At 33.6% G+C, this 57,671-nt stretch carries 46 protein-coding genes, 1 other RNA gene and 1 pseudogene (2 of these 48 cut by a window edge); 31 read left to right on the forward strand and 17 right to left on the reverse strand.

Annotated elements, in window-relative coordinates; translation table 11 throughout:
• A protein-coding gene (locus G7082_RS10700; protein ID WP_166035072.1) for a beta-N-acetylglucosaminidase domain-containing protein crosses the window boundary here: on the forward strand, positions 1 to 631 show its 3' end. 983 nt of this gene lie to the left of the window's left edge; the window shows 631 of its 1,614 coding nt (coding positions 984-1,614); its start codon lies beyond the left edge, outside the window; the stop codon is at positions 629 to 631.
• A gap of 293 nt (positions 632 to 924) precedes the next feature.
• Here G7082_RS10700 and G7082_RS10705 read toward each other — a convergent pair whose 3' ends face one another.
• Genes G7082_RS10705 through G7082_RS10715 form a run of 3 tightly spaced genes read right to left on the reverse strand, consistent with a single transcriptional unit; the run spans position 925 to position 3,575 of the window.
• Entirely contained in the window at positions 925 to 2,091 is a 1,167-nt protein-coding gene (locus G7082_RS10705; protein WP_166035073.1) for a CynX/NimT family MFS transporter, read from the reverse strand.
• 54 nt (positions 2,092 to 2,145) lie between these two features.
• Positions 2,146 to 2,709 (reverse strand): helix-turn-helix domain-containing protein, encoded by a 564-nt coding sequence (locus tag G7082_RS10710; protein ID WP_166035074.1) that lies wholly within the window; start codon positions 2,707 to 2,709, stop codon positions 2,146 to 2,148.
• A complete protein-coding gene (locus tag G7082_RS10715; RefSeq protein ID WP_166035075.1) occupies positions 2,709 to 3,575 on the reverse strand; it encodes an SPFH domain-containing protein in 867 nt (288 codons plus the stop codon). Before G7082_RS10715 ends, G7082_RS10710 begins: the two co-directional genes overlap by 1 nt.
• A 169-nt stretch (positions 3,576 to 3,744) precedes the next feature.
• Here G7082_RS10715 and G7082_RS10720 point away from each other — a divergent pair, with 169 nt between their 5' ends.
• From G7082_RS10720 to G7082_RS10730, 3 genes are read left to right on the forward strand one after another with little or no spacing between them, the layout of a single operon-like run.
• Positions 3,745 to 5,154 carry a hypothetical protein gene (locus G7082_RS10720; RefSeq protein WP_166035076.1) on the forward strand — a complete coding sequence of 470 codons (1,410 nt, stop codon included), beginning with the start codon at positions 3,745 to 3,747 and terminating at the stop codon, positions 5,152 to 5,154.
• Between the two features lie 4 nt (positions 5,155 to 5,158).
• On the forward strand, positions 5,159 to 5,845 hold the full coding sequence (locus G7082_RS10725; protein WP_166035077.1) for an ABC-three component system middle component 1: 687 nt from the start codon (positions 5,159 to 5,161) through the stop codon (positions 5,843 to 5,845).
• A gap of 2 nt (positions 5,846 to 5,847) precedes the next feature.
• A complete protein-coding gene (locus tag G7082_RS10730; RefSeq protein WP_166035078.1) occupies positions 5,848 to 8,538 on the forward strand; it encodes an AAA family ATPase in 2,691 nt (896 codons plus the stop codon).
• A 135-nt stretch (positions 8,539 to 8,673) separates the two neighbouring features.
• On the opposite strand, the gene G7082_RS10735 is transcribed toward G7082_RS10730, so the two are convergent.
• The 6 genes and pseudogenes from G7082_RS10735 to G7082_RS10760 form a co-directional block, all read right to left on the reverse strand.
• A complete protein-coding gene (locus tag G7082_RS10735) occupies positions 8,674 to 9,192 on the reverse strand; it encodes a PhzF family phenazine biosynthesis protein (RefSeq protein WP_238842645.1) in 519 nt (172 codons plus the stop codon).
• A gap of 13 nt (positions 9,193 to 9,205) precedes the next feature.
• Entirely contained in the window at positions 9,206 to 10,708 is a 1,503-nt protein-coding gene (tnpC, locus tag G7082_RS10740; RefSeq protein ID WP_166033530.1) for an IS66 family transposase, read from the reverse strand.
• Positions 10,709 to 10,799: 91 nt separating this feature from the next.
• Entirely contained in the window at positions 10,800 to 11,156 is a 357-nt protein-coding gene (tnpB, locus tag G7082_RS10745; protein WP_166033529.1) for an IS66 family insertion sequence element accessory protein TnpB, read from the reverse strand.
• Complete coding sequence (locus tag G7082_RS10750; RefSeq protein ID WP_166033528.1) at positions 11,146 to 11,337, reverse strand: hypothetical protein; 192 nt, start codon at positions 11,335 to 11,337, stop codon at positions 11,146 to 11,148. The genes tnpB and G7082_RS10750 overlap by 11 nt, the downstream gene beginning before the upstream one ends.
• 70 nt (positions 11,338 to 11,407) lie before the next feature.
• A pseudogene (locus tag G7082_RS10755) lies at positions 11,408 to 11,737 on the reverse strand (PhzF family phenazine biosynthesis protein); the annotation flags it as partial.
• 245 nt (positions 11,738 to 11,982) lie between these two features.
• The gene (locus G7082_RS10760; protein WP_202983160.1) at positions 11,983 to 14,175 is read right to left on the reverse strand and encodes a GH92 family glycosyl hydrolase; all 2,193 of its coding nucleotides are present in this window, start codon (positions 14,173 to 14,175) and stop codon (positions 11,983 to 11,985) included.
• Between the two features lie 163 nt (positions 14,176 to 14,338).
• On the opposite strand from G7082_RS10760, the gene gad reads away from it, so the two are divergent.
• Positions 14,339 to 15,721 carry a glutamate decarboxylase gene (gene gad, locus G7082_RS10765; RefSeq protein WP_166035080.1) on the forward strand — a complete coding sequence of 461 codons (1,383 nt, stop codon included), beginning with the start codon at positions 14,339 to 14,341 and terminating at the stop codon, positions 15,719 to 15,721.
• Between the two features lie 85 nt (positions 15,722 to 15,806).
• Here gad and G7082_RS10770 read toward each other — a convergent pair whose 3' ends face one another.
• Positions 15,807 to 17,099, reverse strand: a complete 1,293-nt coding sequence (locus G7082_RS10770) for an APC family permease (RefSeq protein WP_166035081.1) — start codon at positions 17,097 to 17,099, stop codon at positions 15,807 to 15,809.
• 239 nt (positions 17,100 to 17,338) lie between these two features.
• On the opposite strand from G7082_RS10770, the gene lepB reads away from it, so the two are divergent.
• The 6 genes from lepB (at position 17,339) to dinB (ending at position 32,977) form a co-directional block, all read left to right on the forward strand.
• Positions 17,339 to 17,896, forward strand: a complete 558-nt coding sequence (lepB, locus tag G7082_RS10775) for a signal peptidase I (protein ID WP_166035082.1) — start codon at positions 17,339 to 17,341, stop codon at positions 17,894 to 17,896.
• A gap of 96 nt (positions 17,897 to 17,992) precedes the next feature.
• Positions 17,993 to 21,538 carry a PD-(D/E)XK nuclease family protein gene (locus tag G7082_RS10780; protein WP_166035083.1) on the forward strand — a complete coding sequence of 1,182 codons (3,546 nt, stop codon included), beginning with the start codon at positions 17,993 to 17,995 and terminating at the stop codon, positions 21,536 to 21,538.
• A 166-nt stretch (positions 21,539 to 21,704) separates the two neighbouring features.
• Positions 21,705 to 26,726: a MucBP domain-containing protein gene (locus tag G7082_RS10785; protein WP_166035084.1), complete on the forward strand. Its 5,022-nt coding sequence runs from the start codon at positions 21,705 to 21,707 to the stop codon at positions 26,724 to 26,726.
• Between the two features lie 196 nt (positions 26,727 to 26,922).
• Positions 26,923 to 30,678, forward strand: a complete 3,756-nt coding sequence (gene addA / locus G7082_RS10790; RefSeq protein WP_166035085.1) for a helicase-exonuclease AddAB subunit AddA — start codon at positions 26,923 to 26,925, stop codon at positions 30,676 to 30,678.
• A gap of 71 nt (positions 30,679 to 30,749) precedes the next feature.
• The gene (locus tag G7082_RS10795) at positions 30,750 to 31,619 is read left to right on the forward strand and encodes a DUF975 family protein (protein WP_166035086.1); all 870 of its coding nucleotides are present in this window, start codon (positions 30,750 to 30,752) and stop codon (positions 31,617 to 31,619) included.
• 236 nt (positions 31,620 to 31,855) lie between these two features.
• On the forward strand, positions 31,856 to 32,977 hold the full coding sequence (gene dinB, locus G7082_RS10800) for a DNA polymerase IV (RefSeq protein WP_166035087.1): 1,122 nt from the start codon (positions 31,856 to 31,858) through the stop codon (positions 32,975 to 32,977).
• A 216-nt stretch (positions 32,978 to 33,193) separates the two neighbouring features.
• Here the strand turns inward: dinB and G7082_RS10805 are convergent, their stop codons facing one another.
• Together G7082_RS10805 and G7082_RS10810 are read right to left on the reverse strand one after the other, a co-directional pair.
• Positions 33,194 to 34,396 (reverse strand): toxic anion resistance protein, encoded by a 1,203-nt coding sequence (locus tag G7082_RS10805; protein WP_166035088.1) that lies wholly within the window; start codon positions 34,394 to 34,396, stop codon positions 33,194 to 33,196.
• Positions 34,397 to 34,399: 3 nt separating this feature from the next.
• Positions 34,400 to 35,107: a 5-bromo-4-chloroindolyl phosphate hydrolysis family protein gene (locus G7082_RS10810; RefSeq protein ID WP_166035089.1), complete on the reverse strand. Its 708-nt coding sequence runs from the start codon at positions 35,105 to 35,107 to the stop codon at positions 34,400 to 34,402.
• Between the two features lie 209 nt (positions 35,108 to 35,316).
• Here G7082_RS10810 and G7082_RS10815 point away from each other — a divergent pair, with 209 nt between their 5' ends.
• The 4 genes from G7082_RS10815 to G7082_RS10830 are packed head-to-tail and all read left to right on the forward strand — an operon-like array spanning position 35,317 to position 37,339.
• Positions 35,317 to 35,865: an NUDIX hydrolase gene (locus G7082_RS10815; protein ID WP_166035090.1), complete on the forward strand. Its 549-nt coding sequence runs from the start codon at positions 35,317 to 35,319 to the stop codon at positions 35,863 to 35,865.
• A gap of 10 nt (positions 35,866 to 35,875) precedes the next feature.
• Positions 35,876 to 36,064, forward strand: a complete 189-nt coding sequence (locus tag G7082_RS10820) for a hypothetical protein (RefSeq protein WP_166035091.1) — start codon at positions 35,876 to 35,878, stop codon at positions 36,062 to 36,064.
• 21 nt (positions 36,065 to 36,085) lie between these two features.
• Positions 36,086 to 36,778, forward strand: coding sequence for a 5'-methylthioadenosine/adenosylhomocysteine nucleosidase (locus G7082_RS10825; protein WP_166035092.1), 693 nt, complete (start codon positions 36,086 to 36,088; stop codon positions 36,776 to 36,778).
• 15 nt (positions 36,779 to 36,793) lie between these two features.
• On the forward strand, positions 36,794 to 37,339 hold the full coding sequence (locus G7082_RS10830) for a cysteine hydrolase family protein (protein WP_166035093.1): 546 nt from the start codon (positions 36,794 to 36,796) through the stop codon (positions 37,337 to 37,339).
• A 206-nt stretch (positions 37,340 to 37,545) separates the two neighbouring features.
• Here G7082_RS10830 and G7082_RS10835 read toward each other — a convergent pair whose 3' ends face one another.
• Positions 37,546 to 38,553, reverse strand: coding sequence for a YeiH family protein (locus G7082_RS10835; RefSeq protein WP_166035094.1), 1,008 nt, complete (start codon positions 38,551 to 38,553; stop codon positions 37,546 to 37,548).
• Positions 38,554 to 38,668: 115 nt separating this feature from the next.
• Here G7082_RS10835 and G7082_RS10840 point away from each other — a divergent pair, with 115 nt between their 5' ends.
• A complete protein-coding gene (locus tag G7082_RS10840; RefSeq protein WP_166035095.1) occupies positions 38,669 to 39,490 on the forward strand; it encodes a LysR family transcriptional regulator in 822 nt (273 codons plus the stop codon).
• A 20-nt stretch (positions 39,491 to 39,510) separates the two neighbouring features.
• The gene (locus tag G7082_RS10845; RefSeq protein WP_166035096.1) at positions 39,511 to 40,449 is read left to right on the forward strand and encodes an NAD(P)-dependent oxidoreductase; all 939 of its coding nucleotides are present in this window, start codon (positions 39,511 to 39,513) and stop codon (positions 40,447 to 40,449) included.
• A 90-nt stretch (positions 40,450 to 40,539) separates the two neighbouring features.
• Here the strand turns inward: G7082_RS10845 and G7082_RS10850 are convergent, their stop codons facing one another.
• Entirely contained in the window at positions 40,540 to 41,565 is a 1,026-nt protein-coding gene (locus G7082_RS10850) for a lactonase family protein (RefSeq protein WP_166035097.1), read from the reverse strand.
• A 153-nt stretch (positions 41,566 to 41,718) separates the two neighbouring features.
• Between G7082_RS10850 and G7082_RS10855 the strand changes: the two genes are divergently transcribed.
• A complete protein-coding gene (locus G7082_RS10855; RefSeq protein WP_166035098.1) occupies positions 41,719 to 42,072 on the forward strand; it encodes a PTS glucitol/sorbitol transporter subunit IIA in 354 nt (117 codons plus the stop codon).
• A 20-nt stretch (positions 42,073 to 42,092) separates the two neighbouring features.
• Positions 42,093 to 43,256, forward strand: coding sequence for an AI-2E family transporter (locus tag G7082_RS10860; RefSeq protein ID WP_166035099.1), 1,164 nt, complete (start codon positions 42,093 to 42,095; stop codon positions 43,254 to 43,256).
• A gap of 440 nt (positions 43,257 to 43,696) precedes the next feature.
• Here G7082_RS10860 and G7082_RS10865 read toward each other — a convergent pair whose 3' ends face one another.
• Positions 43,697 to 44,308 (reverse strand): FMN-dependent NADH-azoreductase, encoded by a 612-nt coding sequence (locus G7082_RS10865; protein WP_166035100.1) that lies wholly within the window; start codon positions 44,306 to 44,308, stop codon positions 43,697 to 43,699.
• Between the two features lie 162 nt (positions 44,309 to 44,470).
• On the opposite strand from G7082_RS10865, the gene G7082_RS10870 reads away from it, so the two are divergent.
• The 9 genes from G7082_RS10870 (at position 44,471) to nth (ending at position 52,686) form a co-directional block, all read left to right on the forward strand.
• A complete protein-coding gene (locus tag G7082_RS10870; protein ID WP_166035101.1) occupies positions 44,471 to 45,049 on the forward strand; it encodes a thymidine kinase in 579 nt (192 codons plus the stop codon).
• 44 nt (positions 45,050 to 45,093) lie between these two features.
• On the forward strand, positions 45,094 to 46,164 hold the full coding sequence (prfA, locus tag G7082_RS10875; RefSeq protein WP_166035102.1) for a peptide chain release factor 1: 1,071 nt from the start codon (positions 45,094 to 45,096) through the stop codon (positions 46,162 to 46,164).
• Positions 46,157 to 47,002, forward strand: a complete 846-nt coding sequence (gene prmC, locus G7082_RS10880; protein ID WP_166035103.1) for a peptide chain release factor N(5)-glutamine methyltransferase — start codon at positions 46,157 to 46,159, stop codon at positions 47,000 to 47,002. Before prfA ends, prmC begins: the two co-directional genes overlap by 8 nt.
• Before the next feature lie 14 nt (positions 47,003 to 47,016).
• A complete protein-coding gene (locus G7082_RS10885; RefSeq protein WP_476718517.1) occupies positions 47,017 to 48,042 on the forward strand; it encodes an L-threonylcarbamoyladenylate synthase in 1,026 nt (341 codons plus the stop codon).
• Positions 48,043 to 48,094: 52 nt separating this feature from the next.
• Positions 48,095 to 49,333: a serine hydroxymethyltransferase gene (glyA, locus tag G7082_RS10890; protein WP_166035105.1), complete on the forward strand. Its 1,239-nt coding sequence runs from the start codon at positions 48,095 to 48,097 to the stop codon at positions 49,331 to 49,333.
• A gap of 81 nt (positions 49,334 to 49,414) precedes the next feature.
• Positions 49,415 to 50,044 (forward strand): uracil phosphoribosyltransferase, encoded by a 630-nt coding sequence (gene upp / locus G7082_RS10895; protein WP_166035106.1) that lies wholly within the window; start codon positions 49,415 to 49,417, stop codon positions 50,042 to 50,044.
• Between the two features lie 71 nt (positions 50,045 to 50,115).
• Positions 50,116 to 51,291, forward strand: coding sequence for a glycoside hydrolase family 3 N-terminal domain-containing protein (locus G7082_RS10900; RefSeq protein ID WP_166035107.1), 1,176 nt, complete (start codon positions 50,116 to 50,118; stop codon positions 51,289 to 51,291).
• A gap of 39 nt (positions 51,292 to 51,330) precedes the next feature.
• On the forward strand, positions 51,331 to 52,035 hold the full coding sequence (locus G7082_RS10905) for a DnaD domain-containing protein (RefSeq protein ID WP_166035108.1): 705 nt from the start codon (positions 51,331 to 51,333) through the stop codon (positions 52,033 to 52,035).
• Positions 52,036 to 52,047: 12 nt separating this feature from the next.
• Positions 52,048 to 52,686, forward strand: a complete 639-nt coding sequence (gene nth / locus G7082_RS10910) for an endonuclease III (protein ID WP_166035109.1) — start codon at positions 52,048 to 52,050, stop codon at positions 52,684 to 52,686.
• Between the two features lie 78 nt (positions 52,687 to 52,764).
• Here nth and G7082_RS10915 read toward each other — a convergent pair whose 3' ends face one another.
• Both G7082_RS10915 and recU read right to left on the reverse strand, forming a co-directional pair.
• Positions 52,765 to 55,002, reverse strand: a complete 2,238-nt coding sequence (locus tag G7082_RS10915) for a PBP1A family penicillin-binding protein (protein ID WP_166035110.1) — start codon at positions 55,000 to 55,002, stop codon at positions 52,765 to 52,767.
• Entirely contained in the window at positions 54,992 to 55,615 is a 624-nt protein-coding gene (recU, locus tag G7082_RS10920; protein WP_238842728.1) for a Holliday junction resolvase RecU, read from the reverse strand. Before recU ends, G7082_RS10915 begins: the two co-directional genes overlap by 11 nt.
• A 265-nt stretch (positions 55,616 to 55,880) precedes the next feature.
• Between recU and gpsB the strand changes: the two genes are divergently transcribed.
• From gpsB to G7082_RS10935, 3 genes are all read left to right on the forward strand, one after another.
• Complete coding sequence (gene gpsB, locus G7082_RS10925) at positions 55,881 to 56,303, forward strand: cell division regulator GpsB (RefSeq protein WP_166035112.1); 423 nt, start codon at positions 55,881 to 55,883, stop codon at positions 56,301 to 56,303.
• A gap of 24 nt (positions 56,304 to 56,327) precedes the next feature.
• An RNA gene (rnpB, locus tag G7082_RS10930) (RNase P RNA component class B) lies at positions 56,328 to 56,696 on the forward strand.
• A gap of 86 nt (positions 56,697 to 56,782) precedes the next feature.
• On the forward strand, positions 56,783 to 57,671 hold the 5' portion of the coding sequence (locus tag G7082_RS10935) for a THUMP domain-containing class I SAM-dependent RNA methyltransferase (RefSeq protein WP_166035113.1). 266 nt of this gene lie beyond the right edge of the window; the window shows 889 of its 1,155 coding nt (coding positions 1-889); the start codon lies at positions 56,783 to 56,785; the stop codon falls past the right edge of the window.

The following is a 57,671-nucleotide window of genomic DNA, read 5'->3' on the forward strand; positions in this document are numbered from 1 at the left end:
TATTCAAAAAATGGCAGCCGTGTATCAACGCGAATTCATTATTTGGGATAATGTGCCAGTGAACGACTTTGAAAAAGATCATGAGCGCCTATTTTTAAGTCCTTATGACAATCGTTCTAAGTTTTTAGCAGAAGAAAAGTATCATGTTAGAGGGATTGTTTTAAATCCGATGGCGCAGTGGGAATGGTCTAAACTCACAATCAATCACGCTGCTCGTTACTTATGGGAAGTCAGCTCTTTTAATCAAGAAACAGTCTGGTTAGAAAGTTTGAAACAGTCATTTGATGAGGAGTATTTAGAAGCTGTACAGGTTTTTTTGAAGCATAATCACAACCGACACACTCATAATGTCCGCAGTTTTGAGATGGAACAGGCTCTTGAGATGAAAGATAAAAATAAACTATCTGAGTGGCTCATTGAGTTAAATGTCGCTATTGAGAAATTATCGGAATTAGAGAATCATCCCATGATTAAGGAAGGTACACCTTGGTTTGAGCGAGCTAAGTTAGACTTTGAGTTATGGCAAGCTATTTTGGCATCTGATAAAGTGAAAGTAGAAGAATTGAAAGAAGTCTGTCAAAAATCAAATTACCGAATTGGCACAGATTTGGTGATGGGCTATTTGGGATAAATAGAAAGAGTCAGCTCTCATGAAATAAATGGGAGCTGACTCTTTACTTTATTCTTTTTTATCCTTATCAACCCAAAAGGAGAGTATTTGATCAATATTTGAAGCGTTCCATAGGTAAAGGCCAAAACCGACTACAGCAATTAAAATTAATAGTAAAGTCATAGTGGTCACATCCTTTTCTTTTATTGGTCTAATTGTACCATGGATTGAGGAAAAGTGTTTTAATTTACATAGACGGGGGATAAAAAGTCTGCTCCCGCGTCAACTGGAGGCAAACCAACTTTTTTCCCATCTTATTTCACAACTTCTCTTTTTCCTGCTTTCAACCCTACAAATAATAAAACAACTGTAAATCCAAGTAACAAGTACAAAGGAACGTGCCAATTATTTGTCGTGTCATGAAGTAAACCAAAGAGTAAAGGTCCTGTTGCAGCTAATAAGTAACCAACAGATTGAGCCATTCCAGATAATTCAGAGGCTTCACGTGCGCTTGAGGTTCTAAGATTAAAGAACATCATAGATAGACTAAAGGCAACCCCACCAGCGATACCAATACCAATAACAGAAGCACCAATAATCAGTGTTTGGGTGAACATTAACCCGCCAATTCCTAAAAAGAACAAAACAAAAGATAAAACGGCAAGTGAGCGTTGATTGTCTCTTTTTTCAATAATCATCGGCATAATAAAGGATACAGGGAGGAGTGTTACTTGTAATAATGAAAGCATGCCGCCTGCTTTTCCAGTCGGCATTCCTTGACTGATTAACATGGTAGGTAGCCATGCCACTAAAACGTAAAAAATTAAGGATTGAATCCCCATAAATAGTGTAACTGACCAAGCGAGTGGTGACTTCCAAAGGTTTACTTCCGTTTCAGTGTGTTCAGTCGTCGCAATCACTTGTTTTTTCTTCACTTGTGGCAACCAACCTAGAAAAGCCACACCAGCTAAAAGTGCCCATAAACTTAAAGCTTGGTTCCAACTTAATCCAAAATTGTTCACCAAAGGAATACTAACGCCAGAAGCAATTGCCCCACTCAAACTCATACTGACAGAGTAAAGACCAGTAACCAGTCCACCTTGTTGATAAAATTCCTTCTTAACCAGTCCAGGTAGTAAGACATTAGATACCGCAATGGCGCAACCTAAAACCATGGTTCCTAAAAATAAAGTCGGGATTGAAGGGATATAACGAACACTCATTCCAATAATTAATAAAATTAAGGAAGCGAAAATCGTTCGCTCCATTCCAAAGCGTTTCGCAAGCTTTGGTGCTAAAGGAGAAATCAAAGCGAAGGATAGTAGGGGAATCGTTGTAATAAGTCCTGCTTGTGCTCCTGATAAGGATAAATCCTTTGAAATAATACTAGATAAAGGACCAACTGAGGTAATTGGTGCCCGTAAATTGGTTGCCACTAAAATAATGCCTAACAATAATATATAATCAACTTTCTTTTTCATAAAAGATCCTTTCTAAAAAAAACATATAATATAATATGGACAAACCATATTATATTATATGTTTCTGTATTTGACAACTACATTGATATAAAGATCTTCATCCGTGTCATTAATATATTCATGAGAAGCACCAGCATTGAAGTTAATGCTATCAAAAGTTTCAAGTTTATAGGTCTTATCACCAACAACTAAAGTGAGATGCCCATTCATCACGGTAATAATCTCAGTGGAATCTTTGGATTGATGTTCTTGTTTCTTTCTAGAGTGAGCTTTGATACAGACTCTAAACATGTCCACGTTATCTTCTTGGAAAATCGGTTGAACCAGCCAACCTTTTTCTAAGTCATTACTAAAACAAGAATTAGCTGATTTGGTAATGGTTTTTGTTTCACTTGAGTAACCTAAAATCGTTGTTAGAGGAACATTTAAAGCTTCCGTTAGTTTCCAAAGAATATTTAGGGTTGGATTAGAACGACCATTTTCAATATTACTAATGGTAATCCCACTAACTTCTGATTTTTGCGCTAGTTGTTCAATCGTTAATTGTTGTTCTTTTCTTAGGTTGCGAATCTGTTTGCCCACCTGATCAATGGAAGGCATCGTCGAGTCTTCTTTCATTAATCTTTCACGTCTCCTGTATTAATCACAGGTTGTGTGCCTTTATCTGTAATAATCGAAACGAGTAAGTTGTTGATTAATTGAACCCGACGATCATCTGTAAATTGAATGTCTTGTCCATTTTCGATTTGCTCTAAAGCCATTTGTGTCATAGAAACAGCACCTTCAACAATGGTTTGACGAGCTGAAAGAATTGCTCTGGCTTGTTGACGTTGTAGCATGGCACTCGCGATTTCAGTGGCATAAGCTAAGTGATTTAAGCGTGTTTCAATGACTTCCACACCAGCAATTTCCAAACGTTCTTCGAGTTCCGTTTTTAATTTTTCAGAAACTTCTGCCGTATTGCCTCGTAAGGTGATATCTTGATCCTCAAAAGTATCATATGGATATTGAGACGCAATATGTCTTAATGCTGTTTCACTTTGAATCGCTACAAAATCACGGTAATTATCCACTGAGAATAAAGCTTTAGATGAATCAACCACTTTAAATACCACAACTGCGGAAATTTCAATCGGATTTCCATCTGAATCATTGACTTTCAACAAAGCGGTATTAAAGTTACGCACTTTTAAAGAAAGAGAAATCTTTTGTGTTAATGGGGTTGTGATGAATAAGCCGTTTTCTTTAATGGTACCTAAGTATTTACCAAAAAAGAGAATTGCTTTGGCTTCGTTAGGGCTAACAATCGTTAAAGAACTAAAGAACAATCCAGCGATAATCCAGATAACAGCACCAAATATCGCTGTCCCGATTGTTTCGTTCATGACGGTTAAATAAAATAAAAAGCCACCACTAAGCACCATGATAAGTAAAATCAGTAAACCGAGATAGCCGTTAATATGAAAGGTATTTTTTTCCTTCATGTTTATCACATCCTTTTGAAGATTAGTATAATACAAGATGGCGGAAAAGGGTAGGAGGAAGGAAATAACTCTTTATTATGTATAGTAAAAATGATACGATTTAATATAGTAAATACTAAAATTTGTTATTTATAATTTGCGAACTTTAGTCTAATTAAGGAGAGTTTTAATGACTGAAAATGCTATTGATAAGAGAAGAAATGCAAGTTCGAGTTGGAGTGGATTTATTCATCAAGGAAAAGTAGGTTTTTTAGTTGCTTTAAGAGAGTTAAAGAAATGTATTAAATGTAAAAGTGAAAATGAAAACTATGAGGAATATAAAATATTTTATGAAAATGCTGAAGATTTTGATATTGTTGATGATAAAAATAATGTAATATCAAGACATCAGGTCAAAGCATATTATAGTAGTGGAGAAGAGAGAGAAAGCTATTCTGAATTATTTTATATACAGACTCGGAAAATAAAAGAAGTAAGCACTGAAAATGAGAAAATAAAAGAAGAGGAAGTAATTGAAATATCGGGTTATCAAATTCATAGTTTTGATGGTAAAGCAAATATATTGAAGGTGGACGTATCAGAAAATAAAAGATATGTTCATGTTATTAAAAATGTACCTGATTTTTATTTAACAAAAAAAGAGTATCTAGATAAATACACTGAAAATGGTAAACAAAAAAGAAAAAAATACACAGAAAATGAATCTAAAATAAGACTATATCCTTATTCAGAAACAGAGGGATTTTGTCCATTATCGACAGAAGATGATGATAAAATAAAGGAATATTGCTGTACAGAAATAAAAGAGATACTCAAAATGTTGGACAGTCCATTAAAAGAAACAAATAAACATCCAGAAGATGTTTATTATAAATATGTTGCATCCATATTAGATAATAACATTGGCACTGCGCATGAAAAATCTATTTATCCAGTTATTAGTTTTGAGGATATTGTGAATTTAATTACAACTGAGATAGCGGAATGTGATGTTTATTTAACTAAAAATAATTTAACATATATTTGGGGAGAGTATAAACTTGAATGTATTGATGCTGGTTATGAGGAATCTATTTTAGAAGATATGGAATTACTTATTTTAGAATTACTTTCTAAAGAAAAAGAAGATTTCGAACAATTTATTAGAAAGATAAATCCACATGAACCTACTTCCAAAAAAATATCAATTATTTTTAATCAGACTGTATTAAGAAATATTTTGTTTTTACTTTTTGAAGAACTTAACAAGTTTAATTTTGACTCAGCTGCTTATATCGATAAAAATGAGGAAACGTATAGAGTTTCCTTAATATCAGATATACCAGCCAAAGTAGATCAAGTTATAAAAAAAATTATTCGAAGTAAAGAAACATTAAGAGATTCTTTTGATATGAATTACTTAATAAATCAATCTATATCGGGTATACCTATATCAGATAAAATAAATGGACTAGGTCCAGATAAAAGTAAAATTAACTATAAAGATGAGTGGAAAACGGGTGTAAACGATAGTATTTTCAATCAAAATATGGAATTTTTAGATATAGGAACATCTATAGAGAAAATAAAGGAGAAATAAGAAAATGAATATTTTATTAGAAAAAATTTTAAAAAAAAATGGATTTAACACTGTTTCAGAAGATATTTCAATATTCACAAACGAACTAAAATCAGAGTATTTTATAATAGAAAATTATCCTAAGAAAGAATTAATAAATTTTTTTGAATCTGATATAACAGGAAATTTAATTCAAAAATTTAATAAATTACAAAAAAATGGAGATAATAATAACATCCAAAAAAATACGACTTTATTTATTCTAGTTAAAGTTGAAAATATAAAGAATGCTTATACAGAACTTGTAAACAATCTTATCCTAGTTGAGGAGGATAGTTATTATTTTAGAAAATTTGTGATACTCTATACTGACGAGTCGTTACAAAATTTAGAAAATATGGAAAATTTACAAGATATGTATAAATTATTAGACAAAGACATTAATAATTTTGAGAAAGATATGTTTTTTAATGATACATACTATGTTGCAATGGAGTTGTTAATAAAATTACCTTTTTTCAAAATAAAAAATTCAAATAATAAATATTTAACTATCGAGGAAACTTATAGAAATGAAAAGAAGGATGAGATTGATAATAGATTACTAGATATATTTTCTGAGGATAGAAAATACGTTGACATCCTATCCAATGTAGAATCGACTGATAGTATAATCGAAGAAATATTTAGTTTATTTAATGTGGAGGAATAAAAATGAGAATAGAAAGAGTATCTATATGTAATTTTAAGAATATTGAAGAAGAAACAATCATAGATTTTCAAAAAGATATTTCAATTCTAGTTGGACCAAATGGGTTTGGAAAAACAACAATCTTTGATGCTATTGAATTAGCACTGACTGGAACAATTGATAGGATATCAAGTTCAGGAATAGCTGATGGAAGAAGTGCTTTTGAAAAAACATATTTTCAAAATAACCCTAATGAGGATGTTGTTATAAAACTTTTGCTTTCAAACGAAAAAAATGAATATTTAACTATTTTCAGATTTTATTTAGAAAAAAATAATGTTAAACGTAAAATAGCTTCAAAATCATTAGCCCCAACAAAATCATTAGATAATTTTCGTTTAATTGTAAAAAAGAATAAAGAATCGTTCTCAAGTAATTTAGATGAAATAGATTATAAAAATATTAGTAGCCAACAACTAATTATTGATGAATTTTTAGGATTCAAAAATGAAACGTATAAGATAAAAGATATATATAACTTGTTTAATTATATTCAACAAGAAAATACAGATTATTATTTAAAAAAAAATGAAGTATCAAGAAAAAATACTTTAAATTTTTTACTTCAGATTCAAGACTACCAAAATAAAAAAGATAGTATTTTGAAAGTAGAAAGTCAACTTAAAATAGTCATTAATAATTTAAAAGAAGAGAAAAAAAAATATAAAGATAGTAAACTACTAAAAAAAATAAATTACGAAAAATTATTATTATCTACGAATATTGTACATAAGTTTAATGAAGAAAATATCGATTTTGAGGATACTTTAGAAAAAGATAGATTTGAAAAATATATGGATGAAGTTAATAAGTTAATAGAGTTTAGAGAAAATTTTTCACCAAATGAGTACTCGAAGAAAAAGCAAAGTGAAGATTTTAAAAAAAATATAGTGAATAATAATGAAATGTTAAAGTATTTGTTATTTGAGAAATTAATTAGAGAAAATAATCAAACTATTACAAATAATAATCAAATGATACAAAGTGAAAGTAATGTGGAAAGATATTTATTAGAAAATTTTATAGACAAAGAATCTTACTTGGAAAAAGAATTGATATTAAAGGATAACATCGACGAATTAAAGAGTTTTATTAATATGGATATCGAAAAAATAAATATTGAAAAAATCTCGAAAATATTTGATTATATATATGTAGAAATTTTAGATATTAGTTTTCTAAAAGAATTTGTAGAATTTAATTGTATTTTAAAAGACTATCAAAATAAAAGACAACAGCAAGATAGCACAGAAACTAATTACTCAGATTTAAGTGAATTTCGAAGGAAAATAAAAAAATATAAATTACCCGATGATGAACAACATAGCAAATGTGTTTTTTGTGGATACGATTGGGAAACAGAAGAGAATTTAGTAAAAGAAGTAAAAAAAATAACGAAAATTATTGAAGAAACAATGTCAACTTTAGATAGTCAAATTTCAGATTTAGTAATTAAATTAGAGAGCAAAATAAAAATTTTAAATAAAAAAATAGAAAATATCACTGATAAAATAATAATTTTAGATTTAGAATTAATGAAAAAAATAAATACAAAAGATGTAAGTTTAGATTATTCAGAGTTCAAAAAATTGGTAACGGAAAAGACATCTATAACACAGTTTGAATTTAAAAATATTGATTTAGATATTTTTTACAGAAGAAAAGAAGAGCTAAAAGAATTACTAAAAAAAGAATTGGTAATGTCATCAGAAATTTACACAAAATATGAATTGACAGATCAGAATAAACAAAATTTAGAAAAAAGTTTAAAAAAATATCCAATTATTGATCGAGAAAAAGTTGTAGAATGGATGTTTTCAGAAGAAGATTTTCCAATTAATGAAGAAAAATATATTGATAAAAAAGAACAACTGAAGAAATATTTAACTGAAATGCTAACTAATATTATGAAATACGATTCAATAAAAAGTAATGATCCGTATGGTTTTTTCGAAAAATATTTTAGTAATGAAGAGAATTTATTTGAGGAATGCTCAAAAGAAAAACTAATTTTAAAAAAGAAATATATTGAATATAAATATGAAGAAAAAAAATCTTTAAAATTAAAAAAGATAGATACTAGATTAAAATTAATAAAAAAAACATATGAATATACAATTGATAGAAGAAAGGAATTAAATTTAAATATTACAGATTATCAACAACAAATGATAAATATGATAAAATTACCGTTCTTCTTGTATACAGCAAAAATTCTTCAAAATTATCAACAAGGAATGGGTGTATTATTGACTATACATGAAGATAATTCTAATATTAGGTTTTTAACAAATAGCGAGAGTAGGCAAGACGCAATGTATCAATTAAGTTCTGGTCAAATTGCAGTTATATCTTTTGCATTTACGTTGTCTTTAAATAAAGTATTTAATATTTCAGATGAGTTAAAAATACTTACTATAGATGATCCCATACAAGATATGGACGCAATGAACGTCCATTCATTAATAGATTTATTAAGACACTCACTACCAGATTATCAAATTATTATATCTACACATAGTGACACAACAGCTATGTTTATAAAATATAAATTTGATTTGATGAGTGAACTAGATATTGATAAAGTTGATTTTGTAAATGTAAGAGAGGTATTTTTTGAAAAAAATAATGCTGAAAAAAATATTCTTGAATAAATCATAGAATACTATTAGATTAAATGAAGTATAACAAATTTTGTTATACTTCATTTATACTACTACAAATTTTTTTGAAGATGAATATTTCTATTATAGTTTAGTTTGTTAAAAAACAATAAATAAGCAGTGTGACTATATCTCCAACTCTTTAACCTCACTAAAGTACCCTCGTCCACCAACAAAAACTTTCTCCACTTGATGCTCAGAATCCCCCTCAATTCGAACCAAAATTTCAGAAGGAGAGTTAAGGGCATACCCTTGTTCAAAGACGTAAGTGTCACGGCGTAAAAAATTATGCTCATACAAATAAGAAGCCAGTGCCGCATTAGAAGTTCCTGTTGCTGATTCTTCGTCGATATCATAAAGTGGGGCAAAATTACGACAGATAATCCGATCGTCTTCCAGCGTAAAAAGATGAGTGCCAACCACATCATAGGTTTCACTAATTTTTTTGATTTGGTCAAAATCAGGAGCTAATTCATGGAGAGCGTCATTACTGTTAATCGGAATTAAAATATCTTTTAGCCCAGTTGAAACAATTTGGATAGGGTAATCATTATTGATTGCTCCTAAATCAAAACAAGTTTCAAAGTAAGCGGGAAGTAATCGAGTATATGCCAAATAAGGCGTCACTCTGTCATAATATGACAAGTGGCTCCTTATTTTATCGACACGTAGCTTGAATCTGTTCTGACCAAGGTAAATAAACCTCAAGTGCTTTAGAATTTGAACTATCTTCTAAATTAGGAAGATGCTTAAACAAATATTCTAAATACTTCACAGGAACTAAGTTATTAGCTTTAGCCGTTTCGATGATAGAATAAGCGATTCCGTTAGCTGTTGCTCCCCGTTCACTCGCAGAAAAATGCCAATTTTTTCTGCCAATCGTTGTTGGGCGAATACTTCGCTCAGCTAAATTATTTGATAAGGCACATCGACCATCCTCCAGAAAATTCATCAAACCAGCCTTCATATTAAGCGCATAGTTAACCGCTTTTCCTAATTTCGAACCTGGAAGAGCTCTGAAAGAAGCGATCCATTGCCAGAATTCATCAAGAATGGGTTGGCTTTTTGCCAACCGTAAATCATATCTTTCTTGATGGCTTAATCCCTTCATTTCTTTTTCAATATGAAAGAGTTGATCGCAATAGGTAACTCCTTGGCTTGCCGGAGTATCTTTAGAAGAGGAATCTTTCGCTTCAAAGAATTTTCTTCGGACGTGAGCCCAACAATTAACTAACGTCGTATTCTCAATCGATTTGTAAGCCGAGTAGCCGTCACAATGCAAATAGCCTGAGAATTCGGCTAAAAATTGTTGAGCGACACTACTTTTACGACTCAGGTCATGATGATATAAAATAATTGGATACTCTGCTTGTTCGATGGTTCGAAAGAGCCAAAAGTAAGACTTTTCTTTTTCACTTGATAAAACATTATAGTAAGTTTCATCCGCATGGATGAGCTCTTCTTTGACTAGTTTCTTTTTGAGCTCCTCCCAAATAGGTGTTAACCATTTTTCACATGAGGTGATGAACCAGTTTGCTTGTGTTCTACGTGGCACTCGTAATCCATAAGATTCCCACTCCTTTTCTTGTCGATAAAAAGGCAAACTCATTTCTATTTTTTGATGAAATAAGTGAGCTAAGATAGAGGCAGACGCCAAACTATGAGTGATTGGTTGTTTAGGAACAACGGCTTTTTTTATGGCATCAGCTCCATCTTTTTTACAATTAGGGCATTCGTAGGCATGTTGGTAGTACACATTTTTATACATCTTTGCAGGAACAAAAATAACTTCTTCACGGATTTTAGATTTACCAATATCTTTTAAATCAGAACAACACCAATCACAGGTGCAGTCTTCTCCTTCAAGCTGACAATGAACTTCTTTTATAGGTAAATCTTTTGTGAGGGCTGCTTTGTAGCCTTTTTTCTTTTTCCGCTGATAGTTAATTTCCTCAAAGACGGTTTTTTCTTCAGTTGTCTCTGCTAGATTAAAAGACGAGTCCTCTTCAAATAAATCTAATTGCCCATTAGGGTCAATTGATTTTTCAGATGAACGTCCATACAATTTATTTAAAAGAAATTGATTCTGTTCTCTTAGAAGTTTAAGTTCATTAGTTAAAGCTTCGTTTTGTTTTAACAATCGTTCTTCAAACTCGGTCAAAAGTAACACCTCCATTCACACATGATATGATAGCTAATTCTATCAATAATACGACGAAAAACCGTCTATAATTTTCATTATAAACGGCTAATTAAGAAACAAATCCAGTTTTAGCTTTTAATATCTTTTTTCTTTGTTCGATGGATAAACCTTCTAATAACCAACGGAGTTGTTGTTGCGTTAATTCTTTGACTTCTTCTTGTTTTCTAGGCCATTGTAATTTTCCATTTTCAAACCGTTTATACAGGAGAATAAAACCATCCCCTTGCCAGTAAAGTGCTTTGAACCGGTCTGAACGATTGCCACAAAATAGAAATAAGGCATCCGAATAAACATCTAACTCATATTGATTCATGATAATTGAAGCCAGACCATCAATCCCACGTCTTAAGTCTGTCTTACCACAAACAATATAAATAGTTTGTATCTTCGTATAATCAAGAACCATGATTGAACTCTTTCAATGCAGCGTTAAGAATATAGTTATTACATCCATTGTAAATCGTAATATCCATATTATCTCGTTTGACTCGTAAAGCAATTTTTTGCGTGGTTTGATTGGGTGTAGGGGCACTTTTAGGCGGTGTCGGTTGTAAAGAAACGGGAACAATTTCTTGTTTGTCTATCATTGAAAAACCTCCTCGTTATTTGTATCTTAAGAATAACCGAGGAGGTTAGATGTGACTATATACTTGGTTACTTCCCGCTTACGGTAATCGAAAGTACGCCACTTTTCGTTTCAATGGTGTAGTTATCTTTGGTTAGTTGATTAAGGTGCATCAAGATAGCAAATGAACCAATTGTGGCATGTCCGCATAAATCAACTTCCTCTTTTGGTGTAAAATATTCTATTTTAAAATCAGCTTGGCTAGATTCTGTGATAAAAGCTGTTTCAGCGTAACCAAGTTGTTTAGCAATTGTCATTTTTTGAGTGGTGGTTAAGTTATCTTGGTTTAGAACCACACCCGCTTTATTGCCACCGTGATTGTTTTTACTGAAGGCACTTGCGACGTAAACTGATAATGTCATAAAAAACATCCTTTCTTTAATCATAATGGCATTGTAGCACAGTTTAAATAAAAATAAAGAGGATGACTTCGATTGAAAGTCATCCTTATTTTGCTTGGAGCTAACTGCCTTTTTCATCATGCTATTGTAGTCCGGATTCAAAAGGCAGCTCCTGCAACAACTTCGAAAATAAAAATTAATTCCAAAAGCACGAATTATTTTTTATTTCCTCCAGTTGCTTGGAGCTAAACGCCTTTTTCATCACTCTATTTCGTCAATGAATACGGCAGTTCTTCTTCCCGATACTCTACAACAGGTGGTACTAGGCATAGGTCAAATTCAACTTCAGCGCCTTTCATTAAATCAGCGTGTTTGAAGAAGAGTTGGCTATGTTTTTCACCGTTCACTCGGATTTCTTTTGAGTAATGATATTGTGGCACATTGTTATTTCCATGAATCGTTAAGTCTTTTCCATTCGCCAAGTGAACCGTTACTTTATCGAATAAAGGCACACCAATTGAATATTCACCACTACCGGGAGTGACAGGGTACATGCCTAAGCTGTTGAAAATAAACCAAGCGCTCATGCTTCCGTTATCCTCATCTCCTGGATATCCTCTAAAGCCAAGTTCAAAGGCGCGTGTCATTAACTCCTTCAAAATATGTTGAGTGGTACTTAATTGTCCCACGTAATTGAAAAGGTGAGGCAAGTGGAAACTTGGTTGATTTGAAATAGCAATTTGTCCAAAATCAATGGCAGCCATTTCACTCATCTCATGAATTTCAAAGCCGTAACCATCCACATCAAAAATAGGGTAAGTATTACATAATTCAGTGATAATCTCTGTAAATTTCTCTTTGCCACCATGTGCTTTAATGAGTCCTTGATAGTCATGGAAAGCAGCAAAGCTATTTTGATAGGCACTTCCTTCAGCATAGTCACGTCCCCAAGCGTAAGGATTGAAAGGTGTTTTTGGTGTGCCGACAGCATCTTTTGCACGTAAAACACCAAATTCAGTATCCACTAAGTTACGATAATTTAATGATTGTTTTTCGTATTCTTCTTTGGTTGGTGTGTCATTTAAAATATCAGCCACACGAGAAATACAGAAATCACTGTAAGCATAGTCTTGTGTATGGTTGACACTTTCATGGTAATGGCTAGGCACATAACCGTATTTCAAATAATCTTCCGTTCCTTGACGTCCGTAATTGTCTTTTCCACTATGCGTTGTGGCAGCTTTGACCATCGCTTCTAAAAATGCTGGCATTTTCTCACTAGCAATTCCTTTAACTGCAGCGTCTGCGATCACTGCATCAATTAAGGTGCCTGGCATTAACCCACGTTCATCAGGTGATAACCATTTAGGCAGGTAACCGCTGTTTTGGTAAGCATTGTAAAACCCTTCTAGCATTTCTTCGTATTCATCTGTGGCAATCAGTGAATACAATGGATAAATTGTGCGACAGGTATCCCAGAAACCATTATTTGTGTAGTAAGGACCTGATTTTACGGTTTTACTCAAGGTATCATAGTGAACTTTCTCGTTGTTTTCATTAATTTCATGCCATGTTTGTGGGAACAAGAAACTGCGATACATCATTTGATAAAACAAGTTTACATGGTTTTGATTTTTATCTTCGACTTCGATTCGGTTTAAGTAATTTAACCATTTGTCAGCTGCTTCCTCTTTATGTTCCTTAAAGGTTTTATTAACTTCTCTTGATAAATTAAGCATGGCTTGTTCTGGGCTGATGAATGATGTTGCTAGGACCATCTCAACTTCTTTAATTTTGTTTTCAGTTTCAAACGTTAAATACAAGGCTGGATCAGTTAACTTCACAGTATCTTCAGATAACGTCTTCATCTCATCGTTTTCACTAATTTGCCAAGAAGTCACCTCCTCAGAAATGGATAGAGCGATGTACATTTTCAAGTCTTTATCTTCAGAACCTGCAAAGTTAGAGATGTAACCTGTAATTAAGTTTCCTTCTTTTTTAAATGAACTTGGTCCAACTGAACGAATGAAGAATCCAGGTGTTTCGTTTTTTCGTTCGTAAGTGAATTTAAAATGTCCCCCGTAAGTGAAGCCAGTTAATTCATTTATAATACGATGTCTCTCAGTATAAGTTTTTAAATAGTGTGGTTGGAAAACGGCTTCTTCAGGTCGGTAAGAACTTTGGTTAAAGTAGCTTTCTGTTTTTGTCACATTACCAGAGATAGGCGCAATGACTAGATGACTAAAATCTCCCATCCATGGACTTGGTTGGTGTGTTAGGCGGAAACCTTGGAAAACACGGTCTTCAGGATGAAACCACCAACTCCCGTTATCTCCATTGGTTTGAACGCAGAAATAATTACTAGCAAAAGGAACGCCAGTATAAGGTAAGGTATTACCATTTGAATAACTATGTTGGTTAGCTGTTCCGTGACGTGTATCAATTGTATTTAACATGATTTATCTCCTTTATGATATATCTTTTTATTTTATTTTCAATATGATATATCATATCACTTGAAGTAGAAAAATAAAAGCGCTTTTTTTAAATTGTTATGTTTGAGTTATTTCTAGTTTAACTTTAAAATATAAGTATCTAATGTGTGAAATGGGGAAATTACTTATGTTAAAAAATAATCATCAAGATATCCCAGTTTTCGGTTCTTTAATGTCAGATGAGGAAGTTATCTTATCTTCATTAAGAAAAGAACCGGTCTCAGCCAATGTGGCTTATCAATTATTGAAAGATCAGCTAATTGATGAAGGAAATGCTCGCCAAAATTTAGCAACTTTTTGTCAAACCTATATGGAACCAGAAGTAACACAATTAATGGCAGAAACCATGGAAAAAAATGCTATTGATAAATCAGAATATCCACAAACAGCAGAAATAGAACAAGCTTGTGTAAATATATTAAGTGATTTATGGCAAGCACCAAAAAACTTAAAAGCGCTTGGGACTTCCACTGTCGGCTCAAGTGAAGCTTGCATGTTGGCAGGGCTTGCCATGAAATTTAATTGGCGAAATCAAAGAGAAGAAAGAGGCTTAAGTTGTCTTGATAAAAAACCAAATTTAGTCATTTCTTCAGGTTATCAAGTCTGCTGGGAAAAATTTTGTGTTTATTGGGATATTGAATTAAGAGAGGTGCCAATGGATTCAAAACACCTTAGTTTGGATATTGAGAAAACGATGGACTATGTAGATGAGTATACGATTGGAATTGTAGGGATTTTAGGCATTACCTATACAGGTAAATTTGACAATATTGAAACATTAAATGAGCGCGTAGAAGTATATAACAAAACTCATGAACATCAATTAGTTATTCATGTGGACGGAGCAAGTGGTGGTATGTTTACTCCTTTTGTAAATCCTGATCATGTTTGGGATTTTAGATTAAAAAATGTGGTTTCAATCAATACGTCTGGTCATAAATATGGATTGGTTTACCCTGGAATTGGGTGGGTAGTCTGGCGTGATGAAGCATATTTACCGAAAGAATTAATCTTTGAAGTGAGCTATTTAGGTGGAAGTATGCCAACCATGGCGATTAATTTTTCAAGAAGTGCGAGTCAGATTATTGGGCAATACTATAATTTTTACCGATTTGGATTTAATGGCTACCGAGATATTCATTTACGGACACAGGAAGTTGCCATGACCATTGCCAAAAAAATCGAAGAAACTGGTTTATTTGAGATGTATAACACAGGTGAAAATATTCCGATTGTTTGTTACGCCTTGAAAAAAGATAGCCAAGTTAAATGGACCTTATATGACTTAGCGGATCGTCTTCAAATGAGAGGTTGGCAAGTTCCTGCGTATCCATTACCTAAAGATTTGGATGAAGTGGTCATACAACGAATTGTTTGCCGAGCCGACTTAGGTAAAAATCGGGGAACTGCATTTATAAATGATTTTAACCAAAGTCTAAAAGAATTGGAAGAAGCCCATGTTTTATATCACGAGCAACAAGAAAACACAACGCACGGATTTACTCACTAAATAAGAGAGGTGAAAATAGCGTTTAACTCCAAGCAACTAGAGGAAAAAATAGAGGCTGACTTTTTTATAGTCAACCTCTGTTTTTTTAATTGTTTTTCTTACAATATCTATATCCTGAATAACAAAACAGGAAACAAATCGCAAAGAAGATAGTCATCGACGGTGGGTTTGAAGAAAAACCACCAACCACAATAATTAAACCACCAATCATTGCAAAAATTGGTGCGATTAAACCTGTAAAGACGTTTGTAATAACTTTTTTCTTGAATAACATCAACACTTTAATATACAACATCATGTAAAAAATATAACCAAAAACAATGGCAATCTCACTAATGTCACCGCGTGTGATTAAGTGGAATTTTTGAGTAATGTAGTGAATTACAAACCAAAAGATACCACAGAATAAACTAATCATATTTGAATGATTTTTAAATAAGCCACGTGTGTTTTTTAAAATTTTATCCGAATTAGGTATCATGTTTTTACTTGCTAAAACATAAGGCATTCTTAAATGACTTAATGTGATACCATTTACCACACCTAACATAGAGATGAGAATAAAAACAAGTAAAACGACTTCACCACTACGACCAAGCATTAATTGTCCAATAGTAGTCACAGCTCCGTCACCCATTGATAAAATGTACTCTGGACCTAAAACTTTATTCATACCTAAAAAGTAAGCAAGGTAAACAAATAACACAATAATTGGTGCAATAGTTAATGCAAGAGGCATCGTTTTTTTCGGATTTTTAACTTCTCCCGAGATACTTAAAGCAATCGTCCAACCATCATAAGCAAATGCCGTTGGAGCAAGTGCCGCAAGCCATCCCATTCCCACATTAGTTAAAGGAACTGCTTTAATAGTTGCTGGAATTTCAGGTTGTCCATCTTTAAAAATTAGGGCGAAAATCCCGACACCAATTAGTGGGACAAGTTTTGCTAAAGACGACACGACTTGAAAATTGCCACCTAATGTTTTAGAAACAATATTAATAAAATAAAATGATAGCAAATAAAAGAAACCAATGCCCATTTGTAAATCTAAATTACTTGGTAAACCGAATAATAGGCAGGTATAGATACCAGAAGCCCAAGCCACAACGACGGTTACAGTTGGGTAATATAAAAAAGTTTGGAACCAACCTAAAGCACTCCCGAGGTTTTTAGAATAAAATTCCTCAAAGTAACTCACCACGCCACCTGTTCCATTTGTTCTTGCAGCAAGATTTGATAAAGTGATACTACCAAAAATTATACTAAATGCCCCAATAATAAAAACGAGAGCTCCTAGAAAAATACTGCCACCTGTAAATGTTAAAATATCATCAACTTTAAAAAAGATTCCTGAACCTACACAAATCCCGACAATCATTGCTGTTGCAGTCCATAAACCATACGACTTATTTTCGTTAATAAAAAAACCCCCTAAAAAATTCTATTTAAAAAATATACCATAAAATAAACTGATAATAAATGAAAATATAGGGAAATGATTTTTTTTGTTCGTAAACGTCAAAATAACAAAAAGATATTATATGTCTTATACTATTCACAAAATCTTCAATATGTTAAAATATACTGGTGATGAATGAAATTGAGGAAGTGAGTTAATTGAGTAAAAAAGAAATAATAAGTAACATTGTTTGGTTTGGAGGTTTAATCGTTGTTTTACTTTGTTTAAGAGCTTTTGTTTTTTCTCCTACAAATGTATCAGGAAATTCAATGAATCCAACCATGGTTGACCGTGAGCGCGTCATCGCCATGAAACAGTCAAAAGTCCAGCGATTTGATATTATAACATTCCCTGCACCAGATAATCCAAGCAAAAATTATATAAAACGCGTCATTGGTTTACCAGGAGACACCATTGAGTTTAAGGACGACCAATTACTAATTAATGGTAAAAAATACGACGAACCTTACTTGAATGAGTATAAAGAAAATCCAAGTGATGTCAAAACACCTTACGGATTACCATTAACCCAAGACTTTAAAATGGAAGATGTGGCTGGTGAGAAAAAAGTTCCAGCTGGGCACTATTTTGTAATGGGGGATAATCGCCAAAATTCTAAAGATAGTCGTATGATTGGCTTTATTAATGAAGATGATATTCTAGGTAATGTTAAATTTGCCTTTTGGCCACCTGCAAAATGGGGTAGCGTGAAATAAATGACAAAGAAGTAGCTAACAAATAAGTGAGCTGCTTCTTTTTTTTGTCTTAAATATGATAAACTAGGACTACTAAAGTAAAGAGGAGGGCAGGGAATGAGTGTCCAATTTATTATCGGTCCAGCAAGTGGGGATCATACCAAAGAATTAGTCAATCAAGCGAATAGTTGGCTGGAAGAATCAAGTGAACACGAAGTTTTTTATTTAGTACCTAACCACGTTAAGTTTGAAACTGAGATTAATGTTTTAAAAGAATTATCCCAGTTTCCTTTTTATAAAAATCAAGAGCATATGGTGAGTATGAGGCTCCAAGTTTTCAGTTTTTCACGGTTAGCTTGGTATTTTATGCAAAATACGGAAGCATATCAGAAACAAAAATTGTCTCAATCAGGGAAGTACATGATATTGAGACAAGTCTTAATTGATATAGAAGACGAGTTGGGTTTATTTAAACAAGAAATAAATAAACCAGGATTTGTAGAACAACTAATCACGATTTTTGATGAATTTCAAGAAGGATTTATTACAGCAGATGATTTATTGGAAATCTTGTCTCAAGCTGGAATCGGAAAAAAAGATGAAGATCAGCAAATTAAAATGCGTGATATTCAGCTGATTTATCAAATGTACACGAATAAATTAGTAGCAGATGATTTAAATGGTCATGATTTATTGTTATCTCTAGCTGAATTTTTACAGCAAAAAGAGTTAAAAAATATCATGTTTGTCCTGTCTGGTTTTTCAAATTTTACTGCCATTGAAAAACAGTTATTAGAAGAGTTAATGAAAGTGGCTGGAGAAGTCAAGATTGCTTTAGTTTTGGACCAAGCTTATGTGTCAAAAGATCCAGAACCTTTTAACTTATTTTTTAATACAGGAAGATTGTACCAAGAACTTTTCTACATGGCACAAAACAACCAAGTACCAGTTTTAATGGATAAAAAGGTCCACCCTGATAACCAAGAAGATATGCTAACGATCGATTCTTTCTGGCAAGAGAGTCAGAAATTATCCCCTGTGAAAGAAAAACAAGGGATAAAACCTGAAAGCTTACGTTTATGGAAATGTGATGATCCCTACACAGAAGTGATGTCTGTAGCAAAAGAAATCAGACATCTTGTGGCAGATAAAGGGTATCGTTATCAAGATATTTTAGTCTTATCACGGGATATTGAAAGTTATCAAAAAATCATGGCACCGATTTTTTCTGCCAATCAGATTCCTTATTACATTAATCAAGAAGAAGAGATGAAACATCATCCGTTGATTGAGTTTATTAGCGCGTTGTTTAATATGAATCAGCATTTTTATCAGTACCGAGATGTGCTACGTTTCTTACGTTCTGAGTTATTTTCTCCAGAAAGTTTAGAGATTGAAGAGGCTTTTGACTGGGAAAATCACATGCTAAATCTGAGACAGCAAGTTGACTATACTGAAAATGTGGTTTTAGCATATGGTTATAGTGGGACAGATTGGTTGAAGGAGAGGGATTGGCAATATATTCATTATCAGTATGACCAAGAAGAAGGCAAACTTGATAATGATCAACTCATTCAAAAAACATCCAATCATGTGCGGCATTTGGTTAGAGAGCATGTGCCAGTGTTTTTTGAAGAACTAAAAAAAGTTGAAACATCGAAAGAAGCGAGCTTATTGTTTTACCAATTTTTAATCAATGTTGGAGTTGAGAAACAACTCACCTTCATGCGTGACCAAGAACTAGCAAAAGGTAATCTGATTAAATCAAGAAATCATGAGCAAGCTTGGCAATCTTTAATGACTCTTTTAGATGAATACACAGAACTAATGGGGGAAACGCCGTTTATTTTAGAGGACTTCATCCAAATCATAAAAACAGGGATGGAAGGGTTAGCCTTTAGCAAAGTTCCAACAACCTTGGATCAACTAGTGGTAACTTCTATGGATCTTGTGCGTGTGAAGAAAAGTAAAGTGACGATAATCATTGGGGCAACAGATCAAGTGCTCCCAAGAAAAATCGAAAATAAAACTTTACTAACGGATGAAGAACGAGGCGCATTAAAAGAGTATCTGCCTTTTGAGAAGTTTTTGAAAAAAGATATGGCCTCCGATTCAGCAAAAGAGCCTTTTGTCTTTTATTTATCCTTACTATCAGCCACAGACCAAGTGATTTTAAGCTATCCAAGAAGTACGGATGGCAGTAAAGAAATTAAAGTTTCTCCTTACTTGAATCGACTGAAAAATCAGTTCCAATTAGAGGAAGAAATTAAACATAGTAGTACGTTCTTTGATCGTGTGTCATTGGATGATTTTTCGACAGATGATGTGTTGTTGACTCAGTGGATTGCTTATAAACGCCATTTAACAGATGAAAAACAAGGAACACCTTGGCTATTTAAGCAACTTGAAAAAAGATTATTAAAAGAAATACCTTTGAAAACAGAACGCTTATTGGCGAGTTTATCTCATCAAAATATTCCAGAAAATTTAAATGAAGTGTCAGTAGAGGAATTATATGGGGACACTGTGTATGCTTCTGTTTCTAAGATTGAAAACTTCTACAAATGTCAGTACAAGTATTTCTTAATGTACGGTTTAGGTTTAAAAGAGAGAGATCAATTTGAATTATCACCAGCTGCAACAGGGGATTTCTATCATGAGAGTTTGGATATGTTCTTTAAAGAATTAATCAAACAGAAGTTGACTTTAAGTCAGATGACCCAGGTAGAAGTGCAAGAGTTGACTCAAGCTATTTTGGAAAATGTCTTAGGGGAAGATAAGTTTACGATTTTAAATACAACTAATCGAATGAACTATATCAAGTATCAGTTAGAAAAGACAATTCAACGGGTGAGTTGGTCCTTAAAACGTCAGAGTGATCGAAGCAACATGGACGTGATTAAGACGGAAGTGTTATTTGGACAAGCTCTTCAAGAAATTAGTTTGAACAGTTTAGATTTTGAAATTGGTAATCAAAAGAAATTAAAAGTTCGTGGGAAAATTGATCGCATTGATCAAATGAAAGTGGAAGAGGATATTTATCTTTCAGTGATTGACTACAAATCAAGTAAGCATAATTTTGATTTTGTGGATGCTTATTATGGATTAGCTCTTCAAATGGTGACTTATTTAAATGTGGCTTTAGAAAATGCTGTTGATTTAGTAGGAGAAAAAGCCAAAGCAGCAGGTGCCTTTTATCTTCATGTCCAGAATCCAGTGTTAACAGGTTCTGAAAAATTAACCGAGGAAACCATGGATGAAGAAATGTTAAAAGCTTATAAATACGAAGGCATTTTAGTGAACGAAGAAAAAGTCTTAGAAACTTTGGATAAAACCATTGATCTAGGTGTGAAGTCTTCCGTTTATCCATATGAACAACTGAAAAAAGGTAACATGAAGTCTTCTCAATTTGTAACAGAAGAAGAACTCGATTGGTTAGTAGATAACAATCAGAAGAAATTTAAAGACGCAGGAGAAGATATTTTCAAAGGATCAACGAAATTAAATCCTGCATATAAAGGTCAGACTCGGGTAGCTTGCGAGTATTGTCCATTTAGAAGCGTGTGCCAGTTTGATGTGATGTTAAAAGAAAATAACTATCATCGCATTGAGCCGTTGACTAAAGAAGAGATGATGGATAAAGAGAAGGATTTGAATAATTAAAACTGAAGTAAAACAACGTTAAATTTTATGATTAACGTTGTTTTACTTTTTATTTTGAAAAAATGTCCGATAGTTATAATATAATAAAAAAATCAAAAAAATAGTTACATTAATGGTACGTTATTTTATAATGGATAAGTAAAATGAAAAAGGGGAGAAAATAAAATTGAAGAACTATAAAATAAAATGGTTATTAAGTTACGTTGGTTTGTGTGTTGTATTTTGTCTAACATCTATTCAAGTATTTTCTGAAGAAATAGATAATAAGGTAGATTGGTTAGGAAACTATCAATCTTTAGTTTTTCTATCAGAACAGGGAAATCCGTATCATGCATGGGGAGAAACTGCGGAATGGTCTTATAATGAGGGAACTCAAACACTGACGATAGACGGTAAAATTGAAGGCTTTTCTAGACCATGGAACTTATTAGAAGATGAAATAAAGCATATTAAAATTAAAAATCAGTTTAGCATAGTTGGATCAGCAGAAGGATTATTTAGTTCATTACCAGCACTAGAATCTATTGAAAGTGAAAAAATAGATACGTCACAAGTGACTAGTATGGAGAAAATGTTCTTTAAAAATATTAGTTTAAAAGAAGTGAATGTAGAGAATTGGGATACAACAAAAGTGAAGAGTATGGCGGAAATGTTTAGTTCTTGTCTTAGTTTAGAAGAAATAAATGTCACAAAATGGAACACTAAAAATGTGACGGATATGGAGAGGATGTTCTATAGTTGTGGTAATCTGAGGGGATTAAATGTAAGTGACTGGAAGGTTTTAAATGTAGAGAATATTGACTACATGTTTAGCGAGTGCTTAAATTTGGTGTACCTTGATGTATCAAAATGGAATACATCTAAAGTAATCACTATGAGAGGTGTCTTTAATGATTGTTTTAGACTAAAAAATTTAAATGTCTCTGATTGGAATGTTTCTTCTGTAGAGTATGTAGATTTCATGTTTTACAATTGCAAGACATTAACAGAATTAAACTTATCAAAATGGAATGTCTCTAAATTTAAAACAGCTAGTGAAATGTTTAGCGGCTGTGAAAATTTACAGATGTTGAACATTTCAAATTGGAGAGTAGAAAGTCTTTCGAATATGGAAAGTATGTTCAAAGACTGTCGCTCATTATTGTATTTAGATCTTACTGGATTTAATATGGTTGATGTGGTAATTGAGGGAGAAAAATTAAAGGATGATAATTTTTTACAGGATAGTGGTGTCAGAAGTCTTAACGTAGGAATAAAAACGCGATTGGATAATTCTGGATTAGAAATTTTAGCAGAGAGATCTGTAGATGATTTTTGGTACAACGATACCGCGGTTAATAATGGGTATCTAAACACAAATGATTTTATCACGATGTACGATGGGCTGTATCCTGGTTTTTATACATCGATTGATACAATAAAAATAGATTTTAATATTAGAAATTATGATGATACTGAAATAGATAAATTTTATGTTATTAGCCAAAAGAATGAAAAGATAAAAGAACCAGAAATATTAGAGAATCCAGAATATGAACAGTATCAATTTTCAGGATGGTATATGGATGAGGAATTAAAACAGGTCTGGGATTTCAATAATACTACATTTAATAACATGACATTGTACTCCAAATATCAACAAATAGGAGAAGTGATAGTTAATTATCTTGATGATTTAGGAAATGAAATAGAGTCGTCAACGAAAAAATCAGGTGAAGTAGGTACTGGTTATTTAGTAGAACCTAAATTAATTGAGGGTTATGAGTTAGATGAAAGTCAATTGCCAACCAATACGCAAGGTTTGTTTACTGAAATACCAATAGAAGTGACCTATGTCTATAAAAAAGTAGTCATTCCAGAAGTGAAGACTGGAGAAGTGATAGTAAAATATATAGATAGTTTAGGAAACGAAATAGAGTCGTCAACGAAAAAAGAAGGTCAAGTGGGCACAAATTATACAGTAGAACCAAAGTCAATTGAAGGTTACGAATTAGACGAGAATCAACTGCCTACGAATGCGCAAGGTATGTTTACAGAAATGCCAATAGAAGTAACCTATATTTATAAAAAAGTAGTCATTCCAGAAGTAAAAACAGGAGAAGTTTATGTAAAATATGTCGATACTTTAGGAATCGAAATAGAAGCATCAACAAAAAAAGAAGGTCAAGTGGGCACAAATTATACAGTAGAACCAAAGTCAATTGAGGGTTATGAGTTAGATGAAACTCAACTACCGACCAATACGCAAGGGTTATATACTGAACAGCCAATAGAAGTGACCTATGTCTATAAAAAAGTAGTTATTCCAGAAGTAAAAACAGGAGAAGTTTATGTGAAATATGTCGATACTTTAGGAATCGAAATAGAAGCATCAACAAAAAAAGAAGGTCAAGTGGGCACAAATTATACAGTAGAACCGAAGATAATTGAAGGTTACGAATTAGACGAGAATCAACTGCCGACGAATGCGCAAGGTATGTTTACAGAAATGCCAATAGAAGTAACTTATGTCTATAAAAAAGTAGTCATTCCAGAAGTAAAAACAGGAGAAGTTTATGTAAAATATGTCGATACTTTAGGAATCGAAATAGAAGCATCAACAAAAAAAGAAGGTAAAGTGGGCACAAATTATACAGTAGAACCAAAGTCAATTGAGGGTTATGAGTTAGATGAAAGTCAATTGCCAACCAATACGCAAGGGTTATATACTGAACAGCCAATAGAAGTGACCTATGTCTATAAAAAAGTAGTAATTCCAGAAGTGAAAACAGGAGAAGTGATAGTAAAATATATAGATAGTTTAGGAAACGAAATAGAGTCGTCAACGAAAAAAGAAGGTCAAGTGGGCACAAATTATACAGTAGAACCGAAGATAATTGAGGGTTATGAATTAGACGAGAACCAACTACCGACCAATACTCAAGGATCATATACTGAACAGCCAATAGAAGTAATCTATGTCTATAAAAAAGTAGTCATTCCAGAAGTAAAAACAGGAGAAGTTTATGTAAAATATGTCGATACTTTAGGAATCGAAATAGAGTCGTCAACGAAAAAAGAAGGTAAAGTAGGCACAAATTATTCAGTAGAACCGAAATTAATTGAAGGTTACGAGTTAGATGAAAGTCAATTGCCAGCCAATACGCAAGGCCTGTTTACAGAAATGCCAATAGAAGTAACTTATGTCTATAAAAAAGTAGTCATTCCAGAAGTAAAAACAGGAGAAGTTTATGTAAAATATGTCGATACTTTAGGAATCGAAATAGAAGCATCAACAAAAAAAGAAGGTAAAGTGGGCACAAATTATACAGTAGAACCAAAGTCAATTGAAGGTTACGAATTAGACGAGAATCAACTGCCGACGAATGCGCAAGGTATGTTTACAGAAATGCCAATAGAAGTAACTTATGTCTATAAAAAAGTAGTCATTCCAGAAGTAAAAACAGGAGAAGTTTATGTAAAATATGTCGATACTTTAGGAATCGAAATAGAAGCATCAACAAAAAAAGAAGGCGAAGTGGGCACTGAATATACAGTACAGCCGAAATTAATTGAAGGTTACGAATTAGACGAGAATCAACTGCCGACGAATGCGCAAGGTATGTTTACAGAAATGCCAATAGAAGTAACTTATGTCTATAAAAAAGTAGTCATTCCAGAAGTAAAAACAGGAGAAGTTTATGTAAAATATGTCGATACTTTAGGAATCGAAATAGAAGCATCAACAAAAAAAGAAGGTAAAGTGGGCACAAATTATACAGTAGAACCAAAGTCAATTGAAGGTTATGAATTAGATGAAAGTCAATTACCAGATAATAGACAAGGCTTATTTACTGAAATTAAAATTGAAGTGACATATGTTTACAAAAAAATAAAGATTCCAGAAGTGAAAAACGGGGAAGTTTATATAAAATATGTCGATAATTTAGGAATTGAGCTAGAAACATCAACGAAAAAAGAAGGCGAAGTAGGAACTAGTTATTCGGTAGAACCAAAATTAATTGAAGGCTATGAGTTAGACGAGAACCAACTACCGACCAATACGCAAGGGCTATATACTGAACTGCCAATAGAAGTGACTTATGTCTATAAAAAAATAAAGATTCCAGAAGTGAAAACAGGGGAAGTAGTAGTAAACTATGTCGATAATTTAGGAAATGAGCTAGAAACATCAACGAAAAAAGAAGGCGAAGTAGGAACTAGTTATTCGATAGAACCGAAGTTAATTGAGGGCTATGAATTAGATGAAAATCAATTACCGACCAATGTGCAAGGATTATATACTGAGATGCTAATAGAAGTGACCTATGTCTACAAAAAAGTAATAATTCCAGAAGTAAAAACAGGAGAAGTAGTAGTAAACTATGTCGATAATTTAGGAAATGAGCTAGAAACATCAACGAAAAAAGAAGGCGAAGTAGGAACTAGTTATTCGGTAGAACCAAAATTAATTGAAGGCTATGAGTTAGACGAGAACCAACTACCGACCAATACGCAAGGATTATATACTGAGATGCTAATAGAAGTGACCTATGTCTACAAAAAAGTAATAATTCCAGAAGTAAAAACAGGAGAAGTAGTAGTGAAATATGTTGATAGTTTAGGAATCGAAATAGAAGAGTCAACGAAAAAAGAAGGCAAAGTGGGTACTGATTATTCGGTAGAACCGAAGTTAATTGAGGGCTATGAATTAGACGAAAGCCAATTGCCAACCAATACGCAAGGCTTGTTTACTGAAACTAAAATAGAAGTGATGTATATCTACAAAAAAGTAATAATTCCAGAAGTGAAAACAGGAGAAGTAGTAGTGAAATATGTTGATAGTTTAGGAATCGAAATAGAAGAGTCAACGAAAAAAGAAGGCGAAGTGGGTACTGATTATTCAGTAGAACCAAAATCAATTGAAGGTTATGAGTTAGATGAAAGCCAATTACCAGCCAATAGACAAGGTTTGTTTACTGAAACTAAAATTGAAGTGACATATGTTTATAAAGCTAAAAAAGAAACTTTGGTTGAACAAAGTAAAGATAAAGAAGAATCTACTAAAGGAAATAAAAAAACAAAAGAAACACAACACAAATTCCCTAAAACAGGTGAAATAAAAAGTAAGTTTAGTTTTTATATAGGAAGTATCATCGTGGCAATAATGATTGTTTTGAAAAAGAGAAAAGGTAAGCAAGATGTTTAGAAGAATAGGTAATGGATAATTATAAAATTGATTATTCATGAATAAATGACTGTGATTTAAGTTTCTATAACTTATCTCACGGTCATTTTAATTAATGTAAATACGTTGAAGGCAAAATAAAGTCAAAATTATGATAAAATAAAGTAATAATTATGAATTCAATCAAAATACAATAAATAGATGTGAGGAAAATAAAATGACTAACATAACACTTCCTTTAAAACCTGAAAATAGCCATTTTACAGATAAACAATGGCAAGCAGTCTATGATGGAGGGAGTAACCTTCTGATTTCTGCTTCTGCAGGTTCGGGAAAAACCACCGTCCTAGTAGAGCGGGTGATTCAAAAAATTAAAAGTGGTATTAATGTGGATGAACTTTTGATTGTGACTTACACGGAAGCTGCGGCAAAAGAGATGAAGCAAAGAATTCAAGTAGCGGTTCAAACTGCGATTACTGAAGAGGTGGATTTGAATAAGAAGCAACATTTAATTAAGCAATTAAGCTTGCTTCCAACCGCATCAATCAGTACCCTCCATGCGTTTTGTTTAACGGTGATTCGTAAATATTATTATTTAATTCATATTGATCCAGTGTTTCGTTTGTTGACAGATGAAACTGAGATTGAGTTATTAAAAGAAGATGTTTGGAATGAAGTGAGAGAAAATTTATACGGCAGTGAGGAAGAAAGTTTTTATTTATTGACTGAAAATTTTTCTAATGACCGAAATGATAATGGATTAACAAAGCTAATCTTTTCATTAGCGAATTTTGCTAAGTCGAATACTGATCCTTTAGAGTGGTTGAAAAAATTACCAGAGACTTATGATATTGCTGATAATTTATCTGAAAGTCCTTTATACCAAATTTACATGAAACCTGAACTGTTGAAGCAATTAACCCAAACAAAAGAAAGTAATGAACGATTAAGCAATAGTATCAAAGGCGAGCCAGATTTTGAGAAAACAGTGGGTGTTTTAGAACAAGACGCGCAATTGTTGGTTTCTTTACTCCAATTAGTGGAAGCTGATGATTTGGAAAATGCCTATCAGTTTATTTCTCAAACCAAATTTGCAGTTATTAAGGGACCAAACAAAAAAACAAGTTCAGAAGATGTGATGATGTTTTATGAAGAAATCAAAGCTGAACGGGATATTATCAAAAAACAAGTGGCAACGATAAAGAAAAATTACTTTGGTTTATCTCCTGAAAAACAAGTGGAACTAATGAAAGAAACAAAGCCATTAGTCGAAGAGATGGTGAAAGTCTGTGAGTTGTATTTAAAGACTTTTGCTAAGGAAAAAGAGAAGAAAAACTTAGTTGATTTCAATGACTTAGAACACTTTACTTTAAGTATTCTAAGACAACTAGAAGGTGATCAGTGGGCAGCGTCAGAAGCCTCACAATACTTCCGACAAAAGTTCCATGAAGTCTTAGTGGATGAGTATCAAGATGTGAACCGTCTTCAAGAGGGAATTTTATATTGGTTACGAAAAGCTGATGAAGAACAGGGAAATTTATTCATGGTAGGAGATGTGAAGCAGTCGATTTATGCTTTTCGTCTGGCAGATCCAACTCTTTTCATTGAAAAATACGAGCAATATGCGACAGAAACAGATGGTCGTCGAATTATTTTAGCTGAGAATTTCCGTTCAAGAGGAAGTGTCTTAGATTTTACAAACCTTATTTTTACTCAGTTAATGGACAGAGAACTTGGTCAAATTGAGTATGATACCAGTGCTGAACTGATTACTGGTTTTACGGGATATCCTGAAAGTCAGAAACATGACACAGAAATTTTGATTTTTGAGAGTGAGATGGAAGAAAGCGAGATTGAAGAGCTGGATTTAACCTTCACCATTGATGATAAAACAGAAGGAGAGTTACTTTTAGTCGGGCAAAAAATCGAAGAAATGATTGCTTCTGAATTTCCAATATATGATAAAAAGAAAAAAGAGAGTCGCCCCATTAAGTATCAAGATATTGTGCTTTTAAGTCCAACGAAGAAAAATAATTTGGTTATTTTGGATGTCTTCAAAGAGCTAGATATACCTTTGTTTGTTAATGATACGCAAAATTATTTCCAAGCAACAGAAATTAGAATCATGATTGCGCTTCTGCAAATTATTGATAACCCGTATCAAGATATTCCTCTAGCAGCCGTGTTACGCTCACCTATTGTTGGTGCTAAGGAGAATGATTTAGTAAAAATTAGACAGTATGACACGCATGGTTATTACTATGATGCTTTGAGAAGGTACTTAAAAGAAGAAACGGCTAATAATACGTTGTATCAAAAAATAAATGAATTCAATCAAAATTTAACCAGCTGGCGTGAGTTAGCCAGACGAGAAAAATTAGTCACCTTAATTTGGCAAATTTACCAAGATACAGGGTTACTCGATTACGTGGGTGGGATGCCTTCTGGGAAACAACGTCAAGCCAATCTACATGCTTTGTATGATAGAGCAACTGCGTATGAAGAGATGAATTTCAAAGGTTTATTCCAATTTGTTCGTTTCATTGAAAAAATGCAGGCGAAAAATAAAGACTTAGCAGAACCTAATGATTTAAGTGATGAAGAAGATGCGGTTCGTGTAATGACAATTCATGCCAGTAAGGGACTTGAGTTTCCAGTGGTTTTTGTTTTGGATATGAGCAAACAATTTAATATGACAGACATTAACAATCAATCTTATATCTTTGATGAAGCACTTGGTTCTGGAATTAAATATTTTGATGGTGTGAACCGAGTGAAATACGAAACCATGCCCTATGTGATTATTAGAGAACAAAAGCGCAAGAAAATGTTAGCTGAGGAAATGCGTAAGCTGTATGTTGCCTTAACGCGTGCGGAAGAAAAATTATTTTTAGTTGGTTCATATAAGAGCAAAGAAGATGCGTTTAAAAAATGGCAAACAAACGTCACCTCTGATCACCGCGTTCTTTCAACGAGTAGTCGATTAGGCCAAAGAAGCTTAATGGGATGGGTAGGAATGAGTTTAGTCAGACATCCAGAAACAATCAAAACCTATCCTGAGTTAACAGTTGACGCATTAAAAGGATTGGGTAAATCTTTAGCTAATTTTTCAATAACTTTCTTTAATAAAGAGGATATATTGAGTCAACAAAAAGAAACCATAAGTGACGAAACGCAAACAATCATGATGGCTGATGAGCCAAATCCTCAGTTGTTAAAACAAATTGTGGACCGCTTGAACTATGAGTATACAGATATCTCTTCAACGGTTACAACAAGTTATCAATCGGTTTCTGAAATTAAACGTGTCTTTGAAGATCCAGATAATCGGGAGTTACAGGTCTTGGATTTATCTAAGAATTTAAGTTTGTCAGGTAATCGAATGGTGGGTGAGAGTTTAGCGAAACCGGTTTTTTTAAGTGAAATGACAAAAGTTAGTCCAGCCGAAGTTGGAACAGCGACCCATTTAGTGATGCAATTAATAGATTTGTCTAAGGAACCAACCAAAGAATATTTATCTGATTTAATTCAGTCTTTAGTTGAAAAAACTGTTCTTAAAAAAGAAGTGGCTGATAAAATTGATAAACAACTTTTATTAGACTTCTTTGAAACAGACTTTGGACAACGTTTAATCAAGGAGCACGATTTAGTTAAACGGGAACAACCTTTTTCACTTCTTCTAAGTGCATCAGAAATCTTTGCTAACTTTGAAGGAAAGAAAAGTGATCGTTTATTGATTCATGGGATTATTGATGGCTACCTTGAAACGGAGGAAGAACTCATTTTGTATGATTTTAAAACGGACTATGTTCCCAAAGAAGCCAGTGAAGAAGAATTTCAAAAAATTAAACAGAAATATACCGGACAACTTAACTTATATCGCTTAGCATTAGAGGAAGCAACTGGTAAAAAAGTCACTCAAGTTAAGCTGATTTTGTTAAAAGGACAAAAAATCGTTGATTTAGTGGATTAAGAAAGAAATAGGTAGTGATATGGTTAGAAAAGTGTTAAAATTTTCTTATAAAAAAGAGAGGAGGAAAAAGTATGTATAAAACATCAGGACAATTAAAAAGAGAGGCCAAAGATAGCTTAAAAGGTCGTTGGTCAGATGCAGTGAAATTAAATTTAGTTCCTTCTTTACTTCAAATTGCATCAGCTGTCTTTTTCACGTTAATGGTTGCAGGAATTGTACTATTTATTTCAGTATTTACAGATTCAAATGATGTTTCCATTGGTAATTCAAGTCATGAATCAGCTATTTTTAGTGGTGCATTAGGTGACGATATAGATGATATGTGGGATAAGGACTATAATGATTATGAGGATAATTACACTTACTCACCCGCAAGTGTGACAGCAAACGTTGCTTCATCTTACGGTGTGACACCAATTATTACCTTTGTCTTATCATTTTTAACTATCGGAATTTCATTTACCTTCTTAGATGTGATTAGAAAACGAGAACAACAATCAATGGAGATGAAAGATGCCTTTAGATTGTTTAATGGGGTTGATTTTATTCCAGTCCTATTAATTAATATTTTAACTTACATGTTTCAGTTTCTGTGGTCACTGTGTTTTGTTATTCCAGGTATTGTTAAATTGTATTCATATTCTCAATCAAATTTTATCTATAAAGATTTATCAACTCATAAAGATACGAGAACAATGGGAGCGACAAGTTTTATCACTGAAAGTCGTCAGCTAATGGATGGCCATAAAGGTCGTTTATTCTGGTTAGATATTAGTTTCCTTGGTTGGAAAATTTTAAGTTTATTTACTTTCAATATTGCTAATATTTGGTTGAACCCATATATTAATACAACCAAAGCTGCCTTTTATAATGACTTGGCAAAAGATCGCTATTTAATGCTAGAAGTTGAAGAAGAGGAAGAAGAATGGACTAACTTTTAAAAGAATGAGACATTTCTCATTCTTTTTTTACTAAATTCAAATAGATTAATCAATCTTATTTAACAAACATGTAGTAGTATACTTTCATACCAATTATCCCGAATTGGTTTTTCATACTTAACTCCTATTGAGAGAGAGTAAAATAACAACCTTCATTTCCACTAGAGCGACGGCTTTAGTGGTTTTTTTTATTGTTTTCATATATAATGGGAACATACGTTTAGGAGGTGTGTGGAATGTCTAGTCAATTAAGGTTTCCATTAAAGAAAGATACATCGAGAAAAATAATTCATATTGATATGGATGCTTTTTTTGCTTCAGTTGAAGAAAGGGATCATCCTGAGTTGGTTGGGCATCCTCTAGTAATTGCCAAACATCCTAAAGATACGGGTGGTAAAGGTGTTGTGACAACGGCGAATTACGAAGCGAGAAAGTTTGGTATTCATTCTGCCATGAGCGCTCAAAAAGCCTATGAACTATGTCCAAAAGCCAATTTTGTTCAGGGAAATCGAAATCACTATGCTGAAATTTCAAAAGAAATTCATGCTATTTTTCATGAGTATACTGATATGATTGAACCTTTATCTTTAGATGAGGCCTATCTAGATGTCACAACGAATAAAAAAAATATTAAAAGTGCCATCAAAATTGCCAGAATGATTCAATTAGATATTTGGCGAAAACTGCACCTAACCTGTTCTGCTGGTGTGAGTTATAATAAGTTTTTAGCAAAACTTGCCTCTGATTTTGAAAAACCTAAAGGAATGACCTTGATTTTACCTGATGATGCTGAGGAATTTTTGAAAAAGTTACCTATTGAAGACTTCCACGGAGTAGGGAAGAAAACTGTTCCTAAGATGCATGAGTTAGGTATTTTTACAGGAGACGATTTATACAAAATGGATGAGATGGAGTTAATTCGTCATTTCGGTAAAATGGGATATTCTTTGTATCGTAAAGTTAGAGGAATCCATGATAGCCCTGTAGAGCCACATCGTGACCGAAAATCAGTTGGTAGGGAAAATACCTATGGCAAACCCTTAGCTACTGAGGAAGCCGTTATTATGGAATTAAGAGGATTATCCTTTGATGTAGAGAAAGCGCTGAAAAGAGTTCAACTTCATGGTAAAACAGTGGTCTTGAAAGTAAGAGATCGAGAGTTTGAAACTTATACAAGGCGTGTCACTTTACCGGACTATGTAGACGATCAGGAAACATTATTTTTCCATAGTAAACAAATATGGGATGGTTTTGATTTGTTAGATAAAGGGATTCGTTTATTAGGAATTACCGTTACTAATTTAGAGTCGAAAGAATATGAATTGATAAAATTACCTTTATGGGAAAAGAACATATAAAAAACCGCTAACTCACAAATGGAGAAGCGGCTTTTTAGTATTTAAAATTGCTTGGAGCTAAGCTACTTTTTCACTACCTAATATAAATCGGAGTTCAAAAGGCAACTCCTGCGACAATTTCACAACTTAAAATCAATCTGAAATTCATAAAAATTTGAAAAGTAATTTTCATGAATTCCGGCTTATTTTCAGAAGCTAACCACTTTTTTTATAACCTTAGTTTTGATTCGACATTTCTAGTAATTTGGTTTTTAAGTCTTCTTCCATGACGCTTAGTTCGATTTCGGCGTTGCGGCGTTTTTCTTTTCCTTCTTTTTGGATACGTAGTGTTTCTTGGATGGTTTCAACTAAGTCGTTTTGTGTTTTTTGTAATGTCTCAATATCGACAATACCACGTTCATTTTCCTCAGCTGTTTCAATGGCAGAAATTTTTAACATTTCTGAGTTCTTCGTTAACAAATCATTTGTTGTTTGAGAAACTTGACGTTGCGCTGTTACGGCATCTTTTTGTCTTAATAAAGTTAAAGCAATCGCTACTTGGTTTTTCCATAAAGGAATCGCTGTATTGATTGATGCTTGAATTTTTTCAGCCAATGCTTGATTGGTATTTTGAATCAAGCGAATTTGTGGTGCTTGTTGAATCGTAATTTGACGCGCTAATTTTAAGTCATACGTTCTCTTTTCAAGGCGATCAACGAATTGATTTAAATCATTAACGATTTGAGCGTCCATTTGATCTCCAGTGCTTTCTGCCTTTTTCATGGCTTCTGGAATCGTTACAAGGTTTAAGTCATCAATTTTTACTTCACCTGCAGCAATATAAATATTTAAGGCATCGAAGTAATCTTTATTTTTATTATAAAGTTGTTCTAACATTAAGTTATCTTGGAGTAAGCCGTTTTTCTCTTTATCAAGTTTCACGGCAATCTTGTCAATTTGAGCCCCAATTTTTTGGTATTTAGCAGTCACTTCATAAACGGATTGTTTCACTTTACCAAACATTTTTTTGAAAATATTACTATCACGAGCTTCTAGTTCACTAGGGCTTGCTTCGTTTAAGCGATACATTAATTCTGTTAAAGAATCTCCCATAGGACCGATATCTTGCGCTTGGACGTGATTTAACATAGTGTGAGAGAACTCACCTAATTTTTGTTGAGCGGCAACCCCGTAGCTAAGAACAGCTTGGCTATCTGTTGCGTCAATTTGAGCAGCTAATTCACGAGCTTGTCTTTGACGGTCTTCTGGTAATTTATCAATCACCTTTATTGCAGCAGATGTGTTAGTTTGTAATTTTTCTTCAACGGTTGCGAGTTTTGAAGCGTCTGGTGCTTCAAAAGGATTACTTAGTAAGTCATCTAATGTATTAGAGACAGGGGATACATCTTTTAAGTCAGTTGGTTTTAATTCGTCAGTCATTTATTATATCTCCTCTTCTTGTTTGTATGAGTCATAAACTTTTTCTCGGTCAATATTTTGTTTGGCGATTGAAATTTCTACATCTAAATCTTCCAAATCATCATTAACGAAATCAGCGTAGTCTTTTACGATTAATTGTGAAACCTCTTCAATGGCTGTGGCGCTTTGAGTCAAAGCATCAAAGGTATCTTTGTTTTTTAACTCATGGTTATTGATTTCTACATACTTATTTGTTAATTCTACTAAGTTTGGTAGGTGATTGTAAAGGAAACGATCACATAAATGAAGTTTTCTAGGTTCTTTCACAATCTCTTTAAACATCGCTTTAGATGCTTTTAATGTATCGTATCTTAAATTGATTGCTTTTAGTTTAGCAACTTGATTCATGTTGTCTTCAAGTGTTTTAATTTGTTTTTTTGTTTCTGCCATCGTATCTCTAAAGAAGACGATTTCTTTGTTGGTCATTCCTAAGCTTTCGTAATGAGCTTCTTTTTCACGTGAAAGGTTTGGCATTCTGTCTTTTGACTTATTCGAACGATTACCAGATAAGGCTCTAAAAATATTAAAAATCGCCCAAAGTAATGCCATAAACAGAACAATTGAGAAGATAGTATTAATAAAGCCACCACCTACATGAACAACTAGTCCAACTGGTATTAATACGATGATGAGTAAAATAGACTTCCATAATGATGCGTTTTTTGTTTTCATACGAATCCACTCCTAAATGTTTTATCAAACATATTTGATCTTAAAAACATTTTATCATAGTGAACTGAAATAGATATCAGTCTATGGATTGATTTATTTTTTTTTAAGAATTAGCTAAAATAAGGTAACAATTAATAGGAAGTTTGTTGAAAACAACGCCCGTTAAAGGTATGATATGCTTAATATTAAAGATATTCAAGGAGAAAATAATGAAAGATCAATTTGAAGAAAAAACAATTAAACGTGAAATTTTGTATGAAGGAAAGATTATTGATGTTGTTCTAGATGATGTTTTACTACCAAATGGGAAAACATCTAAGCGAGAATTAGTCTTCCATAATGGAGCTGTCGCGATAATTGCGATTACACCAGAAAATAAAATGATATTAGTTAAACAATATCGTAAAGCTGTTGAAAAAAGTATTTTAGAAATTCCAGCAGGAAAGATTGAAAAGGACGAAACGGTTCCAATGGAGACAGCTAAAAGAGAATTAGAAGAAGAAACTGGCTATCAAGCAAAAGAAATAAAAGAAATTGCTAAATTTATTTCTTCTCCTGGTTTTTCTAATGAGTGGTTATATTTATATGAGGCTAAAGACTTAGTTAAAGTTGAAAACCCATTACCGCAAGATGAGGACGAATTTTTAGAGCTAATGGAATTAAGCTTAGATGAAGCCAAAGAAAAAATTGTGACTGGCGAAATTTGTGATGCCAAAACATTATATGCTATCCTATACTGGGAAGCACAAAGTAAGTAAGGAGTTTAACATGTTTAGAAAAAATAAAGAATCAAATGTGGATGATTCTCCGCAGAAGAAAAACGAGGATCAGATTTTAACAAGAAGTCGTGTTAGGGAGATTAATCAAAATAAAAAGCGTAATACATGGTTAAATAAAGCCATTGTGATTGTGGCAATTCTTTTAGCCATCACGATTTACGCTGTACTTAAACTTTAATAATCTAGGGGAGTGTCTTTTTTGAAAATAGGAATTATTGGTGCAATGGAGCAAGAAGTTAAAATTTTAGCAAGTGAATTAACAGAAATGACTACATGGGAAGAAGCAGGAGCAAGCTTTTATTCAGGTAAATTAGGTCAACATGAAGTTGTTCTAACAAGATCTGGAATCGGTAAAACATTAGCAGCTGTGACAACAACCCTTTTAATTAGTCATTATGATGTGGATGTTGTGATTAATACAGGATCAGCTGGTGGGATTGGTGAAGGATTAGCAATTGGAGATTTAGTTATTTCTGATAAAGTTGCCTATTCAGATGTGGATGTGACAGCTTTTGGTTACGAATACGGTCAAATGGCACAAATGCCTTTGTATTATGAAGCAGATAAAAAATTAGTTGAGTTGGCAATGGAAGCTTCAAGTAGTGCGATGTTAAATACACGTGTTGGTTTGATTGTTTCAGGAGACACATTTGTCAGCAGTGACAAGCAAATTCAAGATATTAAGTCTCATTTTCCAGATTGTTTAGCTAACGAAATGGAAGGGGCAGCAATTGCTCATGTTGCGTATCAATACAAAAAACCATTTGTTGTTATTCGTGCCATGAGTGATGTTGGTGACGAGAATGCTAGCGTGAATTTTGATGAGTTTATCATAGAAGCAGGAGAAAAATCAGCGAAGATGGTTTTAGCTTTAATTGCTGAAATAAAATAGTCAGGAGATGAGTTCATGGAAGCTTTATTATCCATTGATTATACCTATGATTTTGTCGCAGATGATGGGAAATTAACGACAGGTAAAGTTGGACAAGCAATTGAGAAGAAGCTAGTTGCTTTAACAAAAGAGTTTATTGATAATGATGAATTCGTGGTTTTTGCGATTGATGGACATGATCCAACTGACAACTATCATCCAGAAAACAATTTGTTTCCACCTCATAATGTGATGGGAACTTCAGGAAGAGATTTATATGGCTCTTTAGCAGATTTGTACGAAGAAAAGATAAATGCTGACAATGTTTACTGGTTAGATAAGCGCCATTATTCAGCTTTTAGTGGAACGGACTTAGACATTCGTTTACGTGAGCGAAAGATTACTAAAATCCATCTTACAGGTGTTTGTACGGATATCTGTGTCCTTCACACAGCAGTGGATGCTTATAACTTAGGGTATGAGATTGTCATTCATGAATCTTGTGTTCAAAGTTTTGATGAAGAAGGCCATAAATGGGCGTTGAGACATTTTAAAAATACATTAGGTGCAGAGATAAGATAAGAGTAAAGAGCAGTTGACGTTGGTTGTCGACTGCTCTTTACTCTATATTCAGTTGCTTGGATCTAGGCGCCTTTTTCATCACTTTGTGTAGTTCGGATTCAAAAGGCAGCTCCTGCGACAACTTCAAAAAATAAAATTAATTCCAAAAGCGTGAATTATTTTTATTTTCTTCCAGTTGCTTGGATCTAAGCGCCTTTTTCATCACGTTATATATTAAATAACTGTATTAATACGAGTGCTAATCCGATTTGAATGACTCCTACTAGTAAGGCATAGATTAAGAAGCGGATACCTTCTTTGAAGAATTTCGCGAAATCTAGTCTTAAACCAATAGCAGCTAAAGCGGTAATTTCAAACCAACCGCTGACTTGATGAGCGATTGTGCTGATGCTTTCAGGGAGAGGAATCAAACTATTGATGGTACAAAAAGTTAAAAAGCCAATAATATACCAAGGAAGTGGCAATTTCTTTTTCGTTCTAGTTTCTACGTATTCAGTATTAGAAGTAGTTATACGATCCTTCTCAGTAAATTTAGAAAAAGCAAAGACAACGACAACTAAAAGAATAATTCGCATAATTTTGAAAAGTGTTGCGTATTCAACGACTTCGGGACTGACCATACTGGCACTAGCCACAACTTGTCCAACTGATTGAAGGGTTCCACCGATGAGTGCACTTTTAGTTAAGACATCTGAATAAAGTCCTGTAGCAATTACAGGAAGGAGTAGCATGAGAACTGTTCCAAGTAAGTTGACTAAAGTAATAATCTGTCCTTTTTCTTCATCGTTTGCTTCAATTTCAGGAGCAATGGCACCGATGGCAGATGAGCCACACACGGCATTTCCACCAGCCATCAGTAAGCTCATTTTCTTTGAGAATTTCATTTTTTTACCTAATAAGTAAACAGCGAAAATCGTTCCTGTCATTTGTAAGACAATAAACCCAATTCCGTTAAATCCCATATGAGCAATGGTTTGAAAGGTTACTGTCGTTCCTAAAAGGACAATGGATAATTCTAACAACAAACTTTCAGCCAATTTGGTTCCTTTGCTTAAAAATGGTTGTTTGAAAAAAGTATTTCCCAGTAAGATACCAAGTAAAATGGCAATCGTTGCTGCTCCAATTGTTGGCAACCAAATGGCAATCACTTTACTAATTGCTGCGACAATGAAGGATAAAATAAGTCCAGGTCCTATATTTTTGAATCTTTCCATATAATATTTCACACTCTCTTTTTATTTAATAAAAAAAGTATAACCTTTCTTTTTACATTTGAGAAATATATAGTTAGAATATTAATTATAAGAAAAACTAATAATAGGTGATGAGATGTTCAAATTATTAATAACATTTAAAAAAGCATATGAGACGAGAAATTTTTCAAAAGCAGCAGAGATTTTGTTTATTTCTCAACCCGCAGTCTCTAATCAGATTAAGCAATTAGAAGAAGAATTAGACTGTGTATTGTTTAGAAGAAAAGGTAAGCAAGAGATGGCACCAACTGAATCAGCAGATATTTTGTATCAACGATTGTTAGATTTGACGGATGATTGGCAAGAAACAGTGAAGTTAGTCAAGACAACAGAAGAAGCAAAGAAGGTTTGTAAAATCAGTGCTTCAAATACTTTTTCAATTTATTACTTACCTGATTTAATAAAAGAGTTAATGAACCAGTTTCCGAATGTGATTTTTGAGTTAGACATGAAAAATTCAGAAGAAGTCTTAGAAAGTTTAGAAAAACATCAAGTGGATTTTGGTTTCATTGAAAAGCCAATTGTGACTGAGGGTGTTACTCGGACTAGGATAGAAAAAGATGAACTTGTGATCGCTGGGGATTTATCCAGTGATTTATGGTTGAGCCGTGAAGCGACATCTGGTGTTTTTCATTATATGGAAAACTATTTATCCGCAGAAAATATTAAACCAGAACGGTTCTATGTGAAGAATAATGAGATGATAGTAAAGTTATTAGAATCAGGTATTGGGAAGAGTTTGATTTCCAAACGAGCAGTTACAGATAAACTCTCATTTGAAACGTTGGGAAAAGGGTACTTCCGTTATTTTTATTTTTTAAAGAAAAATGATATGGCAGATGTAGAATTAAAAAAAATAGCGAAAGCAATTGAGTTGTTTTATGAGAATAAACAGTGAAAAATAGGGGGAAGATGAGTTTGGAAAAACCAATTTTATTAGTATCTGTACCGATAACTGAGATGCAATTAGAAGAATTAAGCCAAAAAGCAGTCGATTATCAAGTTGTTAAAGTTTTAGATTTACAGAGTGATATAAGTAAAATTGAAATTATGTATGGTTGGGATAAAAGAATAGGAGAAGAGATTCTTTTATCCCAAAATAGTCAGTTAAAATGGGTACAAGCACAATCGGCTGGTGTGGATCATATCGATGTTAAAGAGTTAGAAAAACGTGATGTTATCCTGACCAATGCTAGTGGTGTTCATGGAAATCAAATGAGTGAATCAATCTTAGGAATGATTTTTGCTCACACAAGAAACATTAAAGAAGCTGTACTGAACCAAGAAAAGTCAGCATGGGTGAAACCAGATGGAGCATCTGATTTATTTGGCAAGACAGTAATGATCGTTGGAACAGGACATATTGGTGAACGCTTAGCTGAAATACTAAGAGTTTTTGGAACGAATATCATTGGTGTCAATCGAAGTGGTCGAGAGATTCCTGGATTTGAAGAAATTTTAAAACAAGGAGAAATTTCTCAAAAGATAAGCGAAGCGGATATTATTGTCAATTTGTTACCAGATACGGAGGAAACTCATTATTTCTTTTCAGATAAGTTATTTAAAGAGATGAAAGATGGTGTGATTTTTATTAATGCTGGTCGTGGTGGCACAGTTAATACAGAGGCTTTAATTGAATCTTGTCAAAATGATAAAATTGCTTTTGCCGGTCTAGATGTCTTTGAAACAGAGCCCTTACCAAGTGAAAGTCCTCTTTGGAAATTAGATAATGTATTGATTACACCTCACACTTCAGGGATGTCAGATCAATATTATCAACGACTATTCCCGATATTTGTAACTAATTTATCAGAGTTTATCTTAAAAGGTAAAGTTGTACAAAATCAAATTAGATAGAAAAAAGACGATTCACATCCGATTAATTGGAGGGAATCGTCTTTTTAGTTTCTTCCAGTTAATCAGAGCAGAACGATTTTTTATTCACGCTTATATAAATTTAACACAGACTACTTCTGGGGCGAATACATCTTTTTGTAATAATGATAATTCACCGGTTGTTTCGTTTCTTTCGAATAATGTTAGGTTATCTGTGTTTTGATTAGCTAGTACAACAAATTTTTGGTCTGGTGTGATGTCGAAATCTCTTGGAAAATCACCTTCCACTGAAATTAATTGGATTAATTCAATCGTCAAGCCTTCTTCTGATACTTTGTAAACAGCAAGTGAGTTATGACCACGGTTTGAAGCATAAAGGAATTTTCCGTCTTTAGAAATACGAATCGCAGCACCACCATTAAAATCAGAAAAGCCTTCTGGTAAAGTTGAAATAACTTGTTTTTCAGTGAAGATACCAGTTGTTTCATCATATGCTAAAACAACGATTTCACTTGATAATTCACCAAATAAATAAGCAACTTTATTGTTTGGATGGAAAACTAAATGACGAGGTCCAGTACCAGGATTTGCTTTGAAAGTCGCGACTTCTGTTAAATTTCCTTCATTTGAAACATCATAAGTATAAACGGTGTCATTTCCTAAATCACACGCTACTAAGCGGTTATCAGGTGTTAAATCAGCGTAGTGAGCATGTGGTCCAGTTTGGTTTTCATGAGGACCGCTACCTTCATGTTGGATATGGTCAGCTAATGTGATTGAGCCGTTCTCATTAATTTTGTACGATGTTAAAAAACCTTGATGATAATTAGCACCAAAAACTAATCCTCTAACTTCATCAACTGCTACGTAGCAAGGAGGAGCACCTTCTTCGGTAACACGGTTTAAAAATGTGTATGTTCCGTCGGCTTCTTTTTTATAAGCAGCAACGCCACCTAAATCGCCATCTTTAGAGACAGCAAAGAGTTTTTCGTCTGTTGTTGTATCTAAAAATGTTGGATTGTCTTCCTTAATAAGTGAAGTTAAATTAACTAACTCTTTCTTTGTAGTGTCTAGGTCGATTGTATAAATCCCTTGACTTGTTTTTCTAGTATATGAGCCTAAAAGTATTTTTTGCATGTTTATGTACACCCTTTCCTTATTATCATCAAAATTATAACATAATAAAATAAATTAAGAAAAAAAGCGTACCTATTGGTCAGATAAAAAGTTTTAAAGATAAAGTTATGCTATACTTATTTAGAATTGAAATATATAAAAGAGGTGTAAAAAATGATGCAATCAGTCGTAAAGTCAATTGGAGCAGAAGCGATTAATAAAGAAGAACCTTTATTAATATTATTTGATACGAGTGCCACAGAATCATTAAAAAAACATGCGGTGATTCAAGAATTTAGTGAAGAAGCAATTAACGAGATTAAAGTGGGAGATACACTGCGCTTTGATGATCAGGAATACAAAATTACTCAAGTAGGGCCTGTTGCTAATCAATATTTAAAAGAAATGGGACACGTCTCAATTGTTTTTAAAGAAATTGGAACAGAAGATCAATTAGCCAACGCCTTGTATGTTGAACCTTTTGAATTACCTGTCATTAAAGAGGGTACAACCATTACTTATGGTTAATGTAAAAGGAGTTGAGTTTGATGCATTCAGAAAATGAAAAAAAAGGCACTTGGTTTCAGCGTTGGTTTTTAAATAATCAAGCAGTGACAGCCCTTTTAATTGTACTACTATGTTTATTAATCATTTTAACCTTTACTAAAGTCTCACCTTTATTTGAGCCAATCACGCAATTTATTGGGATTGTGAGCTTGCCAATTATTATCACGGGGTTACTTTACTATATTTTAAATCCTGTGGTTAATTTTATGGAGAAAAAAGGAATTAATCGTAACTTAGGGATTTCGCTCTTATTTGTAGGGATTTTAGGGTTAATCGTTTGGGGAATTATCATCTTAATTCCTAAATTAGAACATCAAACAAGTAGCTTTTTAAAAGAGTGGCCAACTTATTGGCAAACCATTGAAGTGAAGACCACAGAATTCTTTAATGCACCTATTTTTGATAAATTTAGCGAACAAATAGAAAGTGCGATTAATGAGTTTTTTGCCTCAATTAATACAATAGCAAAGACGGTTTCTAAAAATGCTTTTACTGGTATTGGTAATGTGGTGGGAGCTGTGGCAAATATTTTAGTGACAGTTTTGACAGTTCCATTCATTCTTTTCTATCTACTTAAAGATGGAAAAAAACTATCACCTTATGTGACACAATTTTTACCAACTAAGATGAGGAAACCAACTGTTAATGTTTTACAAGATATTAACAAACAATTGTCTTCTTACGTAAGAGGGCAAGTAACAGTTGCTTTTGCAGTTGCGGTGATGTTTATTATTGGTTTCTCAATTATTGGATTAAAATATAGTGTGGCATTAGGGATTTTAGCAGGTTTTTTAAATCTAATACCTTATGTTGGTTCAGCGTTAGCAACGATTCCAGCGATTATTTTAGCCTTAGTTGATGGTCCTAAAATGTTAGTTGCGGTAATCATTGTCTTTATCTTAGAACAAACCATTGAAGGGAAATTCGTTTCACCTTTAGTTTTAGGTAGTCAGTTAGAAATCCATCCAGTAACAATCATTTTTGTTTTACTTTCTGCTGGAAAAATTTATGGTGTGATGGGCGTTATTTTAGGAATCCCTGCTTATGCAGCCTTAAAAGTAATCATTACCCATTTATTTACGTGGTACAAAGAAGTTTCAGGTCTTTATGACGAGGATATACAAAAAGATGACGTCCCAAGTTAAGGGAGGTCATCTTTTCTTTAATATAGAATAAGTTCAGTTGCTAGGAGCTAAGCGCCATTTTCACCACTTTTGTTAGTCTGGGTTCAAAAGGCAACTCCTGCAGCAACTTCAGAAACTAAAATCAATTCGAAAAGCGTGAATTATTTTTATTTTCTTCCAGTTGCTTGGAGTTAGACGCCTTTTTCACCACGCTGAGTAGTCCGGGTTCAAAAGGCAACTCCTGCGGCAACTTCAGAAACTAAAATCAATTCGAAAAGCGTGAATTATTTTTATTTTCTTCCAGTTGCTTGGAGTTAGACGCCTTTTTCACCACGCTGAGTAGTCCGGGTTCAAAAGGCAACTCCTGCGGCAACTTCAGAAAATAAAATCAATTCGAAAAGCGTGAATTATTTTTTATTTTTCCAGTTGCTTGGAGCTAGACGCCTTTTTCACCACTTTAATTAAAATACTTTAGCTAATTTTACTGCTTCTTCTTTTGCTGCTGCAATGATTGTTTCAGCGTTTTCTGGTTGGTGATCCACACCTTCGATGAAGATGTGATTAATATCAGTTACCCCCATAAAACCGAAAATTGTTTTTATATACTGTGTTGCAGGGTCGCTTCCGTGGAAAGAACCGCCATTTGATTGGATATGTAATAATTTCTTGTCTGTCGCAAGTCCAACTGGGCCAGTTTCAGAATATTTAAAGGTTTTACCTTTAACAACGACTGTATCAATCCATGCTTTTAAGCGTGTTGGAATATTTAAATTCCACAAAGCATTGGCGATAACAATTTTATCAGCATTAACAAATTGTTCTGTTAATTCGTTAAAACGTGTTAATTTGGCTGATTCTTCTGCGCTTAATTCTTGGTTACTTGCAGCTTTTCCCCAAGCTTCAAATAAGGCTTTGTCAATTTCAGGAATTTCTTCTTCGAAAATATCAAGAATTGTTACTTGGCTTTCTGGTTGGTTTTCCTTATATGATGAAACAAACGTATCCAAAATAGCTAATGAGCGTGACTCTGTAGCTGTTAATGGATGTGCTTTAATAACTAAAAGATTAGACATAATTTCCCTCCGACTTATTTATTGTTAGTCCGTAAACACTATAACGACAAATTAAAAAAAAGTAAAGTAACTTTCAGATAATTTTGTTTTTTTGACTCTAGATAATGCTTTTTTTCTAAAATTACAGTATACTATCATAGGATAAGAAGGGGAGTAGAAGAAGTGGCACAACTTTTTTTTAAGCATGGCGCAATGAATAGTGGAAAGACAATTGAAATTTTAAAAGTTGCCCATAACTATGAAGAGCAGAATAAACCTGTTGTTTTAATGACAAGTGGTTTAGATACGCGAGATGAAGTTGGAGTTGTCTCTAGTCGAATCGGCTTAAAAAGAGACGCAATTCCTATTTTCCATGAGACGGATATTTATGATAAAATAGCTTCATTACCTTTTAAACCATACTGTATTTTAGTAGATGAGTCTCAGTTTCTAGAAAAGCATCACGTGATTGCTTTTGCAAAAGTTGTGGACGAACTAGGTATTCCGGTGATGGCGTTTGGATTAAAAAATGATTTCAAAAATGAATTGTTTGAAGGATCCAAATATTTATTACTATATGCAGATAAAATAGAAGAATTAAAAACCATTTGCTGGTTCTGTCATAAAAAAGCAACGATGAATTTACGTATGAATGACAACCACCCTGTTTATACAGGAGAGCAAATCCAAATTGGCGGAAATGAAAGTTATTTCCCAGTTTGTCGTAAGCATTATTTAAATCCACCAACAATAGACCGCTAAAAACGAGTCTGATGAGAATAAGCATCTAAGAAAGGAAGAATTAAATGTTCGATCAATTACAATCTTTAGAAGATCGTTATGAAGAATTAGGGGAATTATTAAGTGACCCAGAAGTTGTTAGCGATACAAAACGTTTTATGGCATTATCAAAAGAGGAAGCAGGCACGAGAGAAACAGTTGCTGTTTACCGCCGCTATAAAGAAGTTATCCAAGGAATTAAGGATTCGGAAGAATTACTTGGTGAAAAATTAGATGATGAGTTACAAGAATTAGCAAAAGAAGAATTATATGAATACAAAGCAGAAAAAGATGAATTAGAAGAACAAATTAAAATTTTATTATTACCAAAAGATCCTAACGATGATAAAAACATTATCATGGAAATCCGCGGAGCAGCTGGTGGAGATGAAGCAGCACTATTTGCTGGTGACTTATTTGAAATGTACCAAAGTTACGCTGCTGCCCAAGGTTGGAAATTTGAAGTTATGGATGCCAATATTACTGATATTGGTGGTTATAAAGAAGTAACAATCATGATTTCAGGTACAAGCGTCTTCTCTAAACTTAAATATGAGAGTGGTGCTCACCGTGTTCAACGTGTTCCTTCAACAGAATCACAAGGTCGTGTTCATACATCAACAGCAACAGTTGTCGTTTTACCGGAAGCAGAAGAAGTAGAATTAGATTTAGCAGAAAAAGATATTCGTGTGGATATTTACCATGCCTCAGGAGCTGGTGGACAACATGTCAACAAAACGGCATCAGCTGTTCGTTTGACACATATTCCAACAGGGATTGCTGTTGCGATGCAAGATGAGCGTTCTCAACTTAAAAACAGAGAAAAAGCAATGAAAGTCTTACGTGCTAGAGTATTCGACCAAATGATCCAAGAAAGTCAAAGTGAATATGATGCGACCCGTAAATCAGCTGTAGGAACAGGAGATCGTTCAGAGCGTATTAGAACGTATAACTTCCCACAAAACCGTGTGACAGATCACCGCATTGGTTTAACGATTCAAAAACTAGATCAAATTTTAGCCGGTAAAGTGGATGAAATTATTGATTCTTTAATTATCTATGATCAAACAGAACAGTTGGAAAAATTAAATGGTTAATCAACCAACTACTTATTTTGAAGTCCTTAAATGGGCTTCTTCTTTTTTAGAGGAAAAAAACTGTGAAAAATATATAGCAGAGTATCTTTTGTTAGAAAAAAAAGAGTGGTCTAAAACGGATTTGTTGCTTCATTTTAAACAAGAGATGCCAGAGAAAGAGCGTGCTGCTTATGAAGAGGATATTTCAAAAATTATCGCACACCAACCCGTTCAATATTTAATCGGTTCTTGTGAGTTTTACGGACGACGTTTTAAAGTGACAGAAGATACCTTAATTCCCAGACCAGAAACCGAAGAATTAGTTGATTTAATCATTAAAGAGAATAGAGATAATCCTAAAACGGTGGTTGATATAGGGACAGGAACAGGTGCTATAGGTTTATCACTTAAATTAGAAGTTCCAAGGTGGGGAATCAGTTGTTTAGATATTTCAAAAGAGGCGCTCCTAGTTGCTAAAGAAAATGCAAACCATTTAGAAGCAAGTGTAGATTTTCTTGAAAGTGATGTGTTAAGCAATTGGAATAAGGATCAAGAAATTGATATTATCGTCTCTAATCCACCTTATATAAGCTACAATGAGTGGGAAAAAATGGACGTTTCTGTCAGAGAACATGAACCAAAATTAGCCCTTTTTGCTGAGAATAATGGTTTGGCTATTTATGAAAAAATTGCTAAAGAAGCTAAAGAAGTTCTAAAAAAAGAGGGTAAGATTTATTTAGAGATTGGTTACTTACAAGGTGAGGTAGTTAAAAATATTTTTAAAGAGCAGTTTCCAGATAAACACATAGAAGTAATAAAAGATATGAATCAAATGGATCGAATAATCAAAGTGATATAAAGGAAGTGTAAATGATGGAGACGAAAATAATCCATCCAGAACAAATTGAAGAAGCAGTCGAAGCTATTAAGAAGGGTGAACTTATCTCATTCCCAACCGAAACAGTGTATGGACTAGGTGCAGATGCAACTAATGAAAAGGCTGTTAAACAGGTATATCAAGCAAAAGGTCGTCCAAGTGATAATCCCTTAATCGTTCATATATCGAAAGTGGAACAGGTCTTGAATTTTACAAATGAATTCTCTGAAACGGCTCAGAAATTGGCAGATGCATTTTGGCCAGGACCACTAACATTAATTTTTGATTTGAAAAATAAAGAGGTTTTACCTAGTGCTGTCACAGGCGGTTTAACAACAGCAGCTTTTCGGATGCCAAATAATGAGTTAACGTTATCTTTAATTGAAAAATCAGGAAAAGTCTTAGTTGGACCTAGTGCGAACACATCAGGTCTCCCAAGTCCAACAACAGCGCAACATGTGTATCATGACTTAGTTGGTAAAATTTATGGTGTATTAGATGGTGGGGCATGTCAAGTAGGTGTTGAATCAACGGTTTTAGATTTAACGAGTGAGGTTCCCACCATTTTAAGACCTGGTGCCATTACGTTACAACAAATTCAAACAGTTATCGGGAATGTCCAAATCGACCAACACATTATGAGCGAAAAAGAAGCACCTAAAGCACCTGGCATGAAATATAAACACTATTCACCAGAAACGCCAGTCATGATGATTGATAAAGAAAATAAGGATTGGCAAGAAGCGATTGATTGGTATTTAGGGCAGAAAAAAAGGGTTGGTATTTTAGCTAATGATGAAATTATTTCAAAATTAATAGGTTATCAAGAGAGTTTTTCTCTGTCTAAAACAAGAGACATTTCAGAAGCGATGCGTCATTTATTTGCTGGATTAAGAGCTCTTGATACAAAAGAGAAGAATTTAGATATTATTTTAGCAGAGAGTTATGAAGAAAAAGACGAAGGTTTAGCCTATATGAACCGATTAAAGAAAGCTTCTAATCAAAAAAAATATCAAAAATAGCAAATTCTGTGATACAATGTATGTAAATAATGAATGTGAGGTGCTTTTATTAATGGATTATAAAAAATCAGATGCGGTCCTATGGGATGCTATCGAAAATGAGCAAAATCGTCAAGAGAACACAATTGAGTTGATTGCATCGGAGAATTTTGTCTCAGAAGCAGTCATGGCAGCACAAGGTAGTGTTTTAACAAACAAATATGCTGAAGGATATCCAGGCAGACGTTATTATGGCGGATGTGAATTTGTAGATGTCGTCGAAAATTTAGCGATTGATCGTGTGTGTGATTTATTTGATGCTAAATTTGCCAATGTTCAACCTCACTCTGGTTCTCAAGCGAACACAGCGGCTTATTTGTCACTTGTTCAACCAGGAGACACAATTATGGGAATGGATTTAACTGCAGGTGGTCATTTAACACATGGTTCAGCGGTTAACTTTAGTGGAAAAACATACAATTTTGTTTCTTATGGTGTCGATCCTGTGACTGAAGTCATTGATTATGAAGTTGTTAAAATTTTAGCAAGAAAGCACCAGCCAAAACTAATCGTAGCTGGAGCAAGTGCTTATTCAAGAGAAATAGATTTTAAACGTTTTAGAGAAATAGCTGATAGCGTGGGTGCTAAATTAATGGTAGATATGGCTCATATTGCGGGCCTTATTGCAACTGGTTTACATCAAAACCCAATGCACTATGCAGACGTTGTAACATCAACAACACATAAAACATTAAGAGGACCACGTGGTGGTGTTATCTTAACAAATGATGCTGATTTAGCTAAAAAAATTAATAGTAATATTTTCCCAGGAATTCAAGGTGGACCGCTAGAGCATGTGATTGCTGGTAAAGCAGTAGCATTCAGAGAAGCTTTATTACCTGAGTTTAAAGAATACAGTGAGCAAGTTGTAAGCAACGCTAAAGTTATGGCTCGCGTAATCAATCAATCAACAGGCCCAAGATTAATTAGTGGTGACACTGATAATCACTTGTTATTAATTGATGTGACTGGCTTTGGCTTAACTGGAAAACAAGCAGAAGCTATTTTAGATAGCGTGCATATTACCGTGAACAAAAACACGATTCCCTTTGAAAGCCGTAGTCCGTTTGAAACGAGTGGTATTCGTATTGGAACACCAGCGATTACATCTCGTGGCTTTAAAGAGAGCGGCGCACAAAAAATCGCTGAATTAATTGTGGAAGCACTGACTCACTTTGAAAATGAAGCTGAATTAACACGCATTAAAGCAGATGTAGCTGAGTTATTAACAGAACATCCACTATATAAATAAAATTTTTTAGGTAATTGACTAGTCAATTACCTTTTTTTCGGATACAATAGATAAGAATAAATTTTAAAGGAGAATCGCGATATGGGAAAATTTCAAGTTATTGATCATCCGCTAATTCAACACAAATTAACAATTATTAGAGAAAAAAATTGTGGGACTAAAGTTTTTCGTGAAGTAGTCGATGAGATTGCTATGTTAATGGCTTATGAGGTATCTCGTGATATGCCTTTAGAGGATATTGAGATTGAAACACCAATTGGGACATCAATTCAAAAAACTTTATCAGGTAAAAAAGTGGCGATTGTACCGATTTTAAGAGCGGGTATTGGTATGGTAGACGGCATGTTACAATTAATTCCAGCTGCTAAAGTTGGACACGTTGGTTTATACCGTGACGAAGAAACGTTAGAACCAGTGGAGTACTTTGTTAAATTACCAGCTGACATTGCTGAACGTCAATTATTCGTTGTTGATCCAATGCTAGCAACGGGTGGATCTGCTATTATGGCAATCGACTTACTTAAAAAACGTGGCGCAACAAACATTAAATTTGTTTGTCTTGTAGCTGCTCCAGAGGGAATTAAAGCACTTCAAGATGCTCATCCTGATGTTGATATCTATACGGCAGGTTTAGATGAAAAATTAAATGAAGCTGGCTACATCGTTCCTGGTCTAGGAGACGCTGGTGACCGTTTATTTGGTACTAAGTAAACAAATAGGTTCAAAATATAGGGAGAGTCTGACGGTTTTAAGTCAGCTCTTTTTATTTTAGGGGATAAACAATGAAAAGACATCTAACAATTTTATCTGTTTTTGCTTTATTGATAGGTGGGGTTAGCTTCTTACTAATCAAAGAATACGAAAAAACAGATAAAAATAATACAAAAGACAAACAAACAGAAACAAGTGAGACAGAAAAAGAAGTTAAAGAAGAGAAGAAAACAGTTGATGAAGAAATTGCGGATTATGTGAATCAACTCTCTTCAGCTGAAAAAGTGGGACAACTCTTTCTAATCAGCGTACCTGAAGAAAACACCTTGTCTGATATTGAGAAGTACAATCCAAGTGGCGTTGTATTATTTGGTCGAGATATCGAAAAAGAAACCAAAACAAGTTTAACTGATAAAATTAGTGGGTTTCAAAAAGAAAGTCATATTCCGCTCTTGGTTGCTAGCGATGAAGAAGGTGGTACAGTAACACGTGTGAGCCAGAATAGAGAAATAGTTGAAACTCCTTTCAAATCACCTCAAGAGATTTATAAAGAAAGTGGGATAGACGGTCTGAAGAAAGAAACAAAAGAACGTTCGGAGTTACTGAAATCTCTAGGAATCAATCTTAACTTAGCGCCTGTAGCAGATGTTTCTACTGAGAAAGATAGTTTTATTTTTGAGCGTAGCATGGGAATGGATGCTAAAGAGACCAGTCAAGTGATAACTGAGATGATTAAGGTAATGAATGAAGTTAAGATTGGTAATTCCTTGAAACATTTTCCTGGGTACGGGGATAACAAAGATTCTCACACAGAAATAGTCTACGATGAGAGAAAAGTATCTGACCTAAAGAAAAATGATTGGTTACCATTTGAAGCAGGAATTGAGGCAGGTGCTGGCAGCGTATTGATATCTCATAATATTTTGAAAGATTTAGATGATAAAAAGCCTGCTTCCTTATCAAAACCAGTTCATGATGCTTTGAGAAACGATTTGAAATTTTCAGGCGTCATCATAACAGATGATATGGACATGAAAGGTTTAACAGAGTTTACTTCACAAAAAGAGGGGGCTTTGGAAGCTATCATGGCAGGAAATGATTTAGTGATGACTTCTCATTACCAAGAACAAATTCCTTTTATTTTGGAAGAAATGACTAAAAATGAGGAATTAAAAAAACGGGTAGATGAATCAGCGACTCGTGTGATTAAATGGAAGTACGAACTTGGATTGCTTTCTTTTCCATAAGAGTTTGATATACTAATTAAGAAAGTGAGTGAGTATTTGATGTTAAGCATAAAAGAATTTTTAAAAGCTGATTTAACAACTGTCTCAAACTTGTTATTAACTAATTATAGAAAAATTGGTTTATCAGACCATGAATTTTTGTTTTATCTACAATTATTGAAGTACCAACAAGAGGGAAATTATTTTCCAGAATTAGGGGAGATTTCAGAGGTCATGATGATCTCTGTCGAGGACTTGTATTCTTTACTTCAATCATTAAATGATAAAGGGATAATACGTATAGAAACCTTAACAAATAATCAAGGTCAAACAGAGGATCGCTATGACTTGACCTTGATTTTTGATAAATTAGCTAACTATTTAGAACAACAAGAAGTCAAAGTTGCTGAGGTCCAAAGTGAAAATAAAATCAGCAATTTATTTCAAACCTTTGAAATTGAATTTGGAAGACCTTTGTCACCAATTGAATACGAAACGATTCAAAGTTGGTTAAATCAAGATAAGTATGAAGTTGAATTAATCGAGCTTGCTTTAAGAGAAGCGGTGTTAAATCAAGCATACAGTTTGAAATACATTGACCGAATTTTACTATCATGGGAGAGAAAGAACTTAAAATCTAAGCAACAAGTACAGCAAGATCAAAAGAAAAGAATGTCCCAAATCGAAGCTCAAAGTGAGTCAAGCAGTGAAGAGGAGCTACCTTTTGTGCCACTTCATAATTGGTTAAATCCCAATCAATCTTAGGTAGGTGAGAAAATGTTATCAGGAAAAAAAACGGTGGAAGCATTAGATAGAATGGAAGTGATGTTTCCAGATGCAAAAGGTGAACTGGATCATGAGTCCCCTTTTCAGTATTTAATTGCAGTGATTTTAAGCGCTCAAGCAACAGATGTTTCTGTTAATAAAGCAACGCCTAGTTTGTTTTCTGCTTATCCAACAGCTGAAACTTTAGCTAGAGCTCCTTTAGAAGACGTGATGTCACGAATTAAAACAATCGGTCTTTATAAAAATAAAGCAAAAAACATCATCAAAACAGCTCAATTATTAGTGAATGAGTATGAAGGTAAAGTTCCAGAGACAATTGAAGAGATGGTAAAACTTCCTGGTGTTGGGAAAAAGACAGCCAATGTGGTAGCAGGTGATGCCTTTGGTGTTCCTGCAATTGCTGTTGATACCCATGTAGAACGTGTTGCAAAAAGATTACGTATTTGCAAACAATCAGCGTCAGTAGTTGAAGTAGAAGAAGTGTTGATGAAGAAAATACCAAAAGAGAGATGGATTCAAGCTCATCATACGATTATTTTATTTGGTAGATATCATTGTGTGGCAAGAAAACCAAAGTGTGAAGGGTGTCCACTACTTGATATGTGTGTGGAAGGTCAACGGAATGTATAGAAAATCAGAGCTTAATCTCTGAATATTCAATATTTAAATAAGAAAAAGGCTGACAATAAAAATTGTCAGCCTTTTTGCTTAGTTTGCTTTTTTAGGTGGATCAACTGGTTTCTCTCCGCCATTTTCATTTCCGTTTTCTTCATCCTTTTTAGGAGGAACAGTCGATTGAGTTGGTGCCTCAGTCGATTGAGTCGGAGGAGGTGTTGTATCTTTAGGAGGCGCTACAGACTCTTTAGTGCTTGGTGGAGCCACGCTTTCCTTAGGTTGTTCTTTCTTCTCAGATTCTTGTACTGGTGCAGAGCTTTCTGGGTAAGAAGAGCTAGAAGTCTTATAAGTTTTCTTACTTTGAGAACCAAGGAATCCGTTTAAGTAAACTTCATTCCCAATTCTTGTCACATCTGCTGGTTGTTTCCAATCAGTGACTTCAAGATTTTGATAAAGGAACGTCATATAGTTACGGTAAATATCCATTGCAAGTTGCTCACATTCGATAGGTATTGGTTCTAAATAATCATTGTAACCTGTCCAAACAGCAAAAGAGTATTTTGGTGTGTATCCGACGAAAGTCACATCAGGTGAACCAACACCTAGACCTTTAACTTTAGGCAAATCTTCATCTGAATAGTTAGATTTACCAGTTTTACCGGCTTGAATTAATTGAGGTACTTGAGCATCAACACCCGTGCCTCGATTAATAACATCTTTCAGCATATCAGTAATAATATAAGCCGTAGATTCTTTCATCGCACGATTTCCATTAGGTTCAAATTTCTCTTCCGTACCGTCTTCATAAACGATTTTGTTAACGTATGAAGGTTCATAGTAAACACCACCATTAGCAAATGCAGCATAAGCAGAGGCTAATTGCTGTGAAGAACCTTGCATAGTAATTGCAGTAGATTCATATACCTCATTATCAAATCCAAGTTTTTTAATAAATTCTTTAGATTTATCGGTACCAACTTCATCAAGAGCTTTTAATGCAGGAACGTTACGAGAGTCAACAAGTGATTCTCTCATTGTTAAGGAACCTCGATAGGAACGATCATAGTTGTATACAGGTGTTCCACTACTCTGATATTTATAAGGTTCATCTACATAAATTTCACCAGAACCATGATTTAAGTCTTCAATACTTGGAGCGTAAGCTACTAAGGGTTTTGTCGTAGAGCCAATATCTCTTTTGTTTTCAACTGCACCATTTCTAGCGCGTAACCCTTGATCTTTTTGATTACGACTTCCAATTTGTGCGGTAACATTTCCAGTTTTAACATCCACTAAAGTAGCGGTTGCTTGGAATTCGTTATCTGGGAAGTTAATTTCAGTGTTTTCATTGTTGATTAAGTTATATAGATAAGTTTGAGCTTCCATGTCCATGTTTGTATAAACTTTTAAACCATCAGTATGGACGTTTTTCTTAGATTTTTTTTCAACTTCTTTAATAACTTCGGTAATATAGTTATCTGTAACAATATCAAGCGTTGAATCCTCTTTAATTGGAACTAGACCTTGATCAATTGGTTCAGCTACAGCCGCTTTATAATCAGCTTCTGAGATTTTTTTGTCTTTATACATTTCATTTAAAACAGTATCGCGTCTCTTTTTAGCATTGTCCTTTTGAGTATAAGGATCGTAATCATTAGGTGCTTGAGGTATTCCTGCAAGTAAAGCATACTGAGCAAGTGAAAGATCACCAAACTCTTTACCATAATATGTTTTAGCAGCAGTTTTCATTCCGTAGACACCATTAGCCATGTATACGCGGTTGATGTAATAAGTTAAAATCTCGTCTTTAGATTTTTTCTTCTCTAGTTCAACTGAAAGCCAAGCTTCTTGGGCTTTTCTTTTAATCGTTTGATCTTCTTTTTTATGAGAGAAGTAAGATAACTTGATTAACTGTTGGGTCAGGGTACTACCACCTTGACGATTATTACCTTTGATATTTGAAACAGCTGCTCCCATAATACGAATCGGATCCACGCCAATATGCTTTTCAAAACGCTTGTCCTCAATTGAGATAACCGCATCTTTCATCATTGGTGGAATTTCGTTAGGCTTAATAATTTCACGATTCTTTTCACCTAGGGTAACAATAGGGTTTCCTTTAATGTCATAAACTGTAGAAGAGCGTGTGTCTTCTAGTTTTTTGTAATCAAGGGCAGGCGCATCTTTTACATAGTAGAAAAAAGCAGCACTACCGATGACTAAAGGAATACAAATTAAAGTGAGTAAAATGATACACGTGATAAGTAGGATTTTACCTTTACTTTTTTTTCTTTTTTCGGGTCTAATTCTACCCGTGGGTCTATTCTCCATTAAAATAATCTCCTTCAATAAAATGTTGATCTAAAATGTTAAGATAGGGAATTCTAGGAACAAAACCAGCTTTAATTTCATGGCCCTCTTTTTCGATAACGGATAGAGGAATTGATTTTCTACCATCTGTTAATTGATTGTCCCAAAATTCGATTATAACACTGGAAGATACTAAAAAGTAACGTTCTGTGGCCGAGAAGTAAATCAGAACAAAAGTAATGCCATCTTGTTTTAAACAATTTTTCATATGGATGATTTGATGCTCATGAAAATTGCTTAATGGAAAAGAGGTTTTGTTTTTTGTTTGTTTTGCTTCAAAGTCAATATACTTACCTTTGTAAACGCCATTGTAGTCAGTTGTTGAGGCTTCTTTAAAGTAGGCTTCTTTAATCACTGCAGCACTTCTTTTCGGGTAATCAACAGAAACGATTTGAATGGGTGTAGGTTTTTTGTGAATAACAGCTATGCCCTTATCTAGGTAATATTGATTGGTTTGATTAATTTCAGCCTCAAAGCTCATTCCTCTATTAGCAAAGGTTACAGGTTTCTTCTGCTTCTTTTTACTAGTTGAAAATGTTCGGTTAAGGCTTCCTTTAGGGTAATTTATAGTCAGATATATCACACTCCTAGTCTGTATTATATCAAAAAATTTATTACAATGAAAAGAAAATAAGTTAAATCTTCACATTTAATAGGAATATATTAAGTATTTTTAAATTTTTTTAATAAAATAGTTGTTTTATAAGGAAAAAATCTTTATAGTATATATGGATAGAACAATTTTCAATTTGATTTATGAAATAAAATTAGATATAATTGAAATATTATGTGCTGTTTTTTTATCAGTGTTAATTAGTAATTAAAAAGAGGTGTATTAATTGGCTAAATTAGTGTATTCAGCTAGAGATATTTTACAAAAAGAGTTTAAAACTAAAGTCAGAGGTTATGACCCAATTGAAGTTGATGAATTTTTAGATAATGTTATCAAAGATTATGAAGCTTATAATCAAGAGTTGTTAGCCTTAAAAGAAGAAAATCATCGCTTAGTTAACAAAGTGGATCAATTAACACAGAATCAAGCGACTTTATCAAGAATGAAACAAGATGCACCAAAAACAACAGCAGTGACTAACTTTGACATTCTAAAACGTTTGTCTAATTTAGAAAAACATGTTTTCGGTAGCAAATTAGAAGAAGCACCAGCATCTGATATTTCAGACAATGCTAAAAGCATGCTAAACAACGCAGCGCAACGAGTATTAGATGAAAAAGAAGATTTAGACGCAACAAGACGCTTCTAAGAAAAAAATGAATAGCAATCTGTAGTTTTCGGATAATCGCAGCTGTAAAAGGTTGAGGAAAGTCCATGCTCGCACAAACTGAGATGTTTGTAGTGTTCGTGCTTAATGAAAAAATAAGTTAAGGTATTCTTTTTTTAAAAGAATAACGGCAGAAAAAACAGCTAAGGTGTTAAAGCTATGCTGGAGTATTCTTGAAAGTGCCACAGTGACGAAGTAATTTTAGAAATAAAATTAGTGGAACGGGTAAACCCCTCGAGCGAGCAACCCAAACTTATGGTAGGGGCACCTTTTTCAAGGAATTGAACTTAGAAAAGGGACAGAGTAATCTGTAGACAGATGGTTATCGTCAATAGTTGTCCTGACAATTATTGATACAGAACATGGCTTACAGAAAACTACAGCATTCAGGGTTGCCTTCCTTAATTTATTTTTTGGAAGGCTTTTTTTATAGATAAATTTTAAAAAAAGGAAGATTATAAATGAAAGAATATAAATTAGTTGCAACAGCTGCTAGTGGGATTGAAGCACTAGTAGGAAAAGAATTAAGAGATTTAGGTATCGAGTGCCAAGTTGAAAATGGAAAAGCTATTTTTAATGGCAATATTGAAACGATTGCCATGACTAATCTATGGTTAAGAACAGCTGACCGTGTAAAAATAATTGTCGCTGAGTTTGAAGCGACAACGTTTGAAGAACTATTTGAACAAACAAAAGCAATTGCTTGGGAAGATATCTTACCAATGGATGCTGAATTCCCGGTTGCTGGAAAATCAATTAAATCAACTTTATTTAGTGTTTCAGATTGTCAATCAATTACTAAAAAAGCGATTGTTACTCGCTTAAGTGAGTATTATTCAAGATATGGTCGTTTACCAGAGTCGGGAGTTAAATTTCCACTCGAAGTGGCGTTACTTAAAGATAAAGTAACCATTACATTAGATACAACAGGACCAAGTTTGTTTAAACGAGGGTATCGAATGGAAAAAGGTGGGGCACCACTTAAAGAAAATATGGCAGCAGCTATTATTCAATTAACTAATTGGCGCAAAGATCGTCCGTTTTATGATCCAGTATGTGGTTCAGGAACATTTTGTATTGAGGCAGCTCTAATGGGTCGTAATATGGCACCTGGTCTTAATCGTGAGTTTATGTTTGAATCATGGCCATGGGTAGATAAAGTAGCAGTTGAAAAAGTTCGTGAGGAAGCGAAGAGTAAAATAGATCACGATGTAAAATTAGACATTACGGGAACAGACATTGATCCGAAAATGATCGCAATTGCAAAAAGAAATGCTGATGAAGTTGGTTTAGGGAACGACATTACCTTTAAACAAATGAATTTAAGTGATTTTACGACTGATAAAGAAT

It is taken from the genome of Vagococcus hydrophili, assembly GCF_011304195.1.
In the GTDB taxonomy this organism is placed as follows: Bacteria; Bacillota; Bacilli; order Lactobacillales; family Vagococcaceae; genus Vagococcus; species Vagococcus hydrophili.

Bases quoted from the DNA above. Each gene is read 5' to 3' on its own strand.
- G7082_RS10730 (WP_166035078.1), top strand. From the start codon at position 5,848: ATGAGAATAGAAAGAGTATCTATATGTAATTTTAAGAATATTGAAGAA.
- upp (WP_166035106.1), top strand. From the start codon at position 49,415: ATGGGAAAATTTCAAGTTATTGATCATCCGCTAATTCAACACAAATTA.
- G7082_RS10720 (WP_166035076.1), top strand. From the start codon at position 3,745: ATGACTGAAAATGCTATTGATAAGAGAAGAAATGCAAGTTCGAGTTGG.
- G7082_RS10820 (WP_166035091.1), top strand. From the start codon at position 35,876: ATGTTTAGAAAAAATAAAGAATCAAATGTGGATGATTCTCCGCAGAAG.
- G7082_RS10885 (WP_476718517.1), top strand. From the start codon at position 47,017: ATGGAGACGAAAATAATCCATCCAGAACAAATTGAAGAAGCAGTCGAA.
- G7082_RS10710 (WP_166035074.1), bottom strand. From the start codon at position 2,709: ATGAAAGAAGACTCGACGATGCCTTCCATTGATCAGGTGGGCAAACAG.
- addA (WP_166035085.1), top strand. From the start codon at position 26,923: ATGACTAACATAACACTTCCTTTAAAACCTGAAAATAGCCATTTTACA.
- G7082_RS10860 (WP_166035099.1), top strand. From the start codon at position 42,093: ATGCATTCAGAAAATGAAAAAAAAGGCACTTGGTTTCAGCGTTGGTTT.
- G7082_RS10905 (WP_166035108.1), top strand. From the start codon at position 51,331: ATGTTAAGCATAAAAGAATTTTTAAAAGCTGATTTAACAACTGTCTCA.
- G7082_RS10865 (WP_166035100.1), bottom strand. From the start codon at position 44,308: ATGTCTAATCTTTTAGTTATTAAAGCACATCCATTAACAGCTACAGAG.
- glyA (WP_166035105.1), top strand. From the start codon at position 48,095: ATGGATTATAAAAAATCAGATGCGGTCCTATGGGATGCTATCGAAAAT.
- G7082_RS10850 (WP_166035097.1), bottom strand. From the start codon at position 41,565: ATGCAAAAAATACTTTTAGGCTCATATACTAGAAAAACAAGTCAAGGG.
- G7082_RS10805 (WP_166035088.1), bottom strand. From the start codon at position 34,396: ATGACTGACGAATTAAAACCAACTGACTTAAAAGATGTATCCCCTGTC.
- prmC (WP_166035103.1), top strand. From the start codon at position 46,157: ATGGTTAATCAACCAACTACTTATTTTGAAGTCCTTAAATGGGCTTCT.
- tnpB (WP_166033529.1), bottom strand. From the start codon at position 11,156: ATGGTTCTTGATTATACGAAGATACAAACTATTTATATTGTTTGTGGT.
- G7082_RS10915 (WP_166035110.1), bottom strand. From the start codon at position 55,002: ATGGAGAATAGACCCACGGGTAGAATTAGACCCGAAAAAAGAAAAAAA.
- G7082_RS10715 (WP_166035075.1), bottom strand. From the start codon at position 3,575: ATGAAGGAAAAAAATACCTTTCATATTAACGGCTATCTCGGTTTACTG.
- G7082_RS10795 (WP_166035086.1), top strand. From the start codon at position 30,750: ATGTATAAAACATCAGGACAATTAAAAAGAGAGGCCAAAGATAGCTTA.
- G7082_RS10725 (WP_166035077.1), top strand. From the start codon at position 5,159: ATGAATATTTTATTAGAAAAAATTTTAAAAAAAAATGGATTTAACACT.
- G7082_RS10750 (WP_166033528.1), bottom strand. From the start codon at position 11,337: ATGATAGACAAACAAGAAATTGTTCCCGTTTCTTTACAACCGACACCG.
- dinB (WP_166035087.1), top strand. From the start codon at position 31,856: ATGTCTAGTCAATTAAGGTTTCCATTAAAGAAAGATACATCGAGAAAA.
- G7082_RS10770 (WP_166035081.1), bottom strand. From the start codon at position 17,099: ATGATTGTCGGGATTTGTGTAGGTTCAGGAATCTTTTTTAAAGTTGAT.
- G7082_RS10835 (WP_166035094.1), bottom strand. From the start codon at position 38,553: ATGGAAAGATTCAAAAATATAGGACCTGGACTTATTTTATCCTTCATT.
- G7082_RS10815 (WP_166035090.1), top strand. From the start codon at position 35,317: ATGAAAGATCAATTTGAAGAAAAAACAATTAAACGTGAAATTTTGTAT.
- G7082_RS10810 (WP_166035089.1), bottom strand. From the start codon at position 35,107: ATGAAAACAAAAAACGCATCATTATGGAAGTCTATTTTACTCATCATC.
- G7082_RS10900 (WP_166035107.1), top strand. From the start codon at position 50,116: ATGAAAAGACATCTAACAATTTTATCTGTTTTTGCTTTATTGATAGGT.
- G7082_RS10780 (WP_166035083.1), top strand. From the start codon at position 17,993: ATGAGTGTCCAATTTATTATCGGTCCAGCAAGTGGGGATCATACCAAA.
- G7082_RS10855 (WP_166035098.1), top strand. From the start codon at position 41,719: ATGATGCAATCAGTCGTAAAGTCAATTGGAGCAGAAGCGATTAATAAA.
- nth (WP_166035109.1), top strand. From the start codon at position 52,048: ATGTTATCAGGAAAAAAAACGGTGGAAGCATTAGATAGAATGGAAGTG.
- G7082_RS10705 (WP_166035073.1), bottom strand. From the start codon at position 2,091: ATGAAAAAGAAAGTTGATTATATATTATTGTTAGGCATTATTTTAGTG.
- G7082_RS10830 (WP_166035093.1), top strand. From the start codon at position 36,794: ATGGAAGCTTTATTATCCATTGATTATACCTATGATTTTGTCGCAGAT.
- G7082_RS10840 (WP_166035095.1), top strand. From the start codon at position 38,669: ATGTTCAAATTATTAATAACATTTAAAAAAGCATATGAGACGAGAAAT.
- prfA (WP_166035102.1), top strand. From the start codon at position 45,094: ATGTTCGATCAATTACAATCTTTAGAAGATCGTTATGAAGAATTAGGG.
- gad (WP_166035080.1), top strand. From the start codon at position 14,339: ATGTTAAAAAATAATCATCAAGATATCCCAGTTTTCGGTTCTTTAATG.